Origin of the sequence: Streptomyces sp. NPDC092370 (genome assembly GCF_044755265.1) — a bacterium.
Classification (GTDB): domain Bacteria; phylum Actinomycetota; class Actinomycetes; order Streptomycetales; family Streptomycetaceae; genus Streptomyces.
This window is the reverse complement of sequence record NZ_JBIVQO010000002.1, coordinates 560970-617222: the sequence shown is the minus strand read 5'-3', so window position 1 is coordinate 617222 and position 56253 is coordinate 560970. Positions and strand designations below refer to the sequence as shown.

Annotated in this window: 51 protein-coding genes and 3 pseudogenes (1 of these 54 cut by a window edge); 33 read left to right on the top strand and 21 right to left on the bottom strand. The window is 72.7% G+C overall.

Annotated features, from left to right (window positions below; all coding sequences use genetic code 11):
• The 7 genes from ACIQHQ_RS09400 to ACIQHQ_RS09370 form a co-directional block, all read left to right on the top strand.
• Positions 1–127, top strand: the 3' portion of a protein-coding gene (locus ACIQHQ_RS09400) for an AMP-binding protein (protein WP_402611163.1). The gene continues 1553 nt to the left of window position 1, outside the view; the window shows 127 of its 1680 coding nt (coding positions 1554–1680); its start codon lies beyond the left edge, outside the window; its stop codon occupies positions 125–127.
• Positions 124–1707: an AMP-binding protein gene (locus tag ACIQHQ_RS09395; RefSeq protein WP_402611162.1), complete on the top strand. Its 1584-nt coding sequence runs from the start codon at positions 124–126 to the stop codon at positions 1705–1707. Before ACIQHQ_RS09400 ends, ACIQHQ_RS09395 begins: the two co-directional genes overlap by 4 nt.
• A gap of 66 nt (positions 1708–1773) precedes the next feature.
• Positions 1774–2799 carry a LacI family DNA-binding transcriptional regulator gene (locus ACIQHQ_RS09390; RefSeq protein ID WP_402611161.1) on the top strand — a complete coding sequence of 342 codons (1026 nt, stop codon included), beginning with the start codon at positions 1774–1776 and terminating at the stop codon, positions 2797–2799.
• Positions 2800–3071: 272 nt separating this feature from the next.
• Positions 3072–4202 carry a cellulose binding domain-containing protein gene (locus tag ACIQHQ_RS09385; RefSeq protein ID WP_402611159.1) on the top strand — a complete coding sequence of 377 codons (1131 nt, stop codon included), beginning with the start codon at positions 3072–3074 and terminating at the stop codon, positions 4200–4202.
• Between the two features lie 483 nt (positions 4203–4685).
• A complete protein-coding gene (locus tag ACIQHQ_RS09380; RefSeq protein ID WP_402611157.1) occupies positions 4686–6920 on the top strand; it encodes a glycoside hydrolase family 3 N-terminal domain-containing protein in 2235 nt (744 codons plus the stop codon).
• A gap of 91 nt (positions 6921–7011) precedes the next feature.
• On the top strand, positions 7012–9228 hold the full coding sequence (locus tag ACIQHQ_RS09375) for a glycoside hydrolase family 6 protein (RefSeq protein ID WP_402611156.1): 2217 nt from the start codon (positions 7012–7014) through the stop codon (positions 9226–9228).
• 54 nt (positions 9229–9282) lie between these two features.
• Positions 9283–10365 (top strand): lytic polysaccharide monooxygenase, encoded by a 1083-nt coding sequence (locus tag ACIQHQ_RS09370; protein ID WP_402611155.1) that lies wholly within the window; start codon positions 9283–9285, stop codon positions 10363–10365.
• 62 nt (positions 10366–10427) lie between these two features.
• On the opposite strand, the pseudogene ACIQHQ_RS09365 reads toward ACIQHQ_RS09370, so the two are convergent.
• Positions 10428–11104, bottom strand: a pseudogene (locus ACIQHQ_RS09365) (hypothetical protein).
• 192 nt (positions 11105–11296) lie between these two features.
• Between ACIQHQ_RS09365 and gcl the strand changes: the two are divergent.
• Together gcl and ACIQHQ_RS09355 are read left to right on the top strand one after the other, a co-directional pair.
• Positions 11297–13081, top strand: a complete 1785-nt coding sequence (gcl, locus tag ACIQHQ_RS09360; RefSeq protein WP_402611153.1) for a glyoxylate carboligase — start codon at positions 11297–11299, stop codon at positions 13079–13081.
• Between the two features lie 378 nt (positions 13082–13459).
• Positions 13460–13675 (top strand): hypothetical protein, encoded by a 216-nt coding sequence (locus ACIQHQ_RS09355; RefSeq protein ID WP_402611152.1) that lies wholly within the window; start codon positions 13460–13462, stop codon positions 13673–13675.
• Between the two features lie 137 nt (positions 13676–13812).
• Here ACIQHQ_RS09355 and ACIQHQ_RS09350 read toward each other — a convergent pair whose 3' ends face one another.
• From ACIQHQ_RS09350 to ACIQHQ_RS09340, 3 genes are all read right to left on the bottom strand, one after another.
• Positions 13813–14049: a hypothetical protein gene (locus tag ACIQHQ_RS09350; RefSeq protein ID WP_402611151.1), complete on the bottom strand. Its 237-nt coding sequence runs from the start codon at positions 14047–14049 to the stop codon at positions 13813–13815.
• 315 nt (positions 14050–14364) lie between these two features.
• A complete protein-coding gene (locus ACIQHQ_RS09345; RefSeq protein ID WP_402611149.1) occupies positions 14365–15258 on the bottom strand; it encodes a 2-hydroxy-3-oxopropionate reductase in 894 nt (297 codons plus the stop codon).
• 27 nt (positions 15259–15285) lie between these two features.
• Positions 15286–16107, bottom strand: a complete 822-nt coding sequence (locus ACIQHQ_RS09340) for a TIM barrel protein (RefSeq protein WP_402611627.1) — start codon at positions 16105–16107, stop codon at positions 15286–15288.
• 160 nt (positions 16108–16267) lie between these two features.
• On the opposite strand from ACIQHQ_RS09340, the gene ACIQHQ_RS09335 reads away from it, so the two are divergent.
• From ACIQHQ_RS09335 to ACIQHQ_RS09305, 7 genes are all read left to right on the top strand, one after another.
• Positions 16268–16519: a hypothetical protein gene (locus ACIQHQ_RS09335; RefSeq protein WP_402611148.1), complete on the top strand. Its 252-nt coding sequence runs from the start codon at positions 16268–16270 to the stop codon at positions 16517–16519.
• A gap of 50 nt (positions 16520–16569) precedes the next feature.
• Positions 16570–16881 (top strand): helix-turn-helix domain-containing protein, encoded by a 312-nt coding sequence (locus tag ACIQHQ_RS09330; RefSeq protein ID WP_402611626.1) that lies wholly within the window; start codon positions 16570–16572, stop codon positions 16879–16881.
• 133 nt (positions 16882–17014) lie between these two features.
• On the top strand, positions 17015–17524 hold the full coding sequence (uraD, locus tag ACIQHQ_RS09325; protein WP_402611147.1) for a 2-oxo-4-hydroxy-4-carboxy-5-ureidoimidazoline decarboxylase: 510 nt from the start codon (positions 17015–17017) through the stop codon (positions 17522–17524).
• A gap of 7 nt (positions 17525–17531) precedes the next feature.
• A complete protein-coding gene (gene uraH / locus ACIQHQ_RS09320; protein ID WP_402611146.1) occupies positions 17532–17921 on the top strand; it encodes a hydroxyisourate hydrolase in 390 nt (129 codons plus the stop codon).
• Between the two features lie 6 nt (positions 17922–17927).
• On the top strand, positions 17928–18860 hold the full coding sequence (gene pucL, locus ACIQHQ_RS09315; protein WP_402611145.1) for a factor-independent urate hydroxylase: 933 nt from the start codon (positions 17928–17930) through the stop codon (positions 18858–18860).
• A gap of 110 nt (positions 18861–18970) precedes the next feature.
• Complete coding sequence (locus tag ACIQHQ_RS09310; RefSeq protein WP_402611144.1) at positions 18971–20350, top strand: 8-oxoguanine deaminase; 1380 nt, start codon at positions 18971–18973, stop codon at positions 20348–20350.
• A 254-nt stretch (positions 20351–20604) separates the two neighbouring features.
• A complete protein-coding gene (locus ACIQHQ_RS09305; RefSeq protein ID WP_402611625.1) occupies positions 20605–21993 on the top strand; it encodes a nucleobase:cation symporter-2 family protein in 1389 nt (462 codons plus the stop codon).
• A gap of 133 nt (positions 21994–22126) precedes the next feature.
• Here ACIQHQ_RS09305 and ACIQHQ_RS09300 read toward each other — a convergent pair whose 3' ends face one another.
• The 3 genes from ACIQHQ_RS09300 to ACIQHQ_RS09290 form a co-directional block, all read right to left on the bottom strand.
• Complete coding sequence (locus ACIQHQ_RS09300; protein ID WP_402611142.1) at positions 22127–22549, bottom strand: acyl-CoA thioesterase; 423 nt, start codon at positions 22547–22549, stop codon at positions 22127–22129.
• Positions 22550–22607: 58 nt separating this feature from the next.
• Positions 22608–23237 carry a hypothetical protein gene (locus ACIQHQ_RS09295; RefSeq protein ID WP_402611140.1) on the bottom strand — a complete coding sequence of 210 codons (630 nt, stop codon included), beginning with the start codon at positions 23235–23237 and terminating at the stop codon, positions 22608–22610.
• A gap of 105 nt (positions 23238–23342) precedes the next feature.
• Positions 23343–24551, bottom strand: coding sequence for a pyridoxal phosphate-dependent aminotransferase (locus tag ACIQHQ_RS09290; RefSeq protein ID WP_402611139.1), 1209 nt, complete (start codon positions 24549–24551; stop codon positions 23343–23345).
• Between the two features lie 87 nt (positions 24552–24638).
• Between ACIQHQ_RS09290 and ACIQHQ_RS09285 the strand changes: the two genes are divergently transcribed.
• Positions 24639–25265 carry a winged helix-turn-helix transcriptional regulator gene (locus ACIQHQ_RS09285; protein WP_402611138.1) on the top strand — a complete coding sequence of 209 codons (627 nt, stop codon included), beginning with the start codon at positions 24639–24641 and terminating at the stop codon, positions 25263–25265.
• Positions 25266–25436: 171 nt separating this feature from the next.
• On the opposite strand, the gene ACIQHQ_RS09280 is transcribed toward ACIQHQ_RS09285, so the two are convergent.
• The 3 genes from ACIQHQ_RS09280 to ACIQHQ_RS09270 are packed head-to-tail and all read right to left on the bottom strand — an operon-like array spanning position 25437 to position 29031.
• Positions 25437–26228, bottom strand: coding sequence for a hypothetical protein (locus tag ACIQHQ_RS09280; protein WP_402611137.1), 792 nt, complete (start codon positions 26226–26228; stop codon positions 25437–25439).
• Positions 26228–27493, bottom strand: a complete 1266-nt coding sequence (locus ACIQHQ_RS09275; RefSeq protein ID WP_402611136.1) for a VWA domain-containing protein — start codon at positions 27491–27493, stop codon at positions 26228–26230. The genes ACIQHQ_RS09280 and ACIQHQ_RS09275 overlap by 1 nt, the downstream gene beginning before the upstream one ends.
• A 44-nt stretch (positions 27494–27537) precedes the next feature.
• Positions 27538–29031: an IucA/IucC family protein gene (locus ACIQHQ_RS09270; protein ID WP_402611135.1), complete on the bottom strand. Its 1494-nt coding sequence runs from the start codon at positions 29029–29031 to the stop codon at positions 27538–27540.
• 101 nt (positions 29032–29132) lie between these two features.
• Here ACIQHQ_RS09270 and ACIQHQ_RS09265 point away from each other — a divergent pair, with 101 nt between their 5' ends.
• The gene (locus ACIQHQ_RS09265; protein WP_402611133.1) at positions 29133–30665 is read left to right on the top strand and encodes an IucA/IucC family protein; all 1533 of its coding nucleotides are present in this window, start codon (positions 29133–29135) and stop codon (positions 30663–30665) included.
• 64 nt (positions 30666–30729) lie between these two features.
• Entirely contained in the window at positions 30730–31107 is a 378-nt protein-coding gene (locus ACIQHQ_RS09260; protein WP_402611132.1) for a (2Fe-2S) ferredoxin domain-containing protein, read from the top strand.
• On the opposite strand, the gene ACIQHQ_RS09255 is transcribed toward ACIQHQ_RS09260, so the two are convergent.
• The 5 genes and pseudogenes from ACIQHQ_RS09255 to ACIQHQ_RS09235 form a co-directional block, all read right to left on the bottom strand.
• Complete coding sequence (locus ACIQHQ_RS09255; protein ID WP_402611131.1) at positions 31102–31521, bottom strand: universal stress protein; 420 nt, start codon at positions 31519–31521, stop codon at positions 31102–31104. The genes ACIQHQ_RS09260 and ACIQHQ_RS09255 overlap by 6 nt on opposite strands.
• Positions 31522–31523: 2 nt before the next feature.
• Entirely contained in the window at positions 31524–33023 is a 1500-nt protein-coding gene (locus ACIQHQ_RS09250) for an APC family permease (protein WP_402611130.1), read from the bottom strand.
• Between the two features lie 79 nt (positions 33024–33102).
• Positions 33103–33663, bottom strand: a pseudogene (locus ACIQHQ_RS09245) (iron chelate uptake ABC transporter family permease subunit); the annotation flags it as partial.
• A gap of 45 nt (positions 33664–33708) precedes the next feature.
• A complete protein-coding gene (locus ACIQHQ_RS09240; protein ID WP_402611129.1) occupies positions 33709–34251 on the bottom strand; it encodes a DUF1360 domain-containing protein in 543 nt (180 codons plus the stop codon).
• Complete coding sequence (locus ACIQHQ_RS09235) at positions 34235–35215, bottom strand: Rieske 2Fe-2S domain-containing protein (RefSeq protein WP_402611128.1); 981 nt, start codon at positions 35213–35215, stop codon at positions 34235–34237. The genes ACIQHQ_RS09240 and ACIQHQ_RS09235 overlap by 17 nt, the downstream gene beginning before the upstream one ends.
• Positions 35216–35415: 200 nt before the next feature.
• On the opposite strand from ACIQHQ_RS09235, the gene ACIQHQ_RS09230 reads away from it, so the two are divergent.
• Positions 35416–36330: a HipA family kinase gene (locus tag ACIQHQ_RS09230; RefSeq protein WP_402611127.1), complete on the top strand. Its 915-nt coding sequence runs from the start codon at positions 35416–35418 to the stop codon at positions 36328–36330.
• On the top strand, positions 36327–36596 hold the full coding sequence (locus ACIQHQ_RS09225; RefSeq protein WP_402611126.1) for a SelT/SelW/SelH family protein: 270 nt from the start codon (positions 36327–36329) through the stop codon (positions 36594–36596). The genes ACIQHQ_RS09230 and ACIQHQ_RS09225 overlap by 4 nt, the downstream gene beginning before the upstream one ends.
• Positions 36597–36611: 15 nt before the next feature.
• On the opposite strand, the gene aceB is transcribed toward ACIQHQ_RS09225, so the two are convergent.
• A complete protein-coding gene (aceB, locus tag ACIQHQ_RS09220; protein WP_402611125.1) occupies positions 36612–38237 on the bottom strand; it encodes a malate synthase A in 1626 nt (541 codons plus the stop codon).
• 208 nt (positions 38238–38445) lie between these two features.
• The gene (locus ACIQHQ_RS09215) at positions 38446–39060 is read right to left on the bottom strand and encodes an NTP transferase domain-containing protein (RefSeq protein WP_402611123.1); all 615 of its coding nucleotides are present in this window, start codon (positions 39058–39060) and stop codon (positions 38446–38448) included.
• Between the two features lie 243 nt (positions 39061–39303).
• Between ACIQHQ_RS09215 and ACIQHQ_RS09210 the strand changes: the two genes are divergently transcribed.
• Positions 39304–39633 (top strand): DUF5955 family protein, encoded by a 330-nt coding sequence (locus tag ACIQHQ_RS09210; RefSeq protein WP_402611122.1) that lies wholly within the window; start codon positions 39304–39306, stop codon positions 39631–39633.
• A gap of 104 nt (positions 39634–39737) precedes the next feature.
• Here the strand turns inward: ACIQHQ_RS09210 and ACIQHQ_RS09205 are convergent, their stop codons facing one another.
• Complete coding sequence (locus tag ACIQHQ_RS09205) at positions 39738–40535, bottom strand: IclR family transcriptional regulator (protein ID WP_402611121.1); 798 nt, start codon at positions 40533–40535, stop codon at positions 39738–39740.
• 239 nt (positions 40536–40774) lie between these two features.
• Here ACIQHQ_RS09205 and allB point away from each other — a divergent pair, with 239 nt between their 5' ends.
• Positions 40775–42115, top strand: coding sequence for an allantoinase AllB (allB, locus tag ACIQHQ_RS09200; protein WP_402611120.1), 1341 nt, complete (start codon positions 40775–40777; stop codon positions 42113–42115).
• A 37-nt stretch (positions 42116–42152) separates the two neighbouring features.
• Positions 42153–43268 carry an allantoicase gene (gene alc / locus ACIQHQ_RS09195; RefSeq protein WP_402611119.1) on the top strand — a complete coding sequence of 372 codons (1116 nt, stop codon included), beginning with the start codon at positions 42153–42155 and terminating at the stop codon, positions 43266–43268.
• Positions 43269–43327: 59 nt separating this feature from the next.
• On the opposite strand, the gene ACIQHQ_RS09190 is transcribed toward alc, so the two are convergent.
• Entirely contained in the window at positions 43328–44071 is a 744-nt protein-coding gene (locus tag ACIQHQ_RS09190) for an SDR family oxidoreductase (protein WP_402611118.1), read from the bottom strand.
• 515 nt (positions 44072–44586) lie between these two features.
• Between ACIQHQ_RS09190 and ACIQHQ_RS09185 the strand changes: the two genes are divergently transcribed.
• Both ACIQHQ_RS09185 and ACIQHQ_RS09180 read left to right on the top strand, forming a co-directional pair.
• On the top strand, positions 44587–45213 hold the full coding sequence (locus ACIQHQ_RS09185; protein ID WP_402611117.1) for a dihydrofolate reductase family protein: 627 nt from the start codon (positions 44587–44589) through the stop codon (positions 45211–45213).
• Positions 45214–45319: 106 nt separating this feature from the next.
• A complete protein-coding gene (locus ACIQHQ_RS09180) occupies positions 45320–45715 on the top strand; it encodes a ribonuclease domain-containing protein (protein ID WP_402611116.1) in 396 nt (131 codons plus the stop codon).
• A gap of 38 nt (positions 45716–45753) precedes the next feature.
• Here ACIQHQ_RS09180 and ACIQHQ_RS09175 read toward each other — a convergent pair whose 3' ends face one another.
• The gene (locus tag ACIQHQ_RS09175) at positions 45754–45954 is read right to left on the bottom strand and encodes a hypothetical protein (RefSeq protein ID WP_402611115.1); all 201 of its coding nucleotides are present in this window, start codon (positions 45952–45954) and stop codon (positions 45754–45756) included.
• A gap of 235 nt (positions 45955–46189) precedes the next feature.
• Between ACIQHQ_RS09175 and ACIQHQ_RS09170 the strand changes: the two genes are divergently transcribed.
• Complete coding sequence (locus ACIQHQ_RS09170; protein WP_402611623.1) at positions 46190–47407, top strand: sensor histidine kinase; 1218 nt, start codon at positions 46190–46192, stop codon at positions 47405–47407.
• A 106-nt stretch (positions 47408–47513) separates the two neighbouring features.
• A complete protein-coding gene (locus ACIQHQ_RS09165) occupies positions 47514–48191 on the top strand; it encodes a response regulator (protein ID WP_402611113.1) in 678 nt (225 codons plus the stop codon).
• Between the two features lie 31 nt (positions 48192–48222).
• Here the strand turns inward: ACIQHQ_RS09165 and ACIQHQ_RS09160 are convergent, their stop codons facing one another.
• Positions 48223–49230: a Gfo/Idh/MocA family oxidoreductase gene (locus tag ACIQHQ_RS09160; RefSeq protein ID WP_402611112.1), complete on the bottom strand. Its 1008-nt coding sequence runs from the start codon at positions 49228–49230 to the stop codon at positions 48223–48225.
• 128 nt (positions 49231–49358) lie between these two features.
• Here ACIQHQ_RS09160 and ACIQHQ_RS09155 point away from each other — a divergent pair, with 128 nt between their 5' ends.
• From ACIQHQ_RS09155 to ACIQHQ_RS09135, 5 genes and pseudogenes are all read left to right on the top strand, one after another.
• Complete coding sequence (locus ACIQHQ_RS09155; protein WP_402611622.1) at positions 49359–50096, top strand: GntR family transcriptional regulator; 738 nt, start codon at positions 49359–49361, stop codon at positions 50094–50096.
• A 132-nt stretch (positions 50097–50228) separates the two neighbouring features.
• Complete coding sequence (locus ACIQHQ_RS09150; RefSeq protein WP_031106526.1) at positions 50229–51377, top strand: ROK family glucokinase; 1149 nt, start codon at positions 50229–50231, stop codon at positions 51375–51377.
• On the top strand, positions 51374–51955 hold the full coding sequence (locus ACIQHQ_RS09145; protein WP_402611111.1) for a sugar kinase: 582 nt from the start codon (positions 51374–51376) through the stop codon (positions 51953–51955). The genes ACIQHQ_RS09150 and ACIQHQ_RS09145 overlap by 4 nt, the downstream gene beginning before the upstream one ends.
• Before the next feature lie 83 nt (positions 51956–52038).
• On the top strand, positions 52039–54885 hold the full coding sequence (locus ACIQHQ_RS09140) for an SNF2-related protein (protein WP_402611110.1): 2847 nt from the start codon (positions 52039–52041) through the stop codon (positions 54883–54885).
• A pseudogene (locus ACIQHQ_RS09135) lies at positions 54882–56253 on the top strand (hypothetical protein); the annotation flags it as partial. The gene ACIQHQ_RS09140 and the pseudogene ACIQHQ_RS09135, both read left to right, overlap by 4 nt.

Here is a 56253-nt window from a genome sequence, read left to right as displayed (position 1 = left end):
GCGCATCCGCCGCCTGGAGTTCGCCGACCTGCCCAAGACCGTCTCCGGCAAGATCCGCCGGATCGCCCTGCGCGAGGCCACGGCGGCCGGCTCGGACGCCGAGTACCGCGAGGAGGACTTCCGGTGAACTCCTACAGCCACGGCACCGGCGACACGGCGCTGCTCGGCGACACCATCGGGGCGAACCTGGACCGGGCCGTGGCCGCCTGGCCGGAGCGCGAGGCCCTGGTGGACGTGCCGTCCGGCCGACGCTGGACCTACGCGCGCTTCGGCGCGGACGTCGACCGCCTCGCCTCGGCGCTGCTGGCGTCCGGGGTCGTCAAGGGCGACCGGGTCGGCATCTGGGCGGTCAACTGCCCCGAGTGGGTGCTCGTCCAGTACGCCACCGCCCGCATCGGCGCGATCATGGTGAACATCAACCCGGCCTACCGCACCCACGAGGTCGAGTACGTCCTGAAGCAGGCCGGGGTGTCCCTGCTGTTCGCCTCGCTCCGCCACAAGACGAGCGACTACCGGGCGATGGTCGACCAGGTGCGGGGCCGCTGCCCCGGGCTGCGCGAGGTCGTGTACTTCGGCGACCCGGGCTGGGAGACGCTGCTCTCGCGGGCCACCCCCGACCCGGCCCACCCGGAGCTGTCCTGCGACGACCCCATCAACATCCAGTACACCTCGGGCACCACGGGTTTCCCCAAGGGCGCCACCCTCTCCCACCACAACATCCTCAACAACGGTTACTTCGTAGGGGAGTTGATCGCCTACTCCGAACAGGACCGGATCTGCGTCCCGGTGCCCTTCTACCACTGCTTCGGCATGGTCATGGGCAACCTCGCCGCCACCTCGCACGGTGCCTGCATCGTCATCCCGGCCCCCTCCTTCGACCCCGCGGCGACCCTGGACGCGGTCCAGCAGGAACGCTGCACCTCCCTCTACGGCGTCCCGACCATGTTCATCGCCGAGCTGAACCTCCCCGGCTTCGCCTCCTGGGACCTCTCCTCCCTGCGCACCGGCATCATGGCGGGCTCGCCCTGCCCCGTGGAGGTGATGAAGCGGGTGGTCGCCGAGATGCACATGGCCGAGGTCGCCATCTGCTACGGCATGACCGAGACGTCCCCGGTCTCCCTGCAGACCCGGCGCGACGACGACCTGGAGCACCGCACGGGCACGGTCGGCCGGGTCCTGCCGCACCTGGAGGTCAAGGTCGTCGATCCGGCGACCGGCGTCACCCAACGCCGGGGTACGGCGGGCGAGTTGTGCACGCGCGGCTACAGCGTGATGCTCGGCTACTGGGACGAGCCGGAGAAAACCGCCGAGGCGATCGACGCCGGGCGCTGGATGCACACCGGCGACCTCGCCGTGATGCGCGAGGACGGCTACGTCGAGATCGTCGGCCGCATCAAGGACATGATCATCCGCGGCGGGGAGAACATCTACCCCCGTGAGATCGAGGAGTTCCTCTACGCCCACCCCAAGGTCCAGGACGTCCAGGTCGTGGGCGTCCCGCACGAGCACTACGGCGAGGAGGTCCTGGCCTGCGTCATCGCCCGCGACCCGGACGACCCGCCGACCCTGGAGGAACTGAGGGACTTCTGCGCGGGACGGCTCGCGCACTACAAGGTCCCGAGCCGGCTGCAGGTGCTGGACTCCTTCCCGATGACGGTGTCCGGGAAGGTGCGGAAGGTGGAACTGCGCGAGCGTTACACCGGCTGAACGGCCGCGGGGGCGTTCGGTCCTGCGGGCGCGGGCCCGTAAGATCGGCGCCCTTGGGGGTGACACATGGTCAAGCGGCGGCCCGGTACGACGCCCACGCTGGAACAGGTGGCCGCGCTCGCCGGCGTCGGACGGGGCACGGTCTCGCGCGTCATCAACAACGAGGCGGGTGTCCGGGAGTCCACCCGCCGCGCCGTGCAGCGGGCCATCGCCGAACTCGGCTACGTGCCCAACCTGGCGGCGCGGTCGCTGGCCGGCCGGCGGGCCGACGCCGTGGCGCTGGTGATGACGGAACGGGACTGGCGGCTGTTCGGCGAGCCGTTCTTCTCGGAGACGGTCACGGCCGTCGGCGACGCGCTCGCCGAGACGTCCGTGCAACTGCTGCTCACCCTGGTCCGCACCGATGCCGAACGGCAGCGGTTCGTCGAGTACGCGCGCGGCGGCCGGGTCGACGGCGTGCTGCTGATGTCGGTGCGCGCCGAGGACCGGCTGCCGGACATGCTCGCCGACGCGGGCCTGCCCACGGTCCTGCTGGGCCGCCGTTCCGGTGACGAGCAGATCACCTACGTCGACGCGGACAACGTCGGCGGCGCCCGCGAGGCGGTGGCCCACCTGCTGAACGGCGGCCGGCGCGCGATCGCGGCGATCACCGGGCCGCTGGACATGTACGTGGCCCGCTGCCGGCTGCGCGGTTACCAGCAGGCCCTGGAGCAGGCGGGCCTGCCCGCGCCCGCCTCCTGGACCGTCGAGGGCGACTTCACCGAGGCGAGCGGACGCCGGGCGATGGCCGAACTCCTCAAGCGCCACCCGGAGGTGGACGCGGTCCTCGCCGCCTCCGACACCATGGCCTCGGGAGCCCTGGCCGTGCTGCGCGCGGCGGGGCGCCGGGTACCCGACGACGTGGCGGTCGTCGGGTTCGACGACTTCGAGCTCGCCCGGCACACCGACCCGCCGCTGACCACCGTCCGCCAGCCGCTGGAGCAGATCGGGCGGACCATGGTGCGGCTGCTGCTGGAGGAGATGGACCAGCCGGAAGTGGCGTGGCGGCACGTGATCCTGAGGACCCAGCTGGTGGTGCGCGAGTCGGCGTGAGGCCGCCGAGGCCGCCCGGGAGCGCTCCCAATGCCTATGACCTGCCCGGCCGTTGAGCGGGATCACCAGTCCGCCCCGCTGACCTGCCACTTCGAAATACATTCGACGGATTCCCGTCTAACGGGTTGTCAGGGACATGGGCGGGCTCCTACAGTCGCGACCGAAACCGGTGAGGTGGGAGCGCTCCCATCAGTGGGGAGGTGGGAGCGCTCCCGAACCCCGAGCCGCAGCACCTCCGTCGAATCCGGTTCTCACGGAGAGAGGCACCCCGCATGCGATCGTCACCGCACCGCCTCCGCACCGTCCGCGCCCTGTGGGGCGCGTTGCTCACCACGCTCGCCACCGTGGCGGCGCTCCTCGCCGCCACCGCTCCCGCCCGGGCGGACACGGTCGTCTGCGAGCCGTTCGGATCGACCGTGATCCAGGGCCGCTACGTCGTCCAGAACAACCGCTGGGGCTCCAGCGCCCGGCAGTGCGTCACCGCGACCGACACCGGCTTCCGGGTCACCCAGGCCGACGGCTCCGTGCCCACCAACGGCGCACCGAAGTCGTACCCCTCGGTCTTCAACGGCTGCCACTACACCAACTGTTCGCCGGGCACCAACCTGCCCGCGCAGATCAGCACCGTCTCCAGCGCGCCCAGCAGCATCTCGTACGGCTACGTCTCCGGCGCCGTGTACAACGCCTCGTACGACATCTGGCTGGACCCGACGCCCCGCACCGACGGCGTCAACCGCACCGAGATCATGATCTGGTTCAACCGGGTCGGCCCGATCCAGCCGATCGGCTCCCAGGTCGGCACGGCGTCCGTCGGGGGGCGCGGCTGGGAGGTGTGGACCGGCAGCAACGGGTCCAACGACGTGATCTCCTTCGTCGCCCCGTCGGCGATCTCCAGCTGGAGCTTCGACGTCATGGACTTCGTCGACCAGGCCGTGGCCCGGGGCATGGCGCAGAGCAACTGGTACCTGACCAGCATCCAGGCCGGCTTCGAGCCGTGGCAGAACGGCGCCGGGCTCGCCGTGAACTCCTTCTCCTCCACGGTCCACACCGGGGGCGGCGACCCGGGTGGCCCCGGCGGTCCGGCGGCAGCCTGCCAGGTGACGTACGGCGCCAACGTCTGGCAGGGCGGCTTCACCGCCGACGTGACCGTGAAGAACACCGGATCGGCCCCGGTCGACGGCTGGCAGCTCGGCTTCACCCTGCCGTCCGGGCAGCGGATCGCCAACGCCTGGAACGCGACCCTGTCCGGCACCTCCGGCGCCGTCAGGGCGAGCCCGGCCGGGCACAACACGCGGATCGCGGCCGGGGGCACCCAGAGCTTCGGCTTCCAGGGCACGTACAGCGGCGGCTTCACCGAGCCGACGGCCTTCACCCTGAACGGCACCGCCTGCTCCGTCGCCTGACCCGCGGCGCACCGACCCGCTCCGGGCTCCGTCCTGCGCCGAGAGGGCGGACCCCGGAGCGTTCCACCTGCCGTCGTCGACGGCACCGCCGGGTGCGGCGCCCCGGGCCGTACCGCGCGCGTTCCGGGCCGGGGCCGGGGGACGGACCGGAGCCGGGGGCCGGTCCCGAGATCGTGGCCGCCGGAGCCGGCCGAGTCCGGCACCTCGGTCCCGGGCCTGGCCACCGGCCATCGGAGACCAGTGCCACCGGCCGCCGCACACAACCAGCGTCACCGGCCACCGCACAGACCGGCACCACCGGCACGACCGGCACCACACAGGACAGCCCACCCCCGCCCTTGCGACATGCACCCCCACACCCCCGAAGCCCCACACCCCCGAACCCCCACACCCCCGAACCCCGCAACCCGCCCCTCTCTCTCCCTCCCTCCCCACGACCCGTTTCACCCCGCCCCTCCGGCCCGCATCCGGAAAGGCTCCGCCATGACGCCGCCGCTCCCCGAAGCCCCCACCCGCCCGTCCGTCCGCCGCTCCACCCGCCGTCCGGCGCTCGTCGCCGCCCTGTGCGCCGTGGCGCTCGCCGTGACCGGGCTCACCGCCGCCGCGCCGCCCGAGCGGGACACCGCGCGGCCCGCCGCCGTGCTGCCGTACCAGGACCCGGCCCTGCCCGTGCCGCAGCGGGTCGAGGACCTGCTGCGCCGGATGACCCTCGACGACAAGCTCGGCCAGATGACCCAGATCGAGAAGGACGCCCTGGTCCCGCGCTCCGACCTCGCGACCTACCGCATCGGCTCGGTGCTCTCCGGCGGGGACTCCGCGGTCGCCCCCAACAATGCGCAGACCTGGGCCGACACCTACGACTCCCTTCAGCGCACCGCCCTGGGCACCCCGCTCGGCATCCCCATGATCTACGGCATCGACGCGGTGCACGGTCACAACGCGGTGCGCGGAGCCACGCTCTTCCCGCACAACGTCGGCCTCGGCGCCACCCGCGATCCCGCCCTGGTGCAGCGCGTCGGCCGCGCTGTCGCCGAGGAGGTCGCCGGCACCGGCATCGACTGGTCGTTCGCCCCCTGCCTGTGCGTGGCCCGCAACGACCGCTGGGGCCGTACCTACGAGTCGTTCGGCGAGAAGCCGGAACTGCCCACCGCCATGACCTCGTTCATCACCGGTCTGCAGGGCGGCACCCTGGGCGGCGACCCGGCCTCCGTGCTCGCCACGGCCAAGCACTACATCGGCGACGGCGGCACCACCGGCGGTGTCGACCAGGGCAACACCCAGCTCTCCGAGGCGGAGTTGCGCGCGATCCACCTGCCTCCCTTCAAGGAGGCCGTCCGGCGCGGCGTGGGCTCGGTGATGCTCTCCTACAGCAGCTGGAACGGCGTACGGTCGCACGGCCACAAGTACCTCGTCACCGACGTCCTCAAGGGTGAGCTGGGCTTCACCGGCTTCGTCGTCTCCGACTGGGCGGCCGTCGACCAGCTCGACGGGCAGACCGGCTTCACCGGTGCCGAGATCGCCACCGCCGTCGGCGCGGGCGTCGACATGGTGATGGTCCCGCACGACTACAAGAAGTTCCTCAGCCTGCTGCGCGGCGAGGTGAGCGCGGGGCGGATCCCCTTGGCCCGGGTCGACGACGCCAACCGGCGCATCCTCACGAAGAAGTTACAACTCGGCCTGTTCGAACGGCCCCTGACCGACCGTTCGTACACGCCGACGGTCGGCTCGGCGGCCCACCGCGCGCTCGCCCGGCAGGCGGTGCGCGCCTCGCAGGTGCTGCTGAAGAACGACGGCGGCGTGCTGCCGCTGCCGAAGACCGGCCGGCTGTTCGTCGCCGGGAAGTCCGCCGACGACATCGGTAACCAGAGCGGCGGCTGGACCGTCGGCTGGCAGGGCCGCAGCGGCCCCGTCACCGAGGGCACCACCGTCCTCCAGGGCATCCGCGCGGCCGTCGCCGACCCGTCCCGGGTCACCTACGACCGCTACGGCAACGGCATCGACGGCGGCTACACGGCAGCCGTGGCCGTCGTCGGCGAGACCCCGTACGCCGAGATGCACGGCGACCGGCCCGACGGCATGGGACTCGACCAGGAGGACCTGCAGACCCTGGCCCGGCTGAAGGCGAGCGGAGTGCCCGTCGTGGTGGTGCTGGTCTCAGGCCGTCCGCTCGACATCGCCGACCGACTGCCCGACTGGAAGGCCCTGCTGGCGGCCTGGCTGCCCGGCACCGAGGGCGGCGGCGTCGCCGACGTGCTCTTCGGCGACCACGCGCCGACCGGCAAGCTGCCCCTGACGTGGATGCGCAGCGCCTCCCAGCAGCCCGTCAACGACGGCGACGGCAAGAGCCCGCTCTTCCCCTACGGCCACGGGCTGACCTGCGGCGACGACCCGGACCCGGAGCCCGATCCCGACCCGGCCCCCGCGAAGGCCTGCACCGCCACCCACAAGCCGGTCAACTCCTGGCCGGGCGGCCACCAGGCGGAGGTGACCGTCAGGAACACCGGCACCGGCCCGCTCACCGGCTGGACGGTGGACTGGGACCTCGGCGGCGCCGACGTCACCAGCCTGTGGAACGGCGTCCACACCGTCGCGAACGGCCGGATCACCGTCCGCAACACTTCCGGCAACGGCACCCTCGCGGCGGGCGCCGCCACCACGTTCGGCTACACCGCGAACGGCGCCGCGGGCACCCCCGCCCCGCGCTGCACCCCCACCTGACCCGACCCGACCGACCCCCTGTTCTCCCACCGGCTTCACCCCGCGGACTTCCCCACATCCCTCACCCGCAGCCCCGCACCGAGGAGAGCACATGACAGACCGGACCAGACGCGACGCCGGCGCCCGCCCGCGCCGACCGCACCGCAGGCGTGCGGCGGCGCTGGCCACCGCGGTGGCCACGCTGCTGCTGGGAGCGGCGGCCCAGCTGACCGCGTCCGAGGCGTCCGCCGCGGAGGCCCACGTCGACAACCCGTTCGCCGGCGCCTCGTTCTACGTCAACCCGGACTACGCCCGCCTGGTCGACGGCTCCATCGCCCGGACCGCCGACGCCTCGCTCAAGGCCAGGATGGAGAAGGTCAAGACGTATCCGACGGCCGTCTGGCTGGACCGCATCGCGGCCATCCACGGCGGCGAGGCCAACGCGGACCGCAAGAGCCTCGCCGACCACCTCGACCTGGCGCTCGCGCAGAAGCAGCCCGGCCGGCCGCTCGTCGCCACCTTCGTCGTCTACGACCTGCCCGGCCGCGACTGCTCCGCCCTCGCCTCCAACGGCGAACTCCCGCTCACCGCGGCCGGGCTGGCCCGCTACAAGAGCGAGTACATCGACGAGATCGCCAAGGTCTTCGCCGATCCCAAGTACCAGGACATCCGCATCACCACCGTGATCGAGCCGGACGGCCTGCCGAACCTGGTCACCAACCTCTCCGACCCCGAGTGCGCCCAGGCCAAGAGCAGCGGCATCCAGGTCGACGCCATCCGCTACGCCCTGAACAAGCTGCACGCCGTCCCGAACGTGTACACCTACCTGGACTTCGCGCACTCCGGGTGGCTCGGCTGGGACAACAACCTCACCCAGACCACCCAGCTGTACACGGACGTCGTCAAGGGCACCAGGGCCGGCCTCGGCAGCGTCGACGGCCTGATCACCAACGTCGCCAACTACACGCCGCTCAGCGAGCCGTTCCTCCCCGACCCGAGCAAGACGGTCGGCGGCAACATGATCAAGTCGGGCAAGTACTACGAGTGGAACCCGAACTTCGACGAGTCCGACTTCACCAAGGCCGTCCACTCCGCGCTCGTCGCCCAGGGCTGGCCCGCCTCCACCGGCATGGTCGTCGACACCTCCCGCAACGGCTGGGGCGGCAGCGCCCGGCCGGCCGCCGAGAGCACGAGCACCGTCCTGGACACCTACATCAGCCAGTCCAAGGTGGACCGGCGCACCCACCGCGGCCTGTGGTGCAACGTCAACGGCGCGGGCCTCGGACAGCCGCCGCAGGCCACGCCCACCGGGCATCCGGACTCGCACCTGGACGCCTTCCTGTGGATCAAGCCGCCGGGGGAGTCGGACGGGGCGAGCAAGGACATCCCGAACGACGAGGGCAAGCGCCCGGACCCGATGTGCAACCCGGAGTACACGGCGCCCAACGCGGGCGGCAACCCGACCGGAGCCATGCCGGACGCGCCGCTCGCCGGGCACTGGTTCCACGAGCAGTTCTCGATGCTGGTGCGCAACGCCCACCCGGCGGTGCAGACCGGCGACCCCGGGCCCTCGGACACCACCGCCCCGACCGCCCCGGCCGGCCTGAGGGCCACCGCCAAGACCGCGACCAGCGTGACCCTGGCCTGGACGGCAGCCACCGACGACGTGGGCGTCACCGGCTACGACGTGTACCGCGACGGCACCAGGGTGAGCGCCGAACCGGTCACCGGGACCACGTTCACCGACACCGGGCTGAGCGCCTCGACGGCATACGGGTACACCGTCCGCGCCCGTGACGCCGCCGGGAACGTCTCCGCTGCCTCCGCCGCGCTGAACGTCACCACGGAGGCGGGCGGCGGCGGACCCGACCCGGCCGGCGGCCTGAAGGTCACCTACCGGAACAACGACACCTCGGCCACCGACAACGCCATCCGCCCCGGCCTGCGGATCGCCAACACCGGCAGCACCGCCGTGGACCTGACCGGGGTCACCGCCCGCTACTACTTCACCCGGGACGGCGGCTCGGCCACCGTGAACGCGTTCTGCGACCACGCGGCCGTCGGCTGCGGCAACGTCACCTGGCGGGTGGTGCCACTGGCCACGCCGGTCGCGGGCGCCGACGCCTACCTGGAGGTCGGCTTCAGGAACGGCACCCTGGCCGCCGGCCAGGACACCGGCGACCTCCAGCTGCGCATGGCGAAGTCCGACTGGTCCGCGTTCGACGAGACCGGGGACCACAGCCGCACCACCGCCACCTCCTACGCCGAGGCGCCGAAGATCCCCGCCTATCTCAAGGGCGTCCTGGCCTGGGGCACCCCGCCGGCCTGACCGGCCCGAAACCTCCGAGAAGTTCCACCACCCCACCCCCATGAAGGAGGAACCATGGCACGAAGCACCAAACGCCCGCTGTCGTTACTGGCGGTCCTGGTCACCCTGCTCAGCGGGCTCGGACTGGCCCTGATCGGCCAGAACAGCGCGCAGGCGCACGGCGTGACGATGACGCCGGGTTCGCGGACCTACCTCTGCTACCTGGACGCCAAGACGGGCACGGGCGCGCTCGACCCGACCAACCCGGCGTGCAAGGCCGCGCTCGCCGAGAGCGGCTCGACGGCGCTGTACAACTGGTTCGCCGTGCTCGACTCCAACGCGGGCGGACGCGGCGCGGGCTACGTCCCGGACGGCAAGCTGTGCAGCGCCGGCGACCGCTCCCCGTACAACTTCACCGGCTACAACGCCGCCCGCGCCGACTGGCCCCGCACGCACCTCACCTCCGGGGCGACGATCCGCATCAAGCACAGCAACTGGGCGGCGCATCCCGGCGACTTCCGGGTGTACGTCTCCAAGCCCGGCTACTCGCCCACCAAGCCGCTGGGCTGGGGCGACCTGGAGCTGATCCAGACCGTCACCAACCCGCCGCAGTCCGGCTCGGTGGGCAGCGAGTCCGGCCACTACTACTGGGACCTGAAGCTGCCCTCGGGCCGCTCGGGTGACGCGATGATGTTCATCCAGTGGGTGCGCTCGGACAGCCAGGAGAACTTCTTCTCCTGCTCCGACATCGTCTTCGACGGCGGCAACGGCGAGGTGACCGGCATCCGCGGCTCGGGCGGCACCCCGACCCCGACGCCCACGCCGACCCCGACGCCCACCGACCCGCACACCGGGTGCATGGCCCTCTACAAGGTGACGAACTCCTGGGGCGGCGGCTTCCAGGGGTCCGTCGAGGTGATGAACCACAACAGCGCCGCGCGTGACGGCTGGGCGGTGCGCTGGCAACCCGGTGACGGGACCAGGATCAGCCAGGTCTGGAACGGCAGGCTGAGCACGGGCACCGACGGCACGGTCACGGTCAGGCACGTGGACCACAACCGCACCATTCCGCCGGACGGCACCGTGACGTTCGGCTTCACCGCCACCTCGACCGGGAACAACCTGCCGGTCGGCTCGATCACCTGCGTCAACCCGTAACACCGCGCACACCGGCGCCGGCTCCCGCACCCCGGGGGCCGGCGCCGCTTCCTGTCCACGTGTCAGGCGGCGAACGCCTCGGCCGGCTCGTTCACCGGCTGCGGGGTGCCCGTCAGATCGAGCACGAACAGCGGCACGCCCAGCGCGTCGGCGCGGGCGCGGACCTGGTCGCCGTACCCGGCGAGGGAGAAGTAGACACAGGTCGCGGACTCCGTCATCGCGGTCAGCCACAGGCACTCCACGTCCCGCGCGTCCGCCGGGCGCACGGTCGGATCCACCTGGGCCGGCACACCCGGGGCGGCGAGCCCTATGCCGGAGGGCGGACGCCGGTCGGCGCGCCGCACGTCCCGGTGGCCGAGCCGGCACGGATAGAGGCGGCGGCGGTGACGGCGTCCCGGGCGGTGCGGATGGTCACCGGCTGGAAGGCGGGGCGCACCGGCGGCGGGGCGCCGGACGGGGACTCGCGCGGGGCGCTGCGCGCGTCCGTCACCGGCAACCGCAGCACCGTGCCGCAGGAGCACCCCGGCTCCGGGTGGGGCCACGCGGAGGGACGGTCACAGGCGGCGCAGTGCACGGTCACCCACTCCTCGTCCCAGGACCGGTGGGTGACGGCGGCCCGCCGCGCACGCCGGTCGAGCGGTGGCGCGACGGGCGCTCCGCAGGCGCACGGATAGGACGGGACGGCGAACCGCTGGGCGCCCCCACAGGCCGGACGGCGGACCGACACGCTCTCGGACATGGCCCCATCGTCCACCCGCGGGCCCCCGCTTGTCCGTCGGTCCGTCCATCGCCCCGGACGTCTCTTGACGGCTTCTCCGCACCCCCCTACATTGCTTCCAGATAGTAGAAGATAGTTTCCGCAATACGGAAAGGTGCTCACGGCGGGGCGCGACGGGAGCGCATGTCCGACAGCCGAACCAGGAGTAGTCCCATGGCTCGTATGACCGCTGCCCGCGCGGCAGTCGAGATCCTCAGGCGCGAGGGCGTCACCGACGCCTTCGGTGTCCCGGGCGCGGCGATCAACCCCTTCTACGCGGCGCTCAAGGCCTCCGGCGGCATCGCCCACACCCTCGCCCGGCACGTCGAGGGCGCCTCCCACATGGCCGAGGGCTACACCCGGACCCACCCGGGCAACATCGGCGTCTGCATCGGCACCTCGGGACCGGCCGGCACCGACATGATCACGGGCCTGTACTCCGCGATCGGCGACTCCATTCCGATCCTGTGCATCACGGGCCAGGCCCCGACCGCCGTGATCCACAAAGAGGACTTCCAGGCCGTCGACATCGCCTCCATCGCCAGGCCGGTCACCAAGATGGCCGTGACCGTGCTGGAGGCCGCGCAGGTCCCGGGCGTCTTCCAGCAGGCGTTCCACCTGATGCGCTCCGGCCGCCCCGGCCCGGTCCTCGTCGACCTGCCGATCGACGTGCAGCTGACGGAGATCGAGTTCGACCCGGAGACGTACGAGCCGCTGCCGGTCTACAAGCCCGCGGCCACCCGCGCCCAGGTCGAGAAGGCCCTCGGGATGCTGAACGCCGCCGAGCGGCCGCTGATCGTCGCCGGCGGGGGTGTCGTCAACGCCGACGCCTGCGCGCTGCTGGTCGAGTTCGCCGAGCTGACCGGAACGCCCGTCGTGCCCACCCTCATGGGCTGGGGCGTCCTGCCCGACGACCACGAGCTGAACGCCGGCATGGTCGGCCTGCAGACCTCGCACCGCTACGGCAACGCGACCTTCCTGGAGTCCGACTTCGTCCTCGGCATCGGCAACCGCTGGGCCAACCGCCACACCGGCAAGCTGGACGTCTACACGGCCGGGCGCACCTTCGTCCACGTCGACGTCGAGCCGACCCAGATCGGCAGGATCTTCGCCCCGGACTACGGCATCGCCTCCGACGCCCGGGCGGCCCTGGAGCTGTTCGTCGAGGTGGCCAGGGAACTGAAGGCGGCGGGCAGGCTGCCCGACCGCTCGGACTGGGCCGCGTCCGCGCAGGAGAGGAAGGCGACCCTGCAGCGCCGTACGCACTTCGACGACATCCCGATCAAGCCCCAGCGCGTCTACGAGGAGATGAACAAGGCCTTCGGCCCGGAGACGCGGTACGTGTCCACCATCGGCCTCTCGCAGATCGCCGGCGCCCAGATGCTCCACGTCTACCGGCCCCGGCACTGGATCAACTGCGGCCAGGCCGGCCCGCTCGGCTGGACCATCCCGGCCGCGCTCGGTGTCGCCAAGGCCGACCCGGAGGCGTCCGTCGTCGCGCTCTCCGGCGACTACGACTTCCAGTTCATGATCGAGGAACTGGCCGTCGGCGCGCAGCACCGCATCCCGTACGTCCACGTCCTCGTGAACAACTCCTACCTGGGGCTGATCCGCCAGGCGCAGCGCGCCTTCGACATCGATTTCCAGGTCAAGCTGGAGTTCGAGAACATCAACGCGCCCGAGCTCGGCGTCTACGGCGTCGACCACGTCAAGGTGGCCGAGGGCCTCGGCTGCAAGGCGATCCGGGTGACCGACCCGGCCGAGCTGGGCGCCGCCTTCGAACAGGCCAAGAAGCTCGCCGCGCAGTACCGGGTCCCGGTCGTCGTCGAGGCGATCCTGGAGCGCGTCACCAACATCTCCATGTCCACGACCAACGACATCGGCAACGTCGTGGAGTTCGAGGAGATCGCCACCGAGCCGGGCCACGCCCCGACCTCGATCAAGACGCTGAAGGTCTGACCCCGGCGGGGGCAGGGGCGGTCCGTCCGGCAGGGCGGGCCGCCCCTCACGCATGCCCGGAACGCGAGCCGCCCACCTCGACGCGGCGGATGAGGCCCGCGCGCAGCGCGAACCGGGACACCAGCAGGCGCAGGGCCGGCTCGCCGTGCGGGGCGACGGCCGGCAGCCGGTCGTGGTGGGTCGGCCCGCGCCTGCACGCCGGCAGCGGGTGGGCGCGCCGCAGGTCCGGACGTGGCGCCGGGCGGCGCGCGCCGGGCCGAGCAGGGGGCGGCGCAGCAGGCCCGCCTCCGCGAGCGGAACCCGCATCAGCGCGACGGCCAGCCGGGCGCCGGGATCCTTCACCAGGGACTTGAGGCCGGCGGGCCGGTGCAGGGAGGCGTGGACGGCCTCCGCCAGGGGCGACGGCGGCCGGACACCGTCCACGGCGTCCCCGATGCCCCCGCGCATCGTCCCCGGCGGGTCGGCCTCGGCCAGGCCCCGCAGATGTCGACCACGGCGCCGGTGACGGCGGCCCGCGGGCCGTCCCCCCAGCAGCGCGATCTCGTGCGGCTCCAGCCGGACCGCCGTGCCGTCGCTCATGGCCTCACCCCGTGAGGGGCCCGCAGCCCTCGGGCCGGCGGGCCCCGGGTGCCGGGGATGTGCCCGGCCCCGGGGGCCGTTGAAGCCCCCGGGGCCGGGTTCAGAGGTTCATTCGAGGGTGTCGTTCGCGGTACGGCCGGTGCCGTACCCGCTCAGGTGCCGGGGTGCTCGGAGAGTCCCGGCCAGTCGTCCGGGCCGCCGCCCTGCCACTCGACGAGGTCGTTCTCCTCGACGTCGGTCACGTAGAGGTCGGCCAGCCGCAGGATCTCCGCCACGTCGTCGACGTGCGTGGCGATCCCCAGCGGCTCGTCGCCCAGCGTGACCCGCCGCGAGCCGTCCAGGGCGGGGGCGTGGACCACGACGTGCGGATGCTCGGTCGGATGTGCCATGCCTTCAGGCTGCTGCCCCGAGGGCGGTCGCGCACCCCGGGGCGGTCTGGCCGTCCGACGGCGCGAGGCTGGGCGCGACAGGACGTTCGCGCCGCCGGACGGGGCATGGGGGAGGAGGGGGTACCGGGACCGTGGCGGGTGCGACGGAGCCCGGAGCGGGCTTCCCTCAGGTCGAGAAGCCGCACCCGGCCCCTTCACCGGTTGAAGCGGTGGGCATGGCTGGTTCCGGGCGGCGCCGCCTCTCTGGGCGCGACTGTCAAGGGCGGCGCCGCCCGGGATCGTGGGACCCCCGGGTGCGTGGGGGCCGGCGGGAGGTCAGATCCGGGCGCCGGAGAGCCGCTCCACGGCCCGCAGCAGCGCCGAGTGGTCCAGGCCGCCGTCGCCCTGCGCGCGCAGGGACGCGACCAGCTGGGCGACCACCGCGCCGACGGGCAGGGCCGCGCCGACGTCGCGGGCGGCGTCCGTGACGATGCCCAGGTCCTTGTGGTGCAGGTCGATCCGGAAGCCCGGAGTGAAGCCCCGGTCGAGGAAGTTGTCCTTCTTGCGGGTCAGCACGGTCGAGCCGGCGAGGCCGCCGCCCAGGACGTCGAGGGCGGCCTTCAGGTCCACGCCGGACTTCTCCAGAAAGACCACGGCCTCGGCGCACGCCTGGATGTTCACGGCGACGATCAGCTGGTTGGCGGCCTTCACGGTCTGGCCGGAGCCGTGCGGACCGCACAGCACGATGGTCTTGCCGAGTGCCTCGAGGATCGGCTTCGCGGCGTCGAAGTCCGCCTGCTCGCCGCCGACCATGATGGACAGCACGGCCTCGATCGCACCGGCCTCACCGCCGGACACCGGGGCGTCCAGCACGCGGATGCCCTTGTCCTTCGCCGCCTTCGCCAGGTCGACCGAGGTCTGCGGCGTGATCGAGGACATGTCGATCAGCAGCGCCCCGGACCTCGCGTTCTCCAGGATGCCGTCGGGGCCGTAGGCGATGGCCTCGACCTGCGGGGAGGCGGGCACCATCGTGATGACGACATCGGCGTCCCGCACGGCCTCGGCGACCGAGGCGGCGGCGGTGCCCCCGGCGGCGGACAGGCGGTCCAGCTTGTCCTGCTCCAGTGTGTAGCCGGTGACCTGGTAACCCGCCTTGATCAGGTTCTCGGACATGGGGGAGCCCATGATGCCGAGGCCGATCCAGGCGATCGTGGGAAGGGTGTTGCTCATGATGGTGGGTGCCTTTCGGTACGGGGGTCAGCGGGGCAGCCAGTCGAAGGCCTCGGCGCTCGGGCGGTCGCCCGGCTTGTACTCGAGGCCGACCCAGCCGTCGTAGCCCGCCTTCCTCAGCTGGTCGAGGAGGTCCTCGAGGGGCAGCGAGCCGGTGCCCGGCGCGCCCCGGCCCGGGTTGTCGGCGATCTGCACGTGGCCGGTCCCCGACGCGTACCGATCGATGACCGACGGGAGGTCCTCGCCGTTCATGGACAGGTGGTAGAGGTCCATCAGGAACCGGGCGTTGCCCAGTCTCGTCGCCTCGTTGACCCGGTCCACGACGGCCACGGCGGCCGGGGCGGACACCAGCGGGTACAGCGGGGACTCCGGCTCGTTCAGCGCCTCGATCAGCAGGACGGCGCCGATCCGGTCGGCGGCCCGGGCCGCGAGGACCAGGTTCTCCAGGGCGAGCGCGTCCTGCTCCGCCGGGTCCACGCCCTCGACGCGGTTGCCGTACAGGGCGTTGAGCGCGGTGCAGCCCACGGAGGCGGCGAAGTCCGCGGCCACGTCGATGTTGGCGCGGAACCGGTCCGACTCGCCCCCGGGGACCGACAGGGCGCCGCGGTCCGGGCCCGGGAGCCGGCCGGCGTAGAAGTTCAGGCCGGTGAGCCGGACGCCGGCGTCCTCGATCGCGCCCTTGAGAGCGTCGAGCTCGGACCGCTCGGGGACGGGGGCGTCGGCCCAGGGCCACCACAGCTCGACCGCGGTGAAGCCCGCCGCGGCGGCGGCCGCGGGACGCTCCAGGAGGGGGAGCTCCGTGAAGAGGATCGACAGGTTGACGTTGAAGCGCTGGTCTGCGAATCCCATCGGGGCGGCGCTCCCTTCCGTGTCTTCCATGGTGCGGGCTCCATGGTGCTTATTCCGTATTGTGGAATCTTGATTCTGCTTATCGGAAGACTGCCGGGGAGGTGCGAGGGCTGTCAAGAGGGGCTGCCGCAAAGCCCGCGCCGCGCGTTAGGTTGAGCGCGTGCGACTGAGAGTGGAGTTCACGACCGAGCCGTTCGACCTGGACGAGGCGCCCGCGCATGCGGTGGTGGCCCGTGAGGTCGTGGAGGCCGCCGAGCTGGACGCCGTGGACGTGGGCCCGTTCGGCAACACCGCGGAGGGTGGTTCCGACGTGGTGCTCACCGCCGTGGACGCCCTGCTCCGCAAGGCACTGGAGGCCGGCGCCACCCGGATCTCGCTCCAGGTCAACGTGGTCGGGGAGGGCGAGGCGTGAGCGGCGGGGACGAGCCGTTCATCGCGGCCGTCAAGCCCCTGGTCGACGCCATGGGCGGCGAGATGATCCCGCCCGACGAAGCCGGCCCCGACGACGTCGTCCTCGCCTGGGAGGGCCGGGACACCGTCGCCGTACGGCTGCCGCAGCTCGCCGACTCCCTCGATCACATCCTGGCCGCCATGGAGCGCCGCAAGGGGGTGCCGCTGGCCGACCTGGACCGCAGGGCCAAGCAGGAGGTCGTGCGGATACTCGAGGCGCGCGGCGCCTTCTCCGTGCGGCACGGGGTGGAGACCGTGGCGAGCGCCCTCGGTGTCAGCCGCTTCACCGTCTACAACTATCTCAACCGCGAGAAGGGGGCCTGACCGGACCCGCGCAGCACCGTCCGGTTTCGCGCCACCGAATTTTCAACAAACTGTTGACGCGCTGTCGCGGGAAGGCGTTAGCTATCGGCACGCCCGTTCAGCACGAAGGCCGCAACCGGCCACGGAGGCTCCAGTGACGTCCACTTCCACGCCGCCGGGCCTGGCCCGCTTCAACACGCTCGAGGAGCACGCGGCGTTCGCCGCACTCCACGAGGCGTGCGCCTGCACAGTGTGGGCGAAGCGCCTGCTGACCGCCCGCCCCTACGCCACCGGCGAGGACCTGTACGCCGCCAGCGACGCCGCCATGGCGGAGCTGACGGCCGCCGACCTCGACGAGGCGATGGCCGGCCACCCGCCCATCGGCCGGCCCACGCCCGGGGACCCCACCTCGGCGCGGGAGCAGCGCGGCATGGCCGGCGCCTCCGACGCGCTCAAGACGGAGATGCTGGAGCTGAACCTCGCCTACCAGGAGAAGTTCGGCCATGTCTTCCTGATCTGCGCCACCGGCCGCACCGGCGAGCAGATGCGCGACGCCGTCAGGGAAAGGATCGGCAACACGCCGGAGCGGGAGCGGGAGATCGTCCGCAGCGAACTCGGGAAGATCAACCGCATCCGTCTGGCCCGACTCGTCGAAGAGGACTGACAGCAGCATGAGCACCTCCGCCACCGCATCCGTGTCCACGCACATCCTGGACACCAGCGTCGGCCGCCCCGCCGCGGGCGTCGCCGTCCACGTCCGCGCCCGCGCCGGCCGGACCGCGGACTGGCAGGCGCTCGGCGGCTCCGCGACCGACGCGGACGGGCGGTGCAAGGACCTGCCGGCGCTGCCGGAGGGCACCACCCACGTACGGCTCGACTTCGCGGTCGAACCGTACTTCGAGAAGAAGCAAGCCGATGCGCAGCAGGACGCCCCCGCGAATCGGGACAGCGGCGCGTTCTTCCCCGAGGTGGCGATCACCTTCGCCGTGGAACCCGGTGAGCACTACCACGTACCGCTGCTGCTCAACCCGTTCGGCTACTCCGTATACCGAGGGAGCTAGCTAGAGATGCCCACGATTCTTGGACAGAACCAGTACGGCAAGGCCGAGAACCGAGTCGTCAAGATCACGCGGGACGGCGCCACCCACCACATCAAGGACCTGAACGTCTCCGTCGCACTGAGCGGCGACATGGACGAGGTGCACTACTCCGGCTCGAACGCCCACGTCCTGCCGACCGACACCACCAAGAACACGGTGTACGCGTTCGCCAAGGAGCACGGCATCGAGTCCGCCGAACAGTTCGGCATCCACCTCGCCCGGCACTTCGTCACCAGCCAGGAGCCGATCCACCGGGCCCGGATCCGCATCGAGGAGTACGCCTGGGAGCGGATCGAGGCCTCCGACGCCAACTCACCGGTCACCGGCGCCGAGGAGGCCAAGCACTCCTTCGTCCGCAAGGGCCAGGAGACGCGACTGACCCAGATCACCTACGACGGTGAGCGGTGGGAGGTCGTCTCGGGCCTGAAGGACCTCGTCGTGATGAATTCGACCAACTCCGAGTTCTGGGGCTACGTCAAGGACAAGTACACGACCCTGAAGGAGGCCTACGACCGCATCCTGGCCACCGAGGTCTCCGGCCGCTGGCGGTTCAACTGGACCGACGACGAGCAGTGCGTGCCCCCCTGGGACGAGTCCTACGAGCAGGTGAAGAAGCACATCCTCCAGGCCTTCGCCGAGACCTATTCGCTGTCGCTGCAGCAGACGCTCTACCAGATGGGTTCGCGGATCATCAACCACCGCAGTGAGATCGACGAGGTCCGCTTCTCCCTCCCGAACAAGCACCACTTCCTGGTCGACCTGGAGCCGTTCGGGCTGAAGAACGACACCGCCGACGGAGCCGTGTACTACGCAGCCGACCGCCCCTACGGCCTGATCGAGGCGACGATCCTCAGGGACGGCTGCGAGGCGCGGATCCCCGTGGACCTCACCACCCTGTGACGTTCCCCTCTTTCGGCACCCGTGGCCGGGGGAACCCTCCTCCCGGCCACGGCACTCAAAACTTCCAGGGTCCTGCCGTGCCCCCTCCACATCAGCGCAAAGGACGAACCATGGCAGCAGACCGGCGCATCGTCATCGAGAACTGCGCGATCGCGACCGTCGACGGACATGACACCGAGTACGCCGCCGGGCACGTCGTCCTCGCCGGCAACCGCATCGAGTCGCTCGGCGCGGGCAGGGCCCCCGAGGGCCTGGAGAACGTCGTACGCCGTATCGACGCCTCCGGTCACCTCGTGACGCCCGGCCTGATCAACACCCACCACCACTTCTACCAGTGGATCACTCGCGGTCTGGCCACCGATCACAACCTCTTCGACTGGCTCGTCGCGCTCTACCCCACCTGGGCGCGCATCGACGAACCGATGGTCCGCGCGGCGGCCCAGGGCTCCCTCGCGATGATGGCCCGCGGCGGCGTCACCACCGCCATGGACCACCACTACGTCTTCCCGCGCGGTGCCGGCGACCTCTCCGGCGCGATCATCGGCGCCGCCCGCGACATGGGCGTCCGCTTCACCCTCGCCCGCGGCTCCATGGACCGCAGCGAGAAGGACGGCGGCCTGCCCCCGGACTTCGCCGTCGAGACCCTGGACGGGGCGCTGGCCGCCACCGAGGAGACCGTGCGCCGGCACCACGACTCCTCCTTCGACGCCATGACCCAGGTCGCCGTCGCGCCCTGCTCGCCCTTCTCCGTCTCCACCGAACTGCTGCGCGAGGGCGCCCGGCTGGCCCGCCGCCTCGGCGTACGGCTCCACACCCACGGCTCGGAGACCGTGGAGGAGGAGAAGTTCTGCCACGAACTCTTCGGCATGGGCCCGACCGACTACTTCGAGTCCACCGGCTGGCTCGGCGAGGACGTGTGGATGGCGCACTGCGTCCACATGAACGACTCCGACATCGCCGCCTTCGCCCGCTCCAGGACCGGCGTCGCGCACTGCCCGTCCTCCAACGCCCGCCTCGCCGCCGGGATCGCCCGCGTCCACGACATGCTCGCGGCCGGGGTCCCCGTCGGCCTCGGCGTCGACGGCACCGCCTCCAACGAGTCCGGCGAACTCCACACCGAGCTGCGCAACGCCCTCCTCATCAACCGCCTCGGCGCCCACCGGGAAGCCGCCCTGAACGCCCGCCAGGCCCTGCGCCTGGGCACATACGGCGGCGCCCAGGTCCTGGGCAGGGCAGCGGAGACCGGCTCGCTGGAGCCCGGCAAGCTCGCCGACCTGGTGCTGTGGAAGCTGGACACGCTCGCCCACGCCTCCATCGCCGACCCGGTGACCGCCCTGGTCTTCGGCGCCGCCGCCCCCGTCACCGCCTCCTTCGTGGACGGCCGGCAGATCGTCGAGGACGGACGGCTGCTCACGGCCGACGAGGACGCCATCGCCCGCGCCACGCGGGACGAGGCCCAGCGCCTGGCGCGGATCGCCGCCGAGGCCTGACCACCCGGATACTCCGGCCGGGAGGGACGGCTCCCGGCCGGTGGCCGTGGCCCCGAGCGGGGACCACGGCGGTCGTCTCCGGGGCGCGCGTGAACGCGTGCGCCCCGGAACGGCCACCCCCGCCACCCGGTCCCTCCCCCGAGCTCTCGGCTCCGCTCGAGCAGGGAGGTACCCCCATGACCACCCGCACCACCTCCTTGACACCCGCGGCGGCGATCCGACGCAGCCGTGTAACCGACCGGAGGGACGCCGCCGTGGCCGACCACCCCGTGGACGAAAAACTCCCCGCGCTCAAGATGGCGACGACCGGCCTGCAGCACGTGGCCGCCATGTACGCGGGCGTCGTCGCCCCGCCCCTGATCGTCGGCGCGGCCATCGGCCTCACCGCCACCGACCTGACCTTCCTCACCGGCGCCTGCCTGTTCACCGCCGGACTCGCCACCTTCCTGCAAACCCTCGGCATCTGGAAGATCGGCGCCCGGCTGCCGTTCGTCAACGGCGTCACCTTCGCCGGTGTCGCCCCGATGACCGCGATCGTCGCCTCCACCGAGGACACGTCCGACGCCCTGCCGATCATCTTCGGCGCGGTCGTCGTCGCCGGACTCCTCGGCTTCCTCGCCGCCCCCGTCTTCTGCAAGGCGGTCCGCTTCTTCCCGCCCGTGGTCACCGGCACGGTCATCACCCTGATCGGCATATCCCTGCTCCCGGTCGCCTTCGGCTGGGCACAGGGCCCGAACCCGGCCGCACACGACTACGGTTCGGCGACCAACCTGGGGCTGGCCGCCGTCACTCTGCTGATCGTGCTGCTGCTGCGCCGCTTCACCACGGGCTTCGTCAAGCAGATCGCCGTGCTGCTGGGCCTGGTGATCGGCACGCTCATCGCGATCCCGTTCGGCGCCACGGACTTCGGCCCCGTCACGGACGCCGCCGTCATCGGCTTCCCGACCCCCTTCCACTTCGGCGCCCCGCAGTTCCAGCTCGCCGCGATCCTCTCGATGTGCGTGGTGATGGTGGTGTCGATGACCGAGTCGACCGCCGACATGCTGGCGCTGGGCGAGATCGTCGACCGCCCCGCCGACGAGCGGACCATCGCGGCCGGCCTGCGCGCCGACACCCTCGGCTCGGCGATCAGCCCCCTCTTCAACGGCTTCATGTGCAGCGCCTTCGCACAGAACATCGGCCTGGTCGCCATGACGAAGATCCGCAGCCGGTACGTCGTCGCCGCGGGTGGCGGCTTCCTGGTGCTGATGGGCCTGTGCCCGATGGCGGCCTCGCTGATCGCCGTCGTACCCCGCCCGGTGCTCGGCGGGGCGGGCGTGGTCCTGTTCGGCTCGGTCGCCGCCAGCGGCATCCAGACCCTGGTCCGGGCCGCCCTGGACAAGGACGACAACGTCCTGATCGTGGCCGTCTCCCTGGCCGTCGGCATCATCCCCATCACGGCCCCGGACTTCTACCACTCCTTCCCGCAGACGGCCCGGATCGTCCTGGACTCGGGCATCTCGACGGGCTGTGTGGCGGCCGTGCTGCTCAACCTGGTCTTCAACCACCTGGGCGGGGGCGGCCGGGACGCCCGCGACGTGACCCACCCGATGGAGGCGGGCGAGGAACTCACCGACGTACCCAGGGCTCCGGCCGCGCCCTGAGCCCACCCGCCTCCGCTCGGGCTTCCGCCCCGGTCGGCCGATCGCTGACCGGGGGTCAGGAGACGAGGGGGAGACCCACCGATGAACGAACTCGCCGCCTCACGGCGGACATGACGATCCGGCGGGACGCCGCCTAGAGCCCGAACATGCCCGGATCATCCGCCAGCTTCCTGAAGATCCCGGCGGGGTCGGCGACCAGCTTGCGCTTCTCGAGGTCCAGGAGCCCGCCGACCGCCGTGATCTCGGCGGCCACCGTGCCGTCGGCCTTCAGCACGGTCTGCTCGATCCGGAACGTCTTGCCGTCGCCCCACTCGAAGGCGCAGGTCACTTCGGCCTCGTCGCCCGCGAGCAGCTCGCGTTTGTACCGGATGGTCGTCTCCAGGGCGACCGGGCCCACGCCGCTGCCGATGAGGGCGGACTGGCTGATCCCCGCGGCGTGGAGCAGCGACCAGCGGGCGTGCTCCGCGTAGTTCAGGTAGACCGCCTGGTTCAGGTGCCCCTGCACGTCCGTCTCGTATCCACGGACGGTCACAGGTACGGAAAACGGCTCGCTCACGGTTTCCCCTTCGGGTTCTCGTGCACTGCACAACGATCCACCGATCTTGGCATGCCCATCACGCCCGGCGCGGGGAAGCCAGCAGATACCGGCCTCCGGTGCGCGGGTCACGGTGCTCGCTCACCTGCCAGCCTGCGCCCTCCAGGGTGGCCGCGCAGGCCCGCAGCGCCTCGCCGTCCGGTTCGTGCACGGCGACGGCCTCCGGCTGCGGGGTCTCCCGCACGCGGTACCCCCCGCCCTGCTGCCCCGCAGGGTGGTGGCCGGCAGCCTCCAGGGCCAGCGCGGCGGCCTGCACCAGATGCGCCCGCTCCCAGCCGCACGGCCGGTCCACGGCCTGGTCCGGGTTGGTCATGCGGCGCAGCTCCAGCAGCCCCTGCCAGGCGCTGTGCACCTCGCGGCGCCGGACGGGCCCGGCCTCGGTCGCGCCCTCCTCACCGCCCACGCGCGCGGCGAACACGCCCGTCGACGCGGGGGCCCGTCCGGTCGGTTCGGGGGCCGGGGTGATGCCCTGGCGGACCCGGTGCCCCTCCGGGGTCAGGAAGTGGTCGTGCGGCGGCCGGGGGTGGCGGAAGGCGAGGCCCCGCTTCACCAGGGCCGTGAGCTGCGACTCCGTGCCCACCAGTCGCCCGGTGACGGGGTCGGCGGCGTCGATGACACGCCGCTGCGCGGCCGTCGGCGGTCGGGTCACGGCATGCTCCTCTCCGGCCTCGGGCAGACCCCGGGGCCACTCGCCCCACCTGCTCGAAGGCTACGACCCGCCACTGACAACCGCGCCGGTCACCGCCCCGCCGCCCTACTGCCGGTACCCGCCGAGGAACCGCCCGATCCGGCCGATCGCCGCCTCCAGGTCGTCCGCGTGCGGCAGGGTCAGGATGCGGAAGTGGTCCGGGGCCGGCCAGTTGAAGCCCGTGCCCTGGACCACCTGGATCTTCTCCCGCAGCAGCAGGTCCAGGACGAACCGCTCGTCGTCGTGGATCCTGTGTACCTTGGGGTCGAGCCGCGGGAAGGCGTACAGCGCGCCCTTGGGCTTCACGCAGGTCACGCCGGGGATCTCGTTGAGCATCCGCCACGCCACGTCCCGCTGCTCCAGCAGCCGCCCGCCGGGTGTGGTCAGCTCGCGGATGGACTGCCGGCCGCCGAGCGCGGCCTGGATGGCGTACTGGGCGGGCGCGTTGGCGCACAACCGCATGGAGGCCAGCATGGTGAGGCCCTCCAGGTAGTCCTTCGCGTGCTGCCTCGGGCCCGTGACCACCAGCCAGCCGGAACGGAAGCCCGCCACGCGGTAGGTCTTGGACAGGCCGCAGAAGGTGAGGACCACCAGGTCGGGGGCGAGCGCGGCGGCCGAGTGGTGCACGGCGTCGTCGTAGAGGATCTGGTCGTAGATCTCGTCGGCGAAGACCATGAGGCCGTGCCGCCGGGCGAGGTCGAGGATGCCCTCGACGATCTCCTTCGGGTAGACCGCGCCGGTCGGGTTGTTCGGATTGATGATCACGACCGCCTTGGTGCGGTCGGTGATCTTCGACGCCATGTCGTCGAGGTCGGGGTACCAGTCGGCCTGCTCGTCGCACAGGTAGTGGACCGCCTTTCCGCCCGCGAGGGTCGTCACCGCCGTCCAGAGGGGGAAGTCCGGGGCGGGGACGAGGACTTCGTCGCCGTCCTCGACGAGTGCCTGCACGGCCATCGACACCAGCTCGGAGACGCCGTTTCCGAGGAAGACGTCGTCGACGCCGACCTCCAGGCCGAGGGTCTGGTAGCGCTGGGCCACGGCCCGGCGGGCGGAGAGGATGCCGCGCGAGTCGGTGTAGCCGTGCGCCTGCGGCAGCATCCGGATCATGTCCTGGAGGATCTCCTCCGGCGCCTCGAACCCGAAGAGCGCGGGATTGCCGGTGTTCAGGCGCAGCACGCTGTGGCCCGCCTCCTCCAGCGCGTTGGCGTGCTCTATCACCGGGCCGCGGATCTCGTAACAGACCTCGCTCAGCTTGCTCGACTGCCGGAACTCCATGCGCTGTTTCCCCTCTGGCGACTGGTGCTGCTTGGTTTTACCAAGTAGGCGCTTGGAAAGTCCAACAAGTTGTCTAGACTGCGTCGCATGCCACCTCGCCGAAGCTACGACCAGTACTGCTCCGCCGCCCGTGCCCTCGACCTGGTCGGCGACCGCTGGACCCTGCTGATCGTCCGGGAGCTCCTCGCCGGTCCCCGCCGCTACACCGACCTGCACGCGGATCTGCCCGGCGTCAGCACGGACGTACTCGCCTCACGGCTGAAGGACATGGAGCGCGACGGTCTCGCGACCCGGCGCCGGCTGCCGCCGCCCGGCGCGGCGTACGTGTACGAAGTCACGCCGCGCGGGAGGGAGTTGCTTCCCGTGTTGCAGGCGCTGGGGGAGTGGGGCCAGGCGGGGCTCGGGGAGCGCCGGCCGACGGACGCGGTGCGGGCGCACTGGTTCGCCCTGCCCCTGCTGCGCCTGCTGGAGGGGCAGGGTCTCGTCGAAGTCCGCCTGGAAGAAGGCCTGTTCCATCTGTACGCCGGTGCCGAGGAGGGGCCCGTGTACGGCGACGGGCCTGCACCCGGTGAGCCGGACACGCGCCTGGTCCTGGACACCGTCACGTGCACGGCCGTCGCCCGCGGTGAGCTGAGCCTCGGCCACGCCGTGCGGGAGGGCCGGGTGGCGGTGAGCGGCGACGGCGCCGTCGCCAAGGCACTGCGCGCGGCATGACAGAAGGCCCGCCGGCGGCGGGCCTTCTGAAGGTCGATCAGGCAACGGCCGGTCGGACGAAGGTGGATCAGGCAACGGCCGGTCGGATCAGGTGGATCAGGCAAGGGCCGGTCGGACGAAGGTGGATCAGGCAAGGGCCGGTCGGACGAAGGTCGGTCGGGTGAGGGGTCGTCAGGCGCCCGGCGGTATCCGGGACGGCCGCCCCGTCCCGCGCGTCAGCGCGTACCCGCCGACGCCCGCCAGCGCGGCCAGGATCCCGCCGGCCGCGGTCCACACCCATCGGTCCGACCACCAGCCGGACGCCCAGCCGTCCTCGGGTTCCAGACCGGCCAGCACCGCCGCGTCCTCCGGCTCCTCCTCGGGCTTCGTGGCGACCCCCGGCACCAGCGGCTCGGCGAGCGAGCCGTCCACCGCCGCGGAGCCGCCGATGTCCTTGGAGTCCACCCGCACCTCGCTGCCGACCGGGAGACCGAGGTCGGCGGTGGCGACACCGGTGGCCGTCAGCCGGATGTAGTACGTGCCCGGCAGCGGGTCGTTCGCCCACGGCTCCGACCAGGCGCGGACCGTGCGCAGGACGCAGGCCAGCTCGACCGAGGACGTGCCCGCCGCCGCCGTGCGCGTCTGCGCCCCGTACCGGCAGGCCTGACGGCGGCGCAGACCGTCGTAGACGTCGATCTGCCAGGTCTGGGAGCCGTGGGTCTGCGGCAGCTTCACCCTCGCCTCGACCGTGGGACGCTGTCCGGTGTCGGCGGGGAACGACCAGTACAGGTAGTCCCCCGTGGAGCCGCTAGCCGTGGCCGACTGCCCCTGCTCGATCTCCGTCGCCGTACGGAACGACGTACCGGCCCGCGTGGGGGCCGGAGTGCCGTCCTGCGACGGGCTCGGCGAGGCGTCGGCCGCCGCCGGGGCGGCCGCCACCGTGAGGGTCAGCAACGCCGCGCTCAACGCTTGTACCGTTCTCATCAGTTGGTCCTCCAGACCGCGACCCGCCAGCGCGACAGCCAGCCCCAGACGAGACCGGCGAGGAAGCCGGCGAGGATCAGCACACCGAGCAGCCACCAGCCGCGGCCGAGACCGAAGGCGGCCACATCGCCCGCCGGGCTCGGGCCGTCCACGACGTCCACCGTCAGCTCCAGCGGCAGACCGGGGGTGGCCTTCACGCCCGAGGCCGCCGAGAAGGAGTGCGAGACGCCGAGGCAGACCGTCTCGGCGGGAGCGTCCTCGTCGTCGCTCTCCGCCTTCGGGTAACGCAGACCCGTCGAGATCGCGTCCGTACGGCCGTTGCCCGCCGCCTCGCCGCGCACGATCTCGCGGCCCTTCGACGTCACGGCCCGCAGCAGAACGCCGTAACCGGGGTTCACCGCCCGGTCCGCTGCGACGCTCACGGAGGCGCGCAGCTCCTGGCCCGGCCGCACGTCCACCCGGTACCAGCGCTGCTGCCCGAACTCCTCGCGATCGGTGTACAGGCCCGACTTCAGCGTCGGCGCCCCGGGGCACCGGTCGGCACCCTCCGCCGGCACCGGCGTCACCACCGGATCGGCCGCCCGGTCCACCAATTGGTTGACACGGTCGGTGAGTTCGTCCTGGTGCTCGACCGACGTGTAGGTGCCGCCGGTGGCCTCGGCGATGCAGCTCAGCTGCCGGCTCAGCTTGGCGGTCGGCACCAGGCCCAGCGTGTCGATGGTCAGGCCGATGCCCTTGGCCGCGATCTCGCGGGCCACCTCGCACGGGTCGAGCGGGGCGCAGGTGTCCTCGCCGTCGCTGATCAGCACGATGCGCTTGGAACCGTTGCCGCCGTCCAGGTCGCCGGCCGCCTTCAGCAGGGCCGGGCCGATCGGCGTCCAGCCCGTCGGGCTGAGCGTGGCGACGGCCGCCTTGGCCTCCGTGCGGTCGAGCGGACCGACCGGGTAGAGCTGCGCGGTGTCCTTGCAGCCCGTCTTCCGGTCGTCCCCCGGATAGTTCGCGCCGAGGGTGCGGATGCCGAGTTCGACCTCCTCGGGCGTCGCGTCGAGCACCTCGTTGAACGCCTGCTTCGCGGCGGCCATCCGCGACTGGCCGTCGATGTCCCGGGCCCGCATCGAGCCGCTGACATCGAGGACGAGGTCGACCTTGGGGGCGTCCTGGCCCGTGGGTTCACCGGCGGCCGCCCCGGCCGGGAAGGCGAGCCCGGCCGTCAGCGCGGCGAGCAGGGCACAGACCCCTGCCGCCAGCCGTGTTCTTGTGATCATCGCCGGATCCTATTGATCACCCCGCTCCGGCTCCAAAACAATGGTCAGCGCAGTGGATTGGGCAGTTCCGCCCACTGGTCGCCGGGCGTGCGGGGCGAGAGGCGCATCAGCGTCAGCGCCTTCGTGGGCAGGGGATCCTCGCACAGCGCCGCGAGATCGGGGGTGTGCGGCAGGTCCCGTACGGCCGTCTCCAGGGCCGATCCCAGCGCCGGCCCCGATCCGGCCGTGCCGGCCAGCGCACCCGCCACGAGCGAGCCGAACAGCTTGCGGCGGAGGGTGCGTTCGTCGTCCGTGACCATCCGGGCGGGCAGCTCGGGCACCGCGATGCCGTGCCGGGCGAGGCGGGCCGGGCTGACGCGGATGTCGGCCAGGTCGCGGTACACGAGCCGCACGGGATCGCCCGCCGCCGAGAGGATCACCAGGAGGTTCTGGCCGTGCGCCTCCAGGGCCACGCCCAGCTCCAGCAGCCGCAGCCCGGTCCCGAGGACGAGTCGTGCGAAACCGGCCAGCCAGGCGGGGGAGTGGGGGAGGCCGGTGGTGGCGAGCGCCGCCACGGGCAGGACCCGCTCGCCGCTGCCCGCGTACGTCTGCGGCGACTCCCGCAGGACGGCCGCGAAGGCGGGGGAGCCGGCCGCCGCCGCGCCCAGAGTGCGGGTGACGTGCAGCAGGCCGTCCGTGCGTGCCGCCGGTGTCCCGGCGAAGTCCGACAGGACCGCCGACGCGGCGACCGAGGGCAGGGAGATGTCCCGCACCGACGACGTCAGCCGGGCGCTCAGCGAGGTCTTCACGTGCGGCCCGCCGGGCAGGGCGAGCGTCCGCAGGGACATCAGCGGATGGGCGGGGCGCCGCTCCTCGTACGTCCGCTTCAGCACATGCGCCGCCTGCCAGGGATGCACCGGCAGCACCACCCGCCCCCCGTCCCGCAGCTCGCCCGGCCACACACCCGTCACCAGGCACTCCTCCGCCGGGACCGGCACCAGCCCGAGCTCCACGACCCGCCGGTGCTCGGGCCCGTAGGCGAGCTGCTCCGCCACCGAGAAACCGGGCCGGGACCGGCACGTCGGGTGGAACGGATGCCCGTCGACGATCCGCTGCTCCCACTGCCAGTCGCTGTCCGGCCAGCCGTCCCCGTCACCCTCCTGCCCCGCCCGCGACAGCGCCAACGAGGCCACGCTGTGCCCGAGTTCGGCGGCGAAGGAAGCGGAGTGCGGTACGGAGAGGTGCGTCATCAGCCGCGCCGGATCCTCGTACGCCGTCCCCTCGAGCCGTACGGCGGTGACGTGGGCGCCGGTCGCGTACGGGTCCGGCCGGGGGCCGTGCAGCCGGCGACCGTCCGGCAGGAACAGCGTCAGCCCGTCCCCGCCCGGCTCCCTGCGGGTGATCCAGGGCAGCGGATCATGGGCGAGACCGCGCCACAGCCGGGACAGCACGGCCGCCCGGGCGCCGGGCAGTTCGGCCTCGTACCGCGGCAGCAGGCCGGGCCGTACGACGGACAGCTCGTCGGCGACCTCGGTCTCGGCGGTGGGGGGACGGTGCACGGGCGGGCTCCTCGGGTACGAATAGGGGCGTCACAGCGGAATGGCGACGACCGACATACTGATCATCTCCGCCCGGAACGCTGGAAGGACCGTAGGGACGAGTGGAACGCGTGGACCTCATGCCCCCGCCCGCCGACGACGACTCGGCCCACGGCGACGACCCGGCCGACGAGGCCCTCGCCGACGCATATGCCGCCGTGCCCCTGTTGAACTGCCTGCTGCGGGAGGTGGCCCGGCCGGAGCGCCGGGAGGGGGGACACCGCGTGTACCGGCTGCCCGGCGGGGACCGCCTGCTGCGGGTGCGCGGGACGCGGCGGCCCGCCGAACCGGAGGTGTGGGGGGCGGGCGCCTGGCACCGCCTCGGCCACACCGAGCTGGTCAAGCTCGTCGCCGAGGAACTGCGCCGGTACACCGGGCTGTCCAACCACGAACTGCCCGCCGAGATGATCGACAGCCGCGACGCCGTGGCCGCCCTGCTCGCGGCCCGGGCCCGGGCCGCCCCGCCCGGCGACCTCTACCTGCGCTCCGAGCAGTCCCTCCTCACCGGGCACACCCACCATCCCGCCCCCAAGGCGCGCGGCGGCGGCCCCGCCGCCGGCTGGCTGCCGTACGCGCCCGAGGCGTACGCCCGCTTCCCGGTGGCCCTGCTCGGCCTGCGCGAGGACGTCGTCGTCGAGGAGGGCGACACCTCCGCCCTCGACGCCCTCGGCACGGCCCCACCCGGCTACCGCCTGCTCCCGGCCCACCCCTGGCAGCTGGACCTGGCCGGTCCGGAGCTCGCGGCCGCCTTCGCCGACGGCAGGCTGGTCCGGCTCGGCACGACCGCCTTCGACACCTGGCCCACGGCCGCGATCCGCACCCTCTACACGCCCGAGCACGACCTCTTCCTGAAGTTCAGCCTGGACGTGCGCATCACCAACGACATCCGCCGCCTGTGGCGTCACGACCTGCTCGCCCTGCGCCGGACCGACGCGGCCGTCCGCTCCGCCTTCGAGACGTTCGACGGGCCCCCGGCATGGCTCGGCGACCGCGGATACCGCACCGCCGGCTTCGCCTTCGAAGCCCTGGCGGTCGTCGTCCGCGACGGCTTCGGCGGCCGCCTCCTGCCCGGCGCGACCCCGCTGCTCGCCGCCGGCCTCGTCGAGGGCTTCGACGGCAGTCCGCTCGACCGTGCCCCCGACCCCGGGGCCTGGTGGGCGGCGTACCTGGCCCAGGTGGTGCCCCCGGCCCTGACGGCGTTCGCCGAACACGGTGTCGTCATCGAAGCCCACCTCCAGAACACCCTGGTCGCGGTGGGCGCCGACGGCCTGCCCGTGCAGGCGCTGTACCGGGACGCCGAGGGCGTGAAGCTGCTGCCGGACGTGTCGCGGCAGGCCGGCTGGGAGCGGCTCGTGTACTGCCTGGTCGTCAACCACCTCCTGGAGATCGCCGGCGCCCTCGTCGAACGCCACCCTGGCTTCGACCCCTGGCCCGCCGCGCGCAGCGAACTCGCCCGTCACGACCTCCCCGAGATCCCCGCGCTGCTCACCTCGTCGACCCTGCCCGCCAAGACCAACCTGCTGCTGCGCTGGACAGGCGCGGACGGCGCCGACGCCCGCTACCGGCCGCTGCCCAACCCCCTGGAAGGGACCTGACCCGCGGGGCCCGGGCGCGCGCGTGACATGATCAATCACCATGCGCAGAGAGGGAGGGTGCGACATGTCCGCGACGCCGGACGCGGGAGGCAGGGTCGTCTGCCGCATCGTCGTCTGCCGGGACTGCTGCTGCGGCAGCCGCAAGATCAAAGGCGTCGATCACGCCGCCCAGATCGAGCGCCTGCGCGAGGCGGCACCGGTGCGCGTCTCCGACTGCCTCGACGTCTGCGACCAGGCCAACGTCATCGTCGTCCAGCCGTCCGCCGCGGGCCGGGCCGCCGGAGGCCGGCCGGTGTGGCTGGGCCTGGTCAACGACCCGGCGGCCACCGAGGACGTCGTCTCCTGGGTCCGGGAGGGCGGCCCCGGGGTCGCGCCGGTGCCCGACATCCTCGGCCTGTACGTCTTCAGCCCCCTCACGCGGCGAGGCGCCGGCTCCTCATGACCCGGTCGCCGGCACGCACAGCACCGGCACGCTCGACAGGTGCAGCAGCTTGTGCGGGGTCGAGCCCAGCAGCGCTCCGCGTACCGGGCTCTCACCCCACGTGCCCACCACGATGACCCTGGCCTCGTGGCGGGCCGCCGCGTCGAGGAGCGCCTGCGCGGGCCGCTCGTCGACGAGCTCCACCGAGGTCCGCACACCGGCCTCGTCGGCCACCCGGACCGCACGAGCGAGCGCGGTGCTGCCCGCCTCGCGGACCGCCTGGTGATGGGCGCCGTACTCCTCGCCCGTGACGCCGGGGGCGGCGACGCCGTAGACGATCACCAGCGGTTCGTCGTACGCCGCCGCCACCTCGATGGCGACACGCAGTGCGCTCAGGGCGCCCGGGGACTCGTCGAAGCCGAGGACCACCGACATCTTCAGGACTCCTTGCCGTCGACGAGGTGCGGGTCGACCACGCTCGGGTGTTCCGACCAGAAGGCGGGCGCCCTCAGCCGCCGCACGGTCATGAGGACGACGCCCGCGACGAGAATGCCGATCCCGATGACCAGCGGCGGTCCGAGCCCGAGCCAGGAGACGCCGCTGTAGGAGTTCTCGGGGTCGGACATGTCGGCCACGGATTCCACCAGCAGCCACGCCAGCAGCCCCGCGCCGACCAGCGGGCCGAGACCGATCAGGAAGAAGTTGCGGGCGCTGCGGGTCAGTTGGCGGCGGTAGTAGACCGCGCAGGCCAGCCCCGTGAGCGCGTAGTAGAAGGCGATCAGCAGGGACAGCGCGGTGAGGGAGTCGAAGAGGGCGTTCTCACTGACGTGGTAGAGGACGAGGTACCAGGCGATGGCGATGCCGGCGACCCACCAGGTGCTCACGTCGGGGGTGCGAAAGCGCGGGTGGATGCGGCCGAAGTGCGCGGGCAGGGCGTGCCGGCGTGCCATGGACAGGCCCGTGCGCGACGCCGGGATGATCGTCGTCTGCGTGGAGGCGAGCGCGGACGTCGAGACCGCCAGCAGTACGACCCAGTCCCAGCCGCCCATGGCCTCCTCGGCGAGCAGGGCGAAGATGAACTCCTCCTCCGCCGCGTTCTCGGCGAGATAGTCCGGGCCGGCGTAGGCCACGACCGCGAAGGCGACCGCGAGGTAGGTCACCAGCAGCAGCACCGTCGACCAGACGGCCGCCTTGCCCGGGGCGGTGGCCGAGTCCTCGACCTCCTCGGTGAGGTTGACCGCGGACTCCCACCCCCAGTAGATGAACACGCCCAGCAGCAGGGCCGCGGTCAGTGACGCCCCGCCGGCCCCGAAGGGATAGAGCCAGCCGAACTGCGGATCGATGGCGTCGAGGGTGCCGGTGCCGGCGTAGACGCGGTGGAGCGCCACCACGGCGAAGGCGAGCAGGCAGACGACCTGCGCCAGGATGAGGACGTTCTGCACCTTGGCCGACACCTCGGTGCCGATCACGCAGACGGCCGTCATCACCAGGATGAGCAGCACCGTCAGCACCTGGCGCACCGCGTCGTTCCCGGCCCAGCCGTCCAGGCCCACCGCGAGCAGGAAGAACGTCACGGCGACGTCCGCGAGCGACCCGACGACCAGGACGCCGGTCATCGTGATGGCCCAGCCGCCGAGCCAGCCCGCCCACGGCCCCAGGGCGCGGGTGACCCAGGAGAACGTCGTGCCGCAGTCCTGGTCGACCTTGTTCAGGTAGTAGAACGCCGAGGCGATCAGCAGCATGGGCACGAACGACGCGAGCATCACCCCGGGGGCGTGGATGCCCACCAACGCCACGACCGGGCCGATGACCGCCGCCACGGAGTACGCGGGGGAGGTCGCGTTGAGGCCGATGACCAGCGCGTCGACGAACCCGATCGCATCGGGCTTCAGGCTCGCCTGCGAGGGCGGACCCGGGTCCGTGATGTCCTTGGCCATGCTCCTCGCTCCCTGTGGGTGTGGATCCATACAACAGGGAGTCACGGGGCGTTTTACTTATTGATGCCCTTTTTGGGTGTCATGTCGAGCTCCGGCTCCGCACCAGCAGCCGCAGGAAGTACGGCGTGCCGATCACCGCCGTCATCAGGCCGAAGCCCCGACTGGGCGGGTGCGATGACGTGCGTCCGAGCACGTCGGCCGTGCAGGCGAGCGCGGCGCCCGGCAGGACGGCGACCGGCACGACCGTACGTGCCACCGGCCCACGAGGGCACCGGGCCGGTGCGGCGCCACCAGGCCCACGAAGCCGAACGTGCCGGCCGAGGCGACGGGCGGTCGCGGCGAGCAGCACCCCCACCACCAGCAACCCCGGCGGTGCGCCGGACGACCGCGACGACCAGGCCCAGCGCCGGCACGAGCGCGACGGCAGGACGTCCGCCGTGGTCCGCCCCTACGTCGCACCGGATAGCCAGGTCAGCGCCTTTGTGGCGTTGAACGGGTCGGTGAGCACGATGAGCAGGCTGATCAGGGCCGTGGAACCGGCGGCCATGCCGATGCCGACCAGGACCAGCCGGTTCTGCCGGTAGCCGCCCCGGGCGGACAACCCGAAGACGACGGAGGCCGGTGCGGCACCCGCGAGGGCTGTCGTCCGGGCCGGACCCCGACTCCGGGCCCGGCGTCCGGCCGTTCAGTCGCCGGTGGTCTTGTCCATCAGCGCGCCGTACGCCAACTGCAGCGTGTCCGCCCCGGCCAGGGCGGCGAGTGTGCCCATGGCCGTGCGGGTCGCCCGAGGCCAGAGCAGCTGGCCGGCGGTCAGGGTCGAGGCGACCCAGACACTCATGCAGAACGGGCACGTCGCGAGTTCGCCGACGGTGTGCTTGCCCTGCTCGGGCTGAGCCTCCTCCTGCAGCTCGGCGGGACCCTGGGGCCCGACGTACCGGGTGAAGGGTGCCCGCAGGGGACTGGTCACCGCCGCTTTGCTGAGCAGCCGGCTGAGCCGGAACGTGGCCACCGACGTCAGGGCCACGTCCCACGGCTCGGGCCGCTCGGGCACCGGGCGACCGCTGCGCCGTACCACCGTGGTCCAGACCGCCGTGTACGCGGCGAAGCCCGCCATGGCCGCGAGGTAGCCGCCCAGAGGACGGTCGTGCCCGGCCTCGTAGGCGCGGCCGGTGCGCCGGAGCGCGCCGTGCACCCGGCGCGCGATGCCGTTGTCAGCGATGGCCGCCATGCCCATGGGTCGCCCCCGTTCCTGTGATGTCGCTCTTCTCGGCCGGTTTCCGTCCGTCCCCCGAGGCTTTCCCGCCGTTCTGATGGCGCAGGCGCACGTCGACCTGGCCGCCGGTGATCCGTGTCTCGAAGGAGGGCTGGGGTGCGGTGGCCGGTCCGCGTACGTTCCAGCCGTCGGAGAGCCGGAAGACGCTGCCGTGCCACGGGCACCGCACGCACCCGTCGGCGACGGTGCCCTCGGACAGCGGTCCCGCGAGGTGGCTGCACCGCTCGGCCAGCGCGTGGATCGCCCCGCCGGTCTCGCGCACCACCAGCACCGGCACGTCGGCGACGCTGCGTCGCACCGGCTCACCGGCCGGGAACTCGTCGACGGTTCCGATCCGGTGCCAGCCCGCGGAGACGACGTTCGGGACCTCTTCGGCGTGGTTGGCGCCGGAGGCCTGCCGGTAGGCGAGGTGGCCTCCCAGCATGCCGCCGAGCCCGACCGCGGTCAGTCCCAGGAAGCCGTACGTCCGGCCCGCCCCCTCGCGTCCCTTGGTCCGGCAGGCGAGCGAGGCGGCGTACAGACCCACGGCCGCCGTGTTGGACAGGGCGTGCACCAGTCCGATCCGCTGCTGGCGGGGGTGCAGCTCCGCCCAGTCCACCCAGCCGGCGACGGCCGCGGGGGCCGCCGCACCCAGTCCGACCCCGATCAGCAGCCGCGATTCGCGGGAGCGGCCGGGGCGCAGGTCCAGGACCGCCGCCGACAACCAGCTTCCTATCGGCACCTGCACCAACAGCGGGTGCACCGGGTGTCCCAGCCACCTGCCGTGCAGCAGGTCCCGGCCCCGCCCCAGGGGCAGGGCCCGCACGCCCTTGCGGAGCGTGTCGATGACCGCGTCGGCCCTGCGTTCGTGTTCCAGGCGGTCCAGGAACCACAGGACCCGGTTCTGCCGCATCAGGCGGCGTCGTGGGGTTGGGCTCATGTTCGGCCGGGTCCCCACGGGCACCGACGGCAAACGGCACGGCGGTGCCGAAGAGGAGGGCGGTCGAGCCGTCGTCCTCCCGACCCGCCGCGCGGGCCGGCGGCGAGTACGGCTCGAACACCGGACCGGGGCCCTTCGCCGTCGGTCACGCCTGGTTACCATGGCCCCTTCGGACCCTGCCCTCCGTGGAGCCCTGGAGCATGCTGAGAGAGGTCACCGCGACCCGCTACGTCGAGCCCCTGCGGTCCGGCGGCTCCGTCCCCGGGGTCGTCGAGGCCGACGACCTCGGCACCTACGTCGTGAAATTCACCGGCTCCGCACAGGGCCGCAAGGCGCTCGTCGCCGAGGTGGTCGTGGGGGAGCTGGCCCGGGCCCTCGGGCTGCGCTTCCCCGAGCTGGTCCTGGTGCACTTCGATCCGGCGATCGCGGAGCACGAACCGCACCAGGAGGTGCGGGGCCTGCACACGGCCAGCGCGGGCCTCAACCTCGGTATGGACCACCTGCCGGGCGCCCGGGACTTCACCCCGGAGATCGCCCGGGTCTTCCCCGTCGATCCCCTGGAGGCGGGGAGGATCGTCTGGCTCGACGCCCTGACCGTGAACGTCGACCGCACGGTGCACAGTTCCAACCTGATGGTGTGGCCCACCCTCGGCGTGGCACCCCCGCGCCTGTGGCTGATCGACCACGGCGCCGCCCTGGTCTTCCACCACCGCTGGGACGCGACCGACCCGCGAAAGGCCTACGACTTCCGGCACCACGCCCTCGGCCACTACGGGCCCGACGTCCGGGCCGCCGACGCCGAGCTGGCTCCCCGCGTCACCGAGGAACTGCTGCGGCGGATCCTCGCGGAGGTCCCGGACGCCTGGCTCGCCGGCGAGCCGGGCTTCGCCACCGCGGACGAGCTGCGCGAGGCGTACGTGACGTACCTGCACGCGCGCGTGCGCGCCTCCGGAGCGTGGCTGCCGACCGACTTCCCCACCAGGGAGGAGCTCGCCGCCGAGGAGGCCCTGCGGGCGGCGAGGAACCAGCAAGGACGCCCCGCGTGGCTCAGGCAGGTGCCCGATCTGCACGGCAAGCCCGCGGCCGAGCAGGATTGGTCGGTGCACCTCGGATGAGTGGCCGTGTCGAGATCGAGTACTGCACGCAATGCCGCTGGCTGCCGCGCGCGGCCTGGCTGGCGCAGGAACTGCTCACGACCTTCGAGGCGGAGCTGACGGAACTGGCCCTGAAGCCGGGCACGGGCGGGGTGTTCGTCGTCCGCGTGGGCGACAAGGTCGTCTGGGACCGGCGCGTGCAGGGCTTCCCGGAGCCGACGGCCGTGAAGAAGGCCGTACGCGACCGAGTGGCCCCGGGCAAGACCCTGGGCCACTCGGAACGCTAGCGCTCGGCCGCGCGGTCAGCCCTTGAGCTGCTCGTACGCCGGGAGCGTCAGGAAGTCGGCGTAGTCCTCGTCGAGGGACACCTTCAGCAGCAGGTCGTGCGCCTGCTGCCAGTTGCCGGCCGCGAAGGCCTCCGCGCCGATCTCCGCCTTGATGCTCGCGAGTTCCCCGGCGGCGACCTTGCGGGCCAGCTCGGCGGTGACCTGCTCGCCGTTGTCGAGGACGACCTCCGCGTTGATCCACTGCCAGATCTGGGAGCGGGAGATCTCGGCGGTGGCCGCGTCCTCCATCAGGTTGAAGATGGCGACCGCGCCGAGTCCGCGCAGCCACGCCTCGATGTAGCGGATGCCCACCTGCACGGCGTTGACCAGACCCGCGTACGTCGGCTTGGCGTCCAGCGAGTCGACGGCGATGAGGTCGGCGGCCTTGACGTCGACGTCCTCGCGCAGCCGGTCCTTCTGGTGCGGCTTGTCGCCGAGGACCTTGTCGAAGGACTCCATGGCGATCGGCACCAGGTCGGGGTGGGCGACCCAGGAGCCGTCGAAACCGTCGTTCGCCTCGCGGTCCTTGTCGGCGCGGACCTTCTCGAAGGCGACCTTGTTGACCTCGGCGTCCCGGCGGGAGGGGATGAAAGCCGCCATGCCGCCGATGGCGTGCGCGCCGCGCTTGTGACAGGTCCGCACGAGCAGTTCGGTGTACGCGCGCATGAACGGGGCCGTCATCGTCACGGCGTTGCGGTCCGGCAGGACGAACTTGGCGCCGCCGTCACGGAAGTTCTTGACGATGGAGAACAGGTAGTCCCAGCGGCCGGCGTTCAGCCCGGAGGCGTGGTCGCGCAGCTCGTAGAGGATCTCCTCCATCTCGTACGCGGCGGTGATCGTCTCGATGAGGACGGTCGCGCGGACCGTGCCGTGCGGGATGCCGCAGTACTCCTGCGCGAAGACGAACACCTCGTTCCACAGGCGCGCCTCCAGGTGGGACTCGGTCTTGGGGAGGTAGAAGTACGGGCCCTTGCCGAGGTCCAGCAGGCGCTGGGCGTTGTGGAAGAAGTACAGGCCGAAGTCGACGAGGGCGCCGGGCACCGGGGTGCCGTCGGCGTCGACGAGGTGACGCTCGTTCAGGTGCCAGCCGCGCGGGCGCATGACGACCGTGGCGAGTTCCTCGTCCGCTTTCAGGGAGTACGACTTGCCGGACCTCGGGTCGGTGAAGTCGATGTTCCGGGTGTAGGCGTCGCTCAGGTTGACCTGCCCCAGGACCACGTTCTCCCAGGTGGGCGCCGAGGCGTCCTCGAAGTCCGCGAGCCACACCCTGGCGCCCGAGTTGAGGGCGTTGACGGTCATCTTGCGGTCGGTGGGGCCGGTGATCTCCACCCGGCGGTCGTTCAGGGCGTCCGGGGCCGGGGCGACCTTCCAGGAGTCGTCGGCGCGGATGGCGGCGGTCTCCGGGAGGAAGTCGAGGGTGCAGGTGCGGGCGATCTCGGCACGGCGCTCGGCGCGGCGGGCCAGGAGCTCGTCACGCCGGGGCGTGAACCGCCGGTGCAGCTCGGCGACGAAGGCGAGCGCCGCTTCGGTGAGGACCTCCTCCTGCCGGGGCAGGGGGTCGGCGTCGACGATGGCCAGCGGGGACGGCGCTGGAGCGGACATGAACGGTCACTTCCTTCAGCGAGCTGTGAAGACGATCCGGCGTGCTCGGCACCGGGTGCCAGTCTTCCCGGATACGGCGTTCGGCGCCCGGGGAGCCGTCGGGCGCTTCTGAACAGTGGATACTAGTTTCCTCATGGTGGAAGTTCAATCATCTGTTGACGTCGAGATTCTCTAGGCCGAGGCAAGGTGGCGCTCCGTGCCACCCCGCTCACTCCAGGTGGCTCAGATCGGCTTCGGTGTCGATGTCGAAGGGCCGGGCGACGTCCCCGCACTCGACGAGGACGATCGCCTCCTGGTGCTCCTTCAGGTAGGCGCGTGCCCCCCGGTCGCCGGTCGCCCTCGCGGCGATGCCCGACCAGTGAGCGGCACCGAACAGCACCGGATGACCCCGCACGCCGTCGTACGCGGCCGACGCGAGGGACGCCTCACCCTCGTACGCCGCGAGCACCCGGGCCACCGCCTGCGGTCCGATGCCGGGCTGGTCGACGAGCGACACCAGCACGGCCCGGGCGCCCGTGCCGGCGAGTGAGCCGAGCCCGGCGCGCAGCGATGTCCCCATGCCCTGCTCCCAGTCGGGGTTGCCGACCAGGACGCAGCCCGGCAGGAAGGCGCGTGCGCGCACGTCGTCGGCCTGTGCGCCGAGTACCACGTGGACGGTCGCGCAGCCGCCCTCCCGCAGGACCCGCACCGCGTGCTCCACGAGCGGCCGTCCCCGGTGGGGGAGCAGTGCCTTGGGCCGTCCGCCGAGCCGCCGCCCGCCCCCGGCGGCGAGCAGCAGTCCCGCTACCGCCGGCGCCCCGCCCGTCGTCTGCCGTGTCGTCATGACCCCTGCATACCGCACGTCCCGCACGCGGGTGCGACGACGCGGGGTGTGCGTCGGACAGGTGTGCGCCTCGGGCCAGAAAGTCACTCAGCGAAACAAGTCGATGACGCAATGGACTGGCGCCCGGTGGCCCGCGTCGTTTACTGTCCCCGCACCGACCGGCCGGGGCGCCCGGCCGCTGCCCGGTGCGGGGGACTTCGTGCCGGAAGGGCACGCGCACGGCGAGGTGCGAGGGGGAGGACTGTGTTGCGGAGCGTGGAGCAGAAGCGGCAGGGGTCTGTGACGGGCGGCGATGAGGACCCGCGCGTGACGGAGCTGTCCTGCGCCGTGTCCCGGTTGCGCCGCCGACTGGCCGCACATCCCGGCGAGTTCGCCGACCGGAGCATCGCCGAGGAGGAGCTGGCTGCTCTGGCCGCCCTGGCCGCGGACGGCCGCCCCGAGATCCCCCGGATGCGCCGCTCCCTGCTGCTGATCGCGGGCGCCATCGGCTCGGTAAGCGCGCTCTCGACGGAACTGGCGGAGGTCCGGCGGGCGGTGGATCTCTTCGGAGGGCCGATGCGGGGCCAGGGCTAGGGGGGCGCTCGCCGCCCCGGGCCCACCGGCGCCCCTCACGGGCACCGGCCGCCTCGCCGCCGGGAAACGGCTCCGCGAGGCCGGAGCCTCGCGGTCTGCCGCCGTTACGCGGGGTTCTGGCTGGCGAGCGCCACGGAGAGCTCCCCGGCGATCTGCTGGAGCACCGGCACGATCTTGTCCGTCGCCGCCTCCGTGACCCGGCCCGCCGGGCCGGAGATGGAGATGGCCGCGGCGGTGGGGGAGTCGGGCACCGGGACCGCGAGGCAACGGACCCCGATCTCCTGCTCGTTGTCGTCGACGGCGTAGCCCTGGCGGCGCACGTCCTCCAGCGCCGCGAGGAACCCGTCGGCCGTCGTGATCGTCTTCTCCGTCGCGGCGGGCATGCCCGTACGGGACAGCAGGGCGCGCACCTCCTCCGGCGGGAAGCCGGCGAGCAGGGCCTTGCCCACGCCCGTGGAGTGCGGCAGCACGCGTCGGCCGACCTCCGTGAACATGCGCATCGAGTGCTTCGAGGGCACCTGCGCCACGTAGACGATCTCGTCCCCGTCCAGCAGTGCCATGTTCGCCGTCTCGCCGGTCTCCTCGACCAGCCGGGCGAGGTACGGCCGTGCCCAGGTGCCCAGCAGCCGGGAGGCCGACTCGCCGAGGCGGATCAGGCGCGGGCCGAGCGCGTACCGCCGGTTGGGCTGCTGACGTACGTACCCGCAGGCCACCAGTGTGCGCATCAGCCGGTGGATGGTCGGCAGGGGCAGCCCGCTGCTCGCGGACAGCTCACTCAGGCCGACCTCGCCGCCCGCGTCCGCCATCCGCTCGAGCAGGTCGAAGGCGCGCTCCAGGGACTGGACGCCGCCGTTGGTGGAGGACCGGGCGGAGTCGGTGGTGCTGGCGCTGGACGTCGGCACGGCGCGTTCCTTTCGGGGCGGGCGGGAAGGGCAGAAGCCTACCCGGCACTCGGTTGACTCCCCGCTGGGGACGTAACTACGTTCTGCTTGCCGGAAGTTTAATTCCGCTTCATGGAAACGTCCAGAGGTGTTCGCGCGAAGGGCGCCGCGGTCCAGTGTGCCCTTGACGACAGGGGAGAGGGAGTGAAGACTCCTTCAACAGAAAGTTGAATTCCGTTACGCGGAAGTAAGGGGTTCGGGTGTCCGACGCTGAACTGGTGCTGCGCTCGACGCGCGTCATCACTCCCGAGGGAACGCGCGCCGCGTCCGTGGCGGTGGCCGGCGGCAGGATCACGGCCGTCCTCCCGCACGACGCGCCCGTACCGCAGGGCGCCCGCCTGAAGGACCTGGGCGACCACGTGCTGCTGCCCGGCCTCGTCGACACGCACGTGCACGTCAACGACCCCGGTCGCACCGAGTGGGAGGGCTTCTGGACGGCCACCCGCGCCGCGGCGGCCGGTGGCATCACGACCCTCGTCGACATGCCCCTCAACTCCCTCCCGCCGACCACGACCCTCCCGCACCTGCGCACCAAGCAGCAGGTGGCCGCCGACAAGGCGCACATCGACGTCGGTTTCTGGGGCGGCGCCCTGCCCGACAACGTCAAGGAGCTCCGCCCGCTGCACGAAGCGGGCGTGTTCGGCTTCAAGGCGTTCCTGTCGCCGTCCGGCGTGGAGGAGTTCCCGCACCTGGAGCGGGAGTCCCTCGCCCGCACCATGGCCGAGATCGCCGCCTTCGACGGGCTGTTCATCGTGCACGCCGAGGACCCCCGTCTCCTCGCCTCCGCCCCGCAGCGGTCCGGCCCCAGGTACGCCGACTTCCTCGCCTCCCGCCCCCGGGACGCCGAGGACACCGCCATCGCCCACCTCATCCGTGAGGCGAAGGCCCTCCGCGCGCGCGTGCACGTCCTGCACCTGTCCTCCGGCGACGCCCTGCCGATGATCGCCGAAGCACGGGCGGAGGGCGTCCGCATCACCGTGGAGACCTGCCCCCACTACCTGACCCTCACCGCCGAGGAAGTCCCCGACGGCGCCAGCGAGTTCAAGTGCTGCCCGCCCATCCGCGAGGCCGCCAACCAGGACCTGCTCTGGCAGGCACTCGCCGACGGCACCATCGACTGCGTCGTCACCGACCACTCCCCGTCCACGGCCGACCTGAAGACCGACGACTTCGCGACGGCCTGGGGCGGCATCTCCGGACTCCAGCTGAGCCTGGCGGCCGTGTGGACCGAGGCACGCAAGCGGGGGCACGGCCTGGAGGACGTGGTCCGCTGGATGTCGACGCGCACATCCGAACTCGTCGGGCTCGACGACCGCAAGGGCGCCATCGCGGTGGGCCGCGACGCCGACTTCGCCGTCCTCGCCCCCGACGAGACCTTCACCGTCGACCCGGCGGCCCTCCAGCACCGCAACCACGTCACCGCGTACGCGGGCAGGACCCTGCACGGCGTCGTGAAGTCCACCTGGCTGCGCGGACAGCTGATCGTCGCGGACGGCGCGTTCACCGAGCCGAAGGGGCAGCTCCTCACCCGGACCCACTGAAAACCATCCCGGATTTCGAAAGGCAGACCTGATCACCGTGACGGCGATTCCCAGTTTCACCGGCGACGCGAACCCCTACGGAGGCGGTGACCCGTACGCGGACTACCGCACCGCCGACTTCCCCTTCACCCAGTACGCCGACCTCGCCGACCGGCGCCTCGGGGCCGGTGTCATCGCCGCCAACGACGAGTTCTTCGCCCAGCGCGAGAACCTCCTGGTGCCCGGGCCCGCCGAGTTCGACCCCGAGCGCTTCGGGCACAAGGGCAAGATCATGGACGGCTGGGAGACGCGCCGCCGCCGGGGCGCCTCCGCCGACCACCCCTGGCCCGCGGCCGAGGACCACGACTGGGCGCTGGTGCGCCTCGGCGCCCCGGGCGTCATCCGCGGGATCGTCGTCGACACCGCCCACTTCCGCGGCAACCACCCGCAGGCCGTCTCCGTCGAGGGCACCCGCGTGGCGGGCTCCCCCTCGCCGGAGGAGCTCCTCGGGGACGACGTGAAGTGGACGACCCTCGTCCCGCGCACCCCGGTCGGCGGCCACGCGGCGAACGGTTTCGCCGTCGACGTCGAGCAGTGCTTCACCCACCTGCGGGTCAACCAGCACCCCGACGGCGGCATCGCCCGCCTGCGCGTCCACGGCGAGGTCGTCCCGGACCCCGCCTGGCTGGAGGCGCTCGGCACCTTCGACGTCGTCGCCCTGGAGAACGGCGGCCGGGCCGAGGACGCCTCCGACCTCTTCTACTCGCCCGCCTCCAACACCATCCAGCCGGGCCGCTCCCACAAGATGGACGACGGCTGGGAGACCCGCCGCCGCCGCGACCGGGGCCACGACTGGATCCGCTACCGGCTGGCCGCACAGGCACAGATCCGCGCCCTGGAGATCGACACCGCCTACCTCAAGGGCAACAGCGCCGGCTGGGCCTCGGTGTCCGTCAAGGACGGCGAGGACGGCGACTGGCAGGAGATCCTGCCCCGCACCCGCCTCCAGCCCGACACCAACCACCGCTTCGTCCTGCCGGCCCCGGCCGTCGGCACGCAGGCGCGCGTCGACATCTTCCCGGACGGCGGCATCTCACGCCTGCGCCTGTTCGGCTCCCTGACCCGGGAGGGGGCCGGCCGGCTGGCGGTCCGCCACCAGGAGCTGGGTGGCTGACCTTCCCCCCGGACCGTGGGGCGCCCCTGCCCGGACAGCGGCGGTGCGCCCCACGACTCTCACGCCGCGTGACCGCCGTCCACCGAGCACTCGGCACCGGTCACATACGTCGCCCCCGCCAGATACGCGACCATCGAGGCCACCTCGTCCGCCGTCCCGAACCGGCCGAGCGCCGTCATCGCCGCCTGACCGGCCGCGTACGGCCCGTCGGCCGGATTCATGTCCGTGTCGATCGGGCCGGGAAGGACGAGGTTCGCCGTGATCCCGCGCCCGCCCAGCTCCCGGGCCAGCGCCTTCGTCAGCCCGGCCAGGGCCGCCTTGCTCATCGCGTAGAGCGTCCCGCCGGGCCCCGGCACCCGCTGGGCCATGCAACTGCCGATCGTGATGATCCGTCCGCCGTCGGGCATCCGCGCGGCGGCCGCCTGAGAAGCCAGGAAGACACCCCGTACGTTGATGTGGAGGACCCGGTCCACCTCGGCGAGCGACAGGGTCTCCAGCGGCCCGAGCACCCCCACCCCCGCGTTGTTCACCAGGATGTCGAGCCCGCCCAGCGCCTCGGCCGCCGCGTCCACCACCTCGGCCGCCTCGGCGGCGTCGGCCGCGTCCGCGCGCAGCGCCACCGCCCGGCGTCCCAGCGCCTGCGCCTCCCGGACGACGTCCTCGGCCGCCTCCTTGCCGTTCACATAGGCGACGGCCACGTCCGCGCCCTCCCGGGCCAGGCGCACCGCCGTCGCCGCGCCGATCCCACGGCTCCCGCCGGTCACCAGAGCCACCTTGCCGTGCAGAGTTCCTTGAGAAGTCATGGGTCCATCCCAGCGGCGGCACGGCTGCGCCGCTGGCGGCGAACGGACGTCGAGGTCCGGGAGCACCCAGTGGACGCCCCCGTCCGGAGCACATCCGGAACCGGTCCCAGTTCAAGACGGCGAACCTGACCGTGGAACCCCGTCCGGGCGGAACCGTCGGGCGGCCACGGGCAGCCCTCGCGGGCGCGGGTTCCGCCGGCGGCACGGACGGGCCGCCGCCCCAGGCCAGGGGCACGACGATGCGGGCCGGCCGGCGCGCCCCGGCAGGCGAGTCGCCGGCGAGGGCACGGTCGGCTTCGCGGAGCCGGACGCCTTGGTGGCCGCGGAGTCCACCGGCCCCGGGCATCGCCGGTCAGGGCGGCCGTGCCGGTCAGGGCGGCCGTGCCGGCCGCTGCGGCGGTGAGGGGCATCCGGCACCGTGGGCGCGCGTACGGCCCAGCGATGAGTTGCGGGTGCCGGTGGGGTCTGAACCGATGACAGCGGATCCCGTCCGACCCGGAAGGAAGGCACCCGCCATGGGCAAGCTCGTCTCCACCCTCTTCGTCACCCTCGACGGCGTCTACCAGGCCCCCGGCGGGCCGCAGGAGGACTCCCGCGGCGGTTTCACCCACGGCGGCTGGAGTTTCCCCTACGCCGACGAGGACTTCGGCCGCTTCATCGGTGAGGTCTTCGCCCGCCCGGGTGCCTTCCTGCTCGGCCGCCGCACCTACGACATCTTCGCCACCTACTGGCCCAAGGTGACCGACCCCACGGACCCGGTCGCCTCCCGGCTCAACTCGCTGCCGAAGTACGTGCCTTCCTCGACCCTGACGGACCCCGGCTGGGCGGGCACCACGGTGCTCTCCGGTGACCTGGCCGAGGAGGTCACCGCAGTGAAGGAGCGCACCGACGGGGAGGTCCAGGTGCACGGCAGCGGCGCCCTCCTGCGGTCCCTGCTGGCGCTCGACCTGGTCGACACCCTGCACCTGCTGACCTTCCCGGTCGTGCTCGGCTCCGGGTTCCGGCTGTTCCCCGAGGGTGCCGTACCCACCGCGTTCGAGCATGCCGGAGGGAGCGTCACCGGCGCGGGCGTGTCGATCCAGACCTACGACCTGAAGGGCCGCCCGGAGTACGGCGAGTTCGGGCTGCCGGAGGACGTGTGAGGGCGCCGCGGGGCGGGTGAACTTCCCGCGACCGCACGGGGCTTCACAGGAAATCCTCCGGCTTGTCATTGACATGCCAGTGTCTACGCGCGTCATCATGAACGTCATGAATGTCCCCCCACGCGCCTCACGGCTCGGCGCAGCAGCCGTCCTCCTGTCCGCTCTCCTCGTCGGCGGAACCGTCTCCGCGACCACGGCCGACGCGGCCCCCACCGCCGTCGGCCACATCTGTCACAGCGATCTGCCGTCCCAGGCCCACGACACGCTCGACCTGATCGAGCGGGGCGGTCCCTACCCGTTCGAGCAGGACGGCACCGTCTTCCAGAACCGGGAAGGCATCCTGCCCGGCCAGTCGTCCGGCTACTACCACGAGTACACGGTCATCACCCCGGGCTCCTCCACCCGCGGCGCGCGGCGCATCGTCACCGGTGAGGAGAACCGGGAGGACTACTACACGGCCGACCACTACGAGTCGTTCGACCGGGTCGACTACGGCTGCTGAACCCTGCCGGAGCCAGGGCCGGAGGTCCGTAGCGCCGCTCAGACGGACTTCCGGCTCCCGGCCGCCGCGAACAGGGCGACGCCCAGCACGAGCAGCGCGACGCTCGCGTAGATCTCGTAGCCGTCCAGGAACCCCAGCCGCTGCACCAGGCCCCAGTTCCAGTCGGTGAACTCGTGCACCAGGCCCGCCACGCCCTGCACCAGGGCGAGCAAACCGAGAATCTCCAGTACCTGCTTCATGCCACGAGCCTCGCCCCGCGGACCCCCCACGCACGTCGGCCGCGGGGCGAGGACACGGGAACGGAAGTACCCGCTCCGGCGCCGCCGCGGCATCGAAAGTCTGCGGCGTGCCGACTTTGGTAGACGAACCCGCCCCGGGACGGGTGGAACGGGCCGCCGCTGCGTAGATTTGCCGCTCGTGAGTGCTGACGACGTGGGGCACGCTTCCCCGGTACCGGTGGGAGAGACACCCGCGCTGTTCACCGGGCGCAGATGGTTCTTCCCGTCGGCCCTCCTGCACCAACTCGACCCCGACGCCACACGGGCCGGGCGGCGGCCCCGGCGCACCGCCCGCGACTGGATCGTCGACTTCTCCTGCTTCCTGCTGGCCGTGCTGGTGGGCGCGCTGGCCCTGGACGCCCTCGTCCGCAACCCTCACGTGCCGCCCGGACTGGCCGCCGTCGACCAGGCGGTCGGCGCACTCGCCTGCGCGGCGGTCTGGCTGCGGCGCCGCTGGCCACTCGGTCTGGCCCTGGCGATGACCCTCATAGGCTTCGCCTCGGAGACCGCGGGCGGCGCGGGCCTCATCGCCCTGTTCACCCTCGCCGTGCACCGCCCCTTCCGGTACGTGGCCTGGGTGGGCGGCACCAACGTGGCGTTGGTGCCCCTCTACTACTGGGTGCGCCCCGACGCGGACCTCCCCTACCTGGTGAGCGTGCCCTTCGCCGTGGTGCTCACCGTGGCGATCGTCGGCTGGGGCATGTTCGTACGGGCCAAACGGCAGCTCATGGTGAGCCTCCGGGACCGCGCCCGGCGCGCCGAGACGGAGGCACGGCTGCGGGCCGAGCAGGCGCAGCGGCTCGCCCGAGAGGCCATCGCGCGGGAGATGCACGACGTGCTCGCGCACCGGCTGACGCTGCTGAGCGTGCACGCGGGCGCCCTGGAGTTCCGGCCCGACGCGCCCCCGGCGCAGACGGCGCGGGCGGCGGGCGTGATCCGGGAGAGCGCGCACGAGGCACTTCAGGACCTGCGGGAGATCATCGGCGTGCTGCGGGCGGGCGAGCCCGATGACACGGGACGGCCGCAGCCCACGCTCGCGGCGCTGGACACGCTGGTCGCCGAGTCCCGCGAGGCCGGCATGAAGGTCTCCCTCGACCAGCGGGTCGAGGATCCCGCCACCGTGCCGTCCTCCGTCGGCCGCACCGCCTACCGGATCGTCCAGGAGGGCCTGACCAACGCGCGCAAGCACGCCCCCGGCACGGAGGTCACCGTGACCGTCACCGGCGCGCCCGGCGCCCACCTCACCGTCCGCGTGCACAATCCGCCGCCCGAGGGTGAGGTGGCGCCCGTCCCCGGCTCCGGGCAAGGCCTCATCGGCCTGACGGAACGGGCGACCCTGGCGGGCGGCCGGCTGGAGCACGGACCCACGCCCGAGGGCGGGTTCGAGGTGCGGGCGTGGCTGCCGTGCGGGTGAGCACCTGCCGCCCGGCCGTCAACTCCATCGGTGCACAAGGGTGTTGGCGCGGACCATCACCCCGTCCGGGCCCGCCGCCCGGTCCGGCCGTGATTACGTAAGGCCCATGACTGCGATCAGACTGCTCCTCGTCGACGACGACCCGCTGGTGCGGGCCGGGCTGTCCTTCATGATGGGCGGCGCCGACGACATCGAGATCGTCGGCGAGGCCGCCGACGGCGCCGAGGTGGAGGCCCTCGTCGACCGCACCCGGCCGGACGTCGTCCTCATGGACATCCGGATGCCGACGGTCGACGGTCTCACCGCCACGGAGCGGCTGCGCGCCCGCCGGGACGCCCCGCAGGTGGTGGTGCTCACCACCTTCCACGCCGACGAGCAGGTACTGCGCGCGCTGCGCGTGGGCGCCGCCGGGTTCGTCCTCAAGGACACGCCGCCGGCCGAGATCCTCGCCGCGGTGCGCCGGGTCGCGGCCGGCGACCCGGTCCTGTCGCCCACGGTCACCCGGCAGCTGATGCGGCACGCAGTCGGTACCGCCGGCGACACGCGCCGCGCCCGCGCGCGCGACCGCATGGCCGTCCTCAACGACCGCGAGCGGGAGGTCGCCGTCGCGGTCGGCCGGGGCCTGGCCAACGCCGAGATCGCCACCGGTCTCTTCATGAGTGTCGCCACCGTGAAGACGCACGTCTCGCGCATCCTGGCCAAGCTCGACCTCAACAACCGCGTGCAGATAGCGCTGCTCGCCTACGACGCGGGATTCCTGGAGGGGGAACGGGAAGAGCACTGACCGCCGGCGCCCGCCGTCGGGCGAACGCGGGTCAGGCCCCACCGGCGATCTCCGCGAGGTGCACCGGCCTGCGCTCCCGCCGCGACAGCTCGCACGCCTCGGCGATCCGCAGCGCCTGCAGCGCCTCACGCCCGTCGCAGGGGTTGGCCCGCTCACCCCGGACGACCTCGACGAACGCGTTCAGTTCCGCCTCGTAGGCGGGGCCGAACCGCTCCAGGAAGCCCGTCCACGGCTTGTCCGCGGCAGGCGGCCCGGTCGGCTCGGTGGACGCGATCGGCGTACGGTCGTCCAGGCCCACCACGATCTGGTCGCGTTCCCCGGCGAGCTCCATGCGCACGTCGTAGCCGGCCCCGTTCATCCGGGTCGCGGTCAGGGTGGCGAGGGTGCCGTCGTCGAGGGTGAGCAGCGCGGCCGCGGTGTCGACGTCGCCCGCCTCGCGGAACATCCGGGGCCCGGCGTCGGACCCGGCGGCGTAGACGTCCGCCACCTCCCGGCCGGTCACCCAGCGCAGCACGTCGAAGTCGTGGATCAGCGTGTCCCGGTACAGCCCGCCGGACAGCGGCAGCCATGCGGCGTCCGGTGGCGCCTGGTCGCTGGTGAGGGCCCGCACGGTGTGCAGACGCCCCAGCCGGCCGGAGCGCACGGCCTCGCGGGCACCTGTGTAGCCCGCGTCGAAGCGACGCTGGAAGCCCATCTGGAGAGCCGTGCCGGCCGCCTCGACCTCGGCGATCGCGGTCAGGGTCCCCGGCAGATCCAGCGCGATGGGCTTCTCGCAGAAGACCGGCAGACCCGAGCGTGCTGCCCGACCGATCAGTTCGGCGTGGGCCGACGTCGCCGTCGTGATCACCACGGCGTCGACCCCCCAGCGGAAGATCTCCTCCACGCCGGGCGCCGCCGTCTCGCCCAGCCGGTGCGCCAGCTCCTGGGCCCTGCCGGGGTCCGCGTCCGTGAGGATCAGGGAGCCGACGTCACGATGCCGACTGAGCGTGTTCGCGTGGATGGTGCCGATGCGGCCCGTACCGATGACGCCGATGCGCATGAGAACAAAGTGCGTGCACAGCCCGCCGCTGTCAATCTGTATGTCCGGACAATCTGACTTCACGACTTCCCGTCAACAACGCACGGAGCTACGCTCGGCCCGTGCCGAAACCAGAAGTGGACCCGACCGTGCAGCTCGAGCTGAGCGTGGACCGCAGCTCTCCCGTGCCGTTGTACTTCCAGCTGTCCCAGCAGCTGGAGGCCGCGATCGAGCACGGCACGCTGACCCCCGGAAGCCTGCTGGGCAACGAGATCGAACTCGCCGCCCGGCTCGGCCTGTCCCGGCCGACCGTCCGCCAGGCCATCCAGTCGCTCGTCGACAAGGGCCTCCTCGTACGCCGCCGCGGCGTCGGCACCCAGGTCGTGCACAGCCAGGTCAAACGCCCCCTCGAGCTCAGCAGCCTCTACGACGACCTGGAAGCGGCGGGCCAGCGCCCGGCCACCAGGGTCCTGGTCAACGAACTCGTCCCCGCCTCGGCCGAGATCGCGGCCGCACTCGGAGTCGCCGAGGGCAGTGACGTCCACCGCGTCGAGCGCCTGCGCCTCGCCCACGGCGAGCCCATGGCCCACCTCTGCAACTTCCTGCCCTCCGGCCTGATCGGCCTCGACACCGAGCAGCTGGAGACGACGGGCCTCTACCGCCTGATGCGGGCGGCGGGCATCACCCTGCACAGCGCCCGCCAGTCCATCGGCGCCCGGGCGGCGACGACGGAGGAGGCGGAGCGGCTGGCCGAGGAGACGGGCGCGCCGCTGCTGACGATGCAACGCGTCACATTCGACGACACGGGCCGCGTGGTCGAGTACGGCACGCACACCTACCGTCCGACACGCTATTCGTTCGAGTTCCAGTTGCTCGTGCGTACGTGAGGAGCGCGCTCTGCGCCGATGCGCGGCTCCGCCGCGCGGGCGCCACGAGCCCCCGCGCACCCGCACCCCGCGACGATCCGCGCCACCCCTGTGCTCCGCACCCTGCCTCCCAGTGAGGCAGAATCGGCGGCGATGAGCACCTACCGCGACTTCACCGCCCCCATCGGCTCCCGCCGGGCCACCGTGCTCCGCACCGTCGGCACCCGGGAGCGCCGCTCCCACCTGACGGCACCCCGCGTGCCCACGGTCGGCATCGACATCGGCGGCACGAAGGTGATGGCGGGCGTCGTCGACGCCGACGGCAACATCCTGGAGATGCTCCGCACGGAGACCCCGGACAAGTCGAAGAGCCCCAAGGTCGTCGAGGACACCATCGCGGAGCTGGTCCTGGACCTCTCCGACCGGCACGACGTGCACGCCGTCGGCATCGGCGCGGCCGGATGGGTGGACGCCGACCGCAACCGGGTGCTGTTCGCCCCGCACCTGTCCTGGCGCAACGAACCGCTCCGCGACCGCCTCTCGGGTCGGCTCTCCGTTCCTGTCCTCGTGGACAACGACGCCAACACCGCCGCCTGGGCCGAGTGGCGCTTCGGCGCCGGCCGCGGCGAGGACCACCTGGTCATGATCACCCTGGGCACCGGCATCGGCGGCGCGATCCTGGAGGACGGCCAGGTCAAGCGCGGCAAGTACGGCGTCGCCGGGGAGTTCGGCCATATGCAGGTCGTGCCCGGTGGCCACCGCTGTCCCTGCGGCAACCGCGGCTGCTGGGAGCAGTACAGCTCCGGAAACGCCCTGGTCCGCGAGGCCCGTGAGCTGGCCGCCGCCGATTCGCCCGTCGCGTACGGGATCATCGAGCACGTCAAGGGCAGCATCGGCGACATCACCGGCCCGATGATCACCGAACTGGCCCGCGACGGCGACGCCATGTGCATCGAGCTGCTCCAGGACATCGGCCAGTGGCTCGGCGTCGGCATCGCCAACCTCGCCGCCGCCCTCGACCCGTCCTGCTTCGTGATCGGCGGCGGTGTCTCGGCCGCCGACGACCTGCTGATCGGCCCGGCCCGGGACGCCTTCAAGCGGCACCTCACCGGCCGCGGCTACCGCCCCGAGGCGCGCATCGTCCGGGCCCAGCTCGGTCCCGAGGCCGGCATGGTCGGCGCCGCCGACCTCGCCCGGCTGGTCGCCCGCCGCTTCCGCCGCGCCAAGCGCCGCCGCGTGGAGCGGTACGAGCGCTACGAGCGGTACACACAGTCGCTCCGCAGTACCCAGGAGACGCCGTGACCGCCTCCCTGCCCCACCAGGGACCCTGGTCCGACGAGCAGGACCGCCCGGTCGAGGACCGCCGCCACAGGAACCGCCGCAGGGCCCTGACCCTGCTGATCATCGTGCTGCTCATCGGCATTCCGGCCGGCTACCTCGTGATCTCCGCGAACCAGAGCCGCGACAGCGGCAAGGACAAAGAGGCGAAGTACTCGGCGACCGGCCTGACCGAGGGCTGGCCCTCCAAGCTCCAGCGCCGGATCTATCAGGTGCCCGTCCCGCACCCCGCCTGGCACGTGGCGTACTACGAGACCAACAACTGGAAGACCAGCCGCCTGTACACCCAGTTCGAGACCAACGCGGCCGGCCTGGACGCCTATCTGACCGGCCTGGGCGTGACCCGGAAGGACCTGAAGCAGGGCGCCATCACCATCGGCGCCCGCGACCGGAAGGTCACCGGCTGGAAGTTCGCCACGACCGACTCGTGGTTCGGCTTCGTCCACCGGCAGAAGAACCCGGCCCCCACCCACGACGTGGTCGTGGACCTGTCCAATCCGGCGTACCCCTGGGTGTACGTCGTGTCCCGGACCGTGCCCTGAGCCCGCCGGAGCCGATTGTCAGACCCCGCCCGTAGAGTCGAAGACAACTGATCCGGCAGGCGGGGCGGGAGGTGGCAGGACGTATGGGAGAGACGGCGACGACCGATCGGACGGCGGAACCGACGGGCCCCGTCCGGCTCCCGGCCGTCTTCCTGCCCGCGCCCCTCCCGCGCGACGGGCGCATCGCATTCTGGGACCCCGAGGGCGAGCCCCTTCCGGCCGAGCCCCCGTCCGCCGAGGGCACCGAGCTGACCGTCGTACGCCGGCACGGCACCGCCGGAGTCCGGCGCCGCACCACCCCGGCCCTGTCCCTTCCGCTGGACGCGGCCCTGCCGCTCCTCGTCCGCGCCCGGCACGACCCGGCGGCCCACCCCGCCACGGCCTGCTGGGGCGCGGCGGCCCTGCACGCCCTCAGGCTGACCGCGCGCGGCCGGCTGCTGCCCGGCCTGACCGCCACGGGCCACGACGCCTGGCGCGCCGGCCCTCTCGACCCGGACGACATCGCGCACCTGCGCGCGGTCGCCGCGGCCCTGCCCCAGGAAGGCCACGCCGTCCCGCTGCCCGGCCCCGGCCCGCTCCGGCTGCCCGAACCGGAAGCGCTGGTGCGCGCCTTCCTGGACGCGGTCGCCGACACCCTGCCCCGCACCCCGGCCGCGCCCCACACCTCGGGCCGGCCCTTCGCAGCTCGCGAGGCCCAGCACCTGCCGACCGCCCACGACTGGGCCGCCGAGGTCGCCGCCGGCATGGACGCCGGCGTGCGGATCTCGCTCCGCCTGGACCTGTCCGCCTACGACCTCTTCGACGGCGCCTCCGACGGCGGCGCCCGCAGCGCCGGCGCGGCGATCGTCCAGGTGCACAGCCTCGCCGACCCCACCCTCGTGGCCGACGCCGCGGCCCTGTGGGCGGGCGCGGCCGCCGACGCCTTCGGACCCCGCGCGCGCGTGGACGCGGCCCTCGCCGTCCGCCGGGCGGCCCGCATCTGGCCCCCGCTCGACCGGCTCGCCGACCAGGACGTGCCCGACGTTCTGGCCCTGACCGAGGACGAGCTGAGCGATCTGCTCGGCGTCGCGGCGACCCGGCTCGCCGCGGCCGGGGTCGCCGTGCACTGGCCGCGGGACCTCGCGCAGGACCTGTCCGCCGCGGCGGTGGTCCGTCCGGCCCCCGGCTCGGCGACCGACGGCACCGGCTTCTTCGAGAGCGAGGACCTCCTCCAGTTCCGCTGGCAGCTGGCCCTCGGCGGCGACCCGCTCACCGACACCGAGATGGACGCCCTCGCCGAGGCCCACCGCCCGGTCGTGCGGCTGCGCGACCAGTGGGTGCTCGTCGACCCGGCGCTCGTCCGCAAGGCCCGCAAACGGGACCTGGGCCTGCTCGACCCGGTCGACGCGCTGTCCGTCGCCCTCACCGGCACCGCCGACGTGGACGGCGAGACGGTCGAGGCCGTATCGGTCGGTGCCCTGGCCGCCCTGCGCGACCGCCTGACCGCGGGCATCCGCCCGGCCGAGCCGCCCCCGGAGCTGCGGGCCACCCTCCGGGACTACCAGCTCCGCGGCCTGGCGTGGCTCGACCTGATGACCTCCCTCGGGCTCGGCGGCTGCCTCGCCGACGACATGGGTCTCGGCAAGACCGTCACCCTCATCGCCCTGCACCTGAAGCGGGCCCGCCGCGAACCGACCCTCGTCGTCTGCCCGGCCTCCCTGCTCGGCAACTGGCAGCGGGAGATCACCCGCTTCGCCCCCGGAGTCCCGGTCCGCCGCTTCCACGGCCCCGACCGCAGCCTCGACGGACTGGACGGCGGTTTCGTCCTCACCACCTACGGCACCATGCGCTCGACGGCCCCCGCCCTGGCCGAGCGCGCCTGGGGCATGGTCGTCGCCGACGAGGCGCAGCACGTGAAGAACCCCTACTCGGCCACCGCCAAGGCGCTGCGCACCATACCGGCCCCCGCGCGCGTGGCCCTGACCGGCACACCCGTCGAGAACAACCTCTCGGAGCTGTGGGCCCTGCTCGACTGGACCACCCCCGGCCTCCTCGGCCCGCTCAAGTCCTTCCGCGCCCGGCACGCGCGGGCCGTGGAGAACGGCGAGGACGAGGAAGCGGTGGAGCGCCTGGCCCGCCTGGTCCGGCCGTTCCTACTGCGCCGCAAGAAGTCGGATCCGGGCATCGTGCCCGAGCTGCCGCCCAAGACGGAGACCGACCATCCGGTGCCGCTCACCCGCGAACAGGCCGCGTTGTACGAGGCGGTGGTCCGGGAGTCGATGCTCGCCATCGAAACGGCCGAGGGCATGCCCCGCCGGGGCCTGGTGCTGAAGCTCCTCACGTCGCTGAAGCAGATCTGCAACCACCCGGCGCTGTTCCTCAAGGAGGAGCACACCACGGCCGCGGGCGACCGGCTCGCCGTTCGCTCCGGCAAACTCGCCCTGCTGGACGAGCTGCTGGACACGCTGCTGGCCGAGGACGGGTCCGCCCTCGTCTTCACCCAGTATGTCGGGATGGCCCGCCTGATCACCACCCACCTGGCCACCCGCGCGGTCCCGGTCGACCTCCTCCACGGCGGCACGCCGGTTCCCGAGCGCGAGCGCATGGTGGACCGTTTCCAGGCCGGTTCGACACCGGTCCTCGTGCTGTCGCTCAAGGCGGCCGGCACCGGCCTGAACCTCACCCGCGCGGGCCACGTCGTGCACTTCGACCGCTGGTGGAACCCGGCCGTCGAGGAACAGGCCACCGACCGCGCCTACCGCATCGGCCAGACGCAGCCGGTACAGGTGCACCGCCTCATCACCGAGGGCACCATCGAGGACCGCATCGCCGAGATGCTCCAGTCCAAGCGGGCCCTGGCCGACGCGATCCTCGGCTCCGGCGAGTCCTCCCTCACGGAACTGACGGACCGGGAGCTGTCCGACCTGGTGTCCCTGCGGAGGTCGTCATGACGCCGAGCCCGGCCGACGAGGCCCGCCGCGCGCTGCGCGAGGCCCGGGAGCGGGCGGCCAGGGAAACCGGCCCGGCACCGGCTGCCCGGCCGGGCCCGCCCACGACCGCGGGCGCCGCCGACCAGGGACCCCCCGGACCGGCGGACGTGGCACGCGAGGCGCTCCGCAGGGCGGTGTCCGTCCGGGACGACGCCACTGACGATGTCCCCGATGTCGCCGGTCGGGAGGACGGCTGCGACGCCGAGGCCACCAGCGCCCGCGAAGCCGACCAGGGCCCCGAACCCACCAGTGCCCCTGCGATCGCCGGTGCCTGCGAGATCGCCGATGGGCCGCAGAGCACCGGTGCCTCCGAGATCGCCGATGACCCCGAGACCGCCGGTGTCTCCGAGATCGCTGGTGATCCCGAGACCGCCGGTGCCTCCGAGATCGCCGATGCCCCTGAGACCGCCGGTGCGCGGGAGGCCACGGGTGCGCCTCACGACGCCGACGTGCCCGACGACACCGCGGCCCCCGTGACGCCGGAGCCCCAGGCATCCGGCAACTCTCGGACCAACCCGGCGGGGGCCGCTCCCGCCGATGCCGTCCCCGCGCGGCCTTCCGCCCGGGCGGCGGGAGCCGCGCCACGCGCCGCGGACGTCGCCCGTGAGGCGCTGCGCGCGGCGCGGGACGACGCGCGACGAGCCCGCGAGGAGACCGAGCGGGAAGGCGCCCGCCGCAGGCGCCGGGCCCGGAGCAGCGCCGTGGACGACAGAGTGGCGGCCGTGCGGCGGGCGGGCGCGGGCGCCCCGGCCGTGCGCGACGTCCGGCAGTTGCTGTCCGACGCGTTCCGGATGCCCCATCCGCCGGACGCGCCCACCGACGACCATGAGCCAGCCACCGGGCACGGGAGCGGCCCGGCTCGCATCACCGACCCGCCGCACCGCTCCGCCGACCGAAGCCCGGAGAGGCCACACAGCGGATACGGCCGGGAGGAGCCGTACGGCGGTAACGACCCGGCCACACCCACTCCTGAGAGGCACCACAGCGAGTACGACCCGGCCGCACCCCGACCTTCGGCGCCCGACAGCGAGTGCGACCCGGCCGCACCCGGCCCTGTGACGCCCGACCGGGTCGCAAGCCCGGGGACCGGTGCCGAGTTCTCGGCCGCCGTGACAGGGGCCGGCACCTCGGCATCGCCGCGCCCGGCCCCCGCCGGACCCGCGCAGAGCCCTGTGACGCCCGACCGGGTCGCAAGCCCGGGGACCGGTGCCGAGTCTTCGGCCGCCGTGACGGGGGCCGGCACCTCGGCATCGCCGCGCCCGGCCCCCGCCGGACCCGCGCAGAGCCCTGTGACGCCCGACCGGGTCGCAAGCCCGGGGACCGGTGCCG

Excerpts from the sequence above, each read along its gene's own strand:
- ACIQHQ_RS09180 (WP_402611116.1), top strand. The coding sequence starts at position 45,320 with ATGAATGTCCCCCCACGCGCCTCACGGCTCGGCGCAGCAGCCGTCCTC.
- ACIQHQ_RS09310 (WP_402611144.1), top strand. The coding sequence starts at position 18,971 with ATGGCAGCAGACCGGCGCATCGTCATCGAGAACTGCGCGATCGCGACC.
- ACIQHQ_RS09280 (WP_402611137.1), bottom strand. The coding sequence starts at position 26,228 with ATGAGAACGGTACAAGCGTTGAGCGCGGCGTTGCTGACCCTCACGGTG.
- ACIQHQ_RS09225 (WP_402611126.1), top strand. The coding sequence starts at position 36,327 with ATGAGTGGCCGTGTCGAGATCGAGTACTGCACGCAATGCCGCTGGCTG.
- pucL (WP_402611145.1), top strand. The coding sequence starts at position 17,928 with ATGCCCACGATTCTTGGACAGAACCAGTACGGCAAGGCCGAGAACCGA.
- ACIQHQ_RS09340 (WP_402611627.1), bottom strand. The coding sequence starts at position 16,107 with ATGGGATTCGCAGACCAGCGCTTCAACGTCAACCTGTCGATCCTCTTC.
- ACIQHQ_RS09240 (WP_402611129.1), bottom strand. The coding sequence starts at position 34,251 with ATGGCGGCCATCGCTGACAACGGCATCGCGCGCCGGGTGCACGGCGCG.
- ACIQHQ_RS09250 (WP_402611130.1), bottom strand. The coding sequence starts at position 33,023 with ATGGCCAAGGACATCACGGACCCGGGTCCGCCCTCGCAGGCGAGCCTG.
- ACIQHQ_RS09290 (WP_402611139.1), bottom strand. The coding sequence starts at position 24,551 with ATGGAGTTCCGGCAGTCGAGCAAGCTGAGCGAGGTCTGTTACGAGATC.
- uraH (WP_402611146.1), top strand. The coding sequence starts at position 17,532 with ATGAGCACCTCCGCCACCGCATCCGTGTCCACGCACATCCTGGACACC.
- ACIQHQ_RS09345 (WP_402611149.1), bottom strand. The coding sequence starts at position 15,258 with ATGAGCAACACCCTTCCCACGATCGCCTGGATCGGCCTCGGCATCATG.
- ACIQHQ_RS09175 (WP_402611115.1), bottom strand. The coding sequence starts at position 45,954 with ATGAAGCAGGTACTGGAGATTCTCGGTTTGCTCGCCCTGGTGCAGGGC.
- ACIQHQ_RS09385 (WP_402611159.1), top strand. The coding sequence starts at position 3,072 with ATGCGATCGTCACCGCACCGCCTCCGCACCGTCCGCGCCCTGTGGGGC.
- ACIQHQ_RS09185 (WP_402611117.1), top strand. The coding sequence starts at position 44,587 with ATGGGCAAGCTCGTCTCCACCCTCTTCGTCACCCTCGACGGCGTCTAC.
- ACIQHQ_RS09260 (WP_402611132.1), top strand. The coding sequence starts at position 30,730 with ATGTCCGCGACGCCGGACGCGGGAGGCAGGGTCGTCTGCCGCATCGTC.
- ACIQHQ_RS09190 (WP_402611118.1), bottom strand. The coding sequence starts at position 44,071 with ATGACTTCTCAAGGAACTCTGCACGGCAAGGTGGCTCTGGTGACCGGC.
- ACIQHQ_RS09150 (WP_031106526.1), top strand. The coding sequence starts at position 50,229 with ATGAGCACCTACCGCGACTTCACCGCCCCCATCGGCTCCCGCCGGGCC.
- ACIQHQ_RS09285 (WP_402611138.1), top strand. The coding sequence starts at position 24,639 with ATGCCACCTCGCCGAAGCTACGACCAGTACTGCTCCGCCGCCCGTGCC.
- ACIQHQ_RS09370 (WP_402611155.1), top strand. The coding sequence starts at position 9,283 with ATGGCACGAAGCACCAAACGCCCGCTGTCGTTACTGGCGGTCCTGGTC.
- ACIQHQ_RS09380 (WP_402611157.1), top strand. The coding sequence starts at position 4,686 with ATGACGCCGCCGCTCCCCGAAGCCCCCACCCGCCCGTCCGTCCGCCGC.
- ACIQHQ_RS09235 (WP_402611128.1), bottom strand. The coding sequence starts at position 35,215 with ATGAGCCCAACCCCACGACGCCGCCTGATGCGGCAGAACCGGGTCCTG.
- ACIQHQ_RS09350 (WP_402611151.1), bottom strand. The coding sequence starts at position 14,049 with ATGGCACATCCGACCGAGCATCCGCACGTCGTGGTCCACGCCCCCGCC.
- ACIQHQ_RS09140 (WP_402611110.1), top strand. The coding sequence starts at position 52,039 with ATGGGAGAGACGGCGACGACCGATCGGACGGCGGAACCGACGGGCCCC.
- gcl (WP_402611153.1), top strand. The coding sequence starts at position 11,297 with ATGGCTCGTATGACCGCTGCCCGCGCGGCAGTCGAGATCCTCAGGCGC.
- aceB (WP_402611125.1), bottom strand. The coding sequence starts at position 38,237 with ATGTCCGCTCCAGCGCCGTCCCCGCTGGCCATCGTCGACGCCGACCCC.
- ACIQHQ_RS09390 (WP_402611161.1), top strand. The coding sequence starts at position 1,774 with ATGGTCAAGCGGCGGCCCGGTACGACGCCCACGCTGGAACAGGTGGCC.
- ACIQHQ_RS09230 (WP_402611127.1), top strand. The coding sequence starts at position 35,416 with ATGCTGAGAGAGGTCACCGCGACCCGCTACGTCGAGCCCCTGCGGTCC.
- ACIQHQ_RS09330 (WP_402611626.1), top strand. The coding sequence starts at position 16,570 with ATGGGCGGCGAGATGATCCCGCCCGACGAAGCCGGCCCCGACGACGTC.
- ACIQHQ_RS09160 (WP_402611112.1), bottom strand. The coding sequence starts at position 49,230 with ATGCGCATCGGCGTCATCGGTACGGGCCGCATCGGCACCATCCACGCG.
- ACIQHQ_RS09215 (WP_402611123.1), bottom strand. The coding sequence starts at position 39,060 with ATGACGACACGGCAGACGACGGGCGGGGCGCCGGCGGTAGCGGGACTG.
- ACIQHQ_RS09375 (WP_402611156.1), top strand. The coding sequence starts at position 7,012 with ATGACAGACCGGACCAGACGCGACGCCGGCGCCCGCCCGCGCCGACCG.
- ACIQHQ_RS09255 (WP_402611131.1), bottom strand. The coding sequence starts at position 31,521 with ATGTCGGTGGTCCTCGGCTTCGACGAGTCCCCGGGCGCCCTGAGCGCA.
- ACIQHQ_RS09275 (WP_402611136.1), bottom strand. The coding sequence starts at position 27,493 with ATGATCACAAGAACACGGCTGGCGGCAGGGGTCTGTGCCCTGCTCGCC.
- ACIQHQ_RS09165 (WP_402611113.1), top strand. The coding sequence starts at position 47,514 with ATGACTGCGATCAGACTGCTCCTCGTCGACGACGACCCGCTGGTGCGG.